Source organism: Streptococcus iniae (genome assembly GCF_030732225.1).
GTDB lineage: Bacteria > Bacillota > Bacilli > Lactobacillales > Streptococcaceae > Streptococcus > Streptococcus iniae.
Window position 1 is genome coordinate 1,912,672 of the sequence record NZ_CP132230.1, and the last position, 57,671, is coordinate 1,970,342.

A 57,671-nucleotide genomic window follows, 5' to 3' on the forward strand; every position below is an offset into this window, starting at 1 on the left:
CATCAAGAACACGAAGAGAACGTTGTACTTCAATGGTGAAGTCCACGTGTCCTGGTGTGTCAATGATGTTAACGCGGTGCTCATTCCATTGTGCAGTTGTTGCAGCAGATGTAATGGTGATACCACGTTCTTGTTCTTGCTCCATCCAGTCCATTTGTGATGCACCTTCGTGAGTTTCACCAATTTTATGGATTTTACCAGTGTAGTAAAGAATACGCTCAGTTGTAGTTGTTTTACCAGCATCGACGTGAGCCATGATACCGATATTACGAGTTTTTGCTAGTGAAAATTCGCGAGCCATTAGGTTTTTTCTCCTATATATTATTTGATATGTCCATTATAGCATATTATTTATAAAAAACGGATAGGCAGGACCTACCCGTTACAACGCATATTAGACTGTTTAGACTTTTAGTCAATTGAATTCTTATGAATTCGAAATGATTACCAACGGAAGTGTGCGAATGCACGGTTAGCTTCAGCCATTTTGTGTGTGTCTTCACGTTTCTTAACAGATGCACCAGTATTGTTAGCAGCATCCATGATTTCTTTCGCAAGACGATCTTTCATAGTGTGTTCACCACGAGCACGTGATGCGTTAACCAACCAACGAAGACCTAAAGTTGTACGACGTTCTGGACGAACTTCAACTGGGACTTGGTAGTTTGATCCACCAACACGGCGGGCACGTACTTCAAGTACAGGCATGATGTTGTCCATTGCTGTTTCAAATACTTCAAGAGCATCAGTTCCTGTTGCTTCTTTGATAGCTTCAAATGCATCATAGACGATTGTTGCAGCAGTTCCACGTTTTCCATCAAGCATAACACGGTTGATAAGACGTGTTACGATTTTTGAGTTATATAATGGATCTGGTAATACTTCGCGCTTAGGCGCTTGATTTTTACGACTCATTGTTTCTTATCTCCCTTCTATTATCCTTTAGGACGTTTAGCACCGTATTTAGAACGGCCTTGTTTACGGTCAGCAACACCTGCAGTATCAAGTGCACCACGAACGATATGGTAACGTACCCCTGGAAGGTCTTTTACACGTCCACCACGGATAAGAACAACACTATGTTCTTGTAAGTTGTGTCCGATACCTGGAATGTATGCTGTTACTTCAATAAGGTTGCTCAAACGAACACGAGCAAATTTACGAAGGGCAGAGTTAGGTTTTTTAGGTGTCATTGTACCAACACGAGTTGCAACTCCACGTTTTTGTGGTGAAGCCATTTTAGTATGAACTTTTTTATGGCTGTTGTAACCAATGTTCAATGCTGGTGAGTCTGATTTTTCAACTTTAGATTGGCGTGGTTTACGTACCAATTGGTTAATTGTAGGCATCTACATTCTCCTGTGTTTTTTTATTTTTGGTTGATATAGCACTTGGTGACAGCCTATATCTGGGTGCACTTTTTGCAACAATTGTCAGCACGTCTCTGTACACTTTTGAGAGACCAAAAGTAAAAAGTACCGTTTATTATAATAACATAAACGGTACTTAGTGTCAATCACAATTTCTTTTATTTAATATCTTTTTTTAGCTTAAATCCTGTCAATCCAACCGCTGTTAACATGACAACTCCTGCGCGAATAGCACGTTTTGTGCTTTCGTCATTTGACAATGCCATGTCACCTGCTAGAGTCGAGCCACTGCCATAACCTAAGTTTGTTGAATCTGTTCCTTTACTAATATTATCAGCAACTTTAGCAAGGATTCCTTGACCAGCTAAAATTTGAGGAGATACAGCTAAGGCATCTTTCACAAGTTCAGTTGTTGTTTGTGCAACAAGATTAGCTGTTTTATCAGTCTTGCTTTCAGAAACTTGTTCTTTTTTAATTTCTGTAGTTTTGAGAGCTGCTACTGGTGAAGCTGCTTTAGCCTCTAATATTTTGCTTGCTACAACTTCTGCCACAGCTTCTGGATGAGCTGTCAAGCCTAATGGCCCTGGAATAAGGACTGTTTTTTCTTTAACAACATTTTGAAGCAAACGTAATTGTTGCTCGGTCGATGTAATTGCTGAAAGAAGTCGTGTTTTACGACTCATCAAGCTCGCCAAATTGTTCTTAGAAATATCAAGTTTCGCAGTAGTCGCAGCTAATTCTGTCTGCATTTTTGCTACATCAACTTTTGCCATTTCTTTACGATTTGGGTTATTTTTAAAGTCAAGTAAAGCTTGTAATTCTTTTTGTTTAGAAACTAAGCCAACTACTTTAACATTTGATAAGTGCAATTGATTGTTGAAGGTATTCAATTGAGCTTTAGCAGTTGTCAAAAAGGCGAGTTTTTGATCCAATTGCGCCTTAACACTGCGTTGCAGTGTTTTAGCAGATGCTAAATCTGACTCTAATTTTGTTTTTGATTGCTTCAACTGAACCAGTTGCCCTTTTAATTTAGCCAACTCTGTTTTAGCAAAATCATTTTGCACCTTATAACTGTTTACTCTATTTTGAGCTGAAACTACTTGTGCTTCTGATGAAACATGTGCAATACGTTGTTTTAAAGATGATATTTTAGTATTGAGATTAGCGATGCTTGTTTTCAAATTGTTGATTTGACTTGCATTGCTAACTGTAATTGTAGGACCTGAAACCAAACTCTGATTGAATGCACTAGGATTTTTGATATTAGTTTTAGGGAAAACAACATAGTGAGTGTTCAAACCACCAACACTACTTGTTGATACACCTAAATAAACCGGTGCTGATGGATTGGTTTTATCCCAACGCAAGAAGTTAACTGTATGGCCTAAAGTGTTGCCGTGTAAATAGTCTGTAAAGAGCATGTAACGAACAGAATTGTAGATACTGCGTTTAATACCATTAACAGTGTGGACATCATCAAAGAATCCTAGGTTTTCATACATATTATCATCATTTGGAATCAAACCAACTTTTTGGGCTGATGCTTGAATAATGGTCTTATCGTGTGGGCCAATACCACGGTGACCTGCAACGCCTGCTTGCCCATAATTAAAGAATGGGCGTGTGTTACCGTGTGTCGCCTTATAAGAGGTTGTTAGGTAACGCGCAAAATCTTGTGAGCCTTGTGAAACAATTAATTGTGATAACCCAAGTTGCTGACGGACTGAATTAATCATTGAAGTAGCAAATAAGGCCAATTCATTTTGAACTTCAGGTGTTAATTGATCGATATTGACAAAGCGGTTTAAGTCGCTAGGGATGTCAACATAGGTGTTAATTGCTTGTCCAGGACTTGTTCTTGCGATAAGTGTGTCTTTCATTGAATTGAAAGCATTTAAGTAAGACTGACTACCAATATAACCACTAGCCATTAGTTTTTGAATTTCAGCAAATGGGAAGCCGTTAGGAATAACCATTTTATTATTCCCAACAACATTAATTCTAGTGCTTGTTGCAGTATGTTGAAGTTTTGTTAATTCTGCTTGTTTGTTGGCTAAAGTTGCTTGATTGGTTGCTAACTCTTGATTCAACTGTTTCTTAGCTGCTTCAGTCACTGCTGTCAGATTTGCTTTTGCTTTTGCTAATTCACTTGTAGTTGTTGCAAGATCTTTTTCTGCTTCATGGGCTTGTGCTGTAATTTTTTCAGGCTGATTAACCATTTTGGTTAAATCACTTACTTTTTTATCAGCTTGTGCAGCTTGTTCAGCTAACTTTTTAGCTTCTGCACCAGTTGTCGCAACAAGTTCTGTTTGCTTTTGAACACGACTTGCAACAGCTAACTTTTCAGCCTCATTTTGTTGTAATTGTGCTTTTGTAGTTGTTAACTCTTCTTTATTTTTTTCAACAAGTGCTGTGAATTCTTTTTCACTAACAGCAGAAACTGTTTCAAGTGTCTTTTGAGCGGCAGCTAGCGCAGCTGCTTCTTCTGCTTTTTTAGCTTCTAAAGTAAGTAGTTCTTTGTTGGTAGCATCAATTTCTGCATTCACTTTTGATAAATTTGTATTTTGAGCAGAAAGAGTTGCTTCAGTAGTTGCAACAGCTGTCCGGGCATCTTCAACAGTCGTAGGCATCGCCATAGTCTCATCACTTGACGTATTCATGCCATTTTTTTGAGCACTCGCTTCTTCTGCTTTAACTTGTTGAGCAACCCCAACACTTGCACTGAGCAAAGCCAAGGTAGACGTTAAAGCAATGGTTGTCTTAATATTCTTTGATTTGTTTTCTAATTCCATTTTCTCTCCCTTGTAATTGACCAAGTCAGTCAAAAATGTTTCCTACTTCAACGACAACTTTATTATTTTTGACATCAATTTCTGAAACTTTTAGTAAGGACTTGTAAGTCATCTGTTCACGTTCTTCTTTAGCATTCTCAGCAAAGACAGCCACACCAACTAAAGTACTATCAAATTCTGTCAATAAGCTAATCATCCCTGTGATTGTTCCGCCACCCTTTAAGAAGTCATCAACAATAAGCACACGGCTATTGGGTTTTAGACTGCGTTTTGACAAGAACATTTTTTCAATACGATCACTTGATGCGCTGGCATAATTGACGGAAACGGTTGATCCTTCTGTAATTTTTAAGTCTCGTCTAACGATAACAAAAGGTACATTCAAGATATTAGCAACAGCGTTAGCTAGAGGTACACCTTTAGTCGCAACCGTCATAACGGCATCAATTTTTTGATCTTTAAAAGCGTTAGCAATAATACGACCAATATTTTGAAGGGTTTTAGGTGTGCTTAATAGATCTGAAAGATAGATATAACCTCCTGGTAGTATCCGATTATTTTCAGAAAGGCGCTGGCACAAATCTTCGACAATCATGCGAGCTTCATCCTCAGAGATACTTGGTGTATAGATAACGCCACCACTTGCTCCTGTTAGGGTTTCTATTTCACCAATATTTGCTTCTTCAAATGCTTTTTTGATAATAGCAATGTCTTCTGAAATTGATGATTTTGCTGCTTCATATTTGGTTGCAAATGTGTTCAAACTTGTTAATTTATAAGGGTTGTTAATAAGGTAATTTGAGATAACAACCATACGTTCACTACGTCTTAATTTCATATTTTCCCCATTTAAGTATACTTTAATCCATTATAGCACAAGATATGCAAAAAAACGAACGTTCAATAGTTGAAGGTTCGCTATTTTACTGGTGTCATCAAAACTTAATATTTGGGTTTGTAGAAAGAACGGTTATCCATAGCAAAAATACGATTTGTCATCTCTCCTTCACCAACTCTGTTCAAAGCTGTTAACATCATCATCATATTAGCATCAATATTGTCAATCATATGAAGTATCTCTGCTTCCATTATTCTTGGGCGAATTGGACTACCATATTCCAATTGCCCGTGATGACTTAAAATCAGATGGCGTAGGACAATAACTTCTTCTTTGGTATCATCAATATTTAGGTCATTAATAACTTTGGTAATTTCCTCATTAATCAAAGCAATATGACCAATTAAATTTCCTCTTACAGTATATTCTGTATTATCTGGACCAGTCAATTCAATTACCTTTGCTAGATCGTGTAGCATAACTCCCGCAAATAGAAGACTCTTGTTCAATTCAGGATAAATATCGCCAATACTATCTGCTAGTCTGACCATTGTCGCTGTATGAAAAGCAAGTCCCGACTCAAAAGCATGATGGTTTGTTTTTGCGGCAGGAAAGGTGTAAAACTCTTTATCGTACTTGCGGTAAAGGGCACGGACAATGCGTTGCCAAGTGGCATTCTCAATCTTAAAAAGCATCTGTTCCAAATAATCACGAACGTCTGCCGCACTTACTGGCGCTTTTTCTTTAAAGTCTTTGGGATCATTTGGCTCTCCCTCTCGGGTATTACGAAGTGTGATTTGGTTAACTTGTGGTGTTCCATTATAAACCTCACGTCTTCCTTTCATGTGAACAACCTTACCTGCAACAAATTCTTCAACATTGTAGGCTTGTGCGTCCCATAAATTCCCCGAAATCTCTCCCGTATCATCTTGGAAGGTGAAGGTAATGAAATCTTTTCCTGCTCTCGTTTTTCTGACCTCAGCTGTCTTAATTAAATAGTAACCTTCAAACAGTTGGTCTTTTTTCATTTGGTTAATTTTCATCTCTATCCTCTTCTAAAAATGGCATATTTAACAGATTTTCTGTTTCTTGATCCTGATAATTTTCAACCTTACTCAAGGCCCTAACAATAGCATTTGTCCGAGTTGAAATCAACTGATCTAAAGTTGTATTTGCTGTATTAATTTGTTTTTGCGCCTTAAGAAGCATACCACCAAATTTTTCAAATTCCACCTTAACATTGCCAAGGATTTTACTAATATCATCAGCATTTTTTTGAATATTAAGTGTCTTAAATCCAACTGATAATGAATTCAATAAAGCAGATAAGGTTGATGGACCTGCTACCACAATATTATCATCCCTTCTTAAAGCGTCAAAAAAAGCCGCGTTTCTTACAACTTCTGAGTAAAGACCCTCTGTTGGTAAAAACATAATACCGAAATTTGTTGTTTCTGGTGGGTTAATGTATTTCTTATTGATGTCTTTAGCAAAACGTTTGACGGCTCCTAAAAGTGCTTTGCGCGATTGCTCGATAACATCCTTATCAGCAGACTCATAGGCATCTTCTAAACGGTAATAATCTTCAAGAGGGAATTTCGAGTCGATTGGTAAATAAATATGGTCACCTTGCCCACTCCCTGGAAGCTTAACAGCATACTCAACACGTTCTGTTGACCCTTTTACAGTTGCTACTTCTTTGTCATACTGGTGAACCGTTAGGATATCCTCAATAATTTGTCCCAATTGCAACTCTCCCAGAATCCCTCTGGTTTTAGTGTTTGAGAGAACTTTATTAAGAGTCCCAACATCCTTAGCAACTGTTCGCATCTCACCAAGCCCTTGGTTAACACTCTCCAACTGTTTAGAAACAGTCTCAAATGAAACTTGGAGTCTATTTTTAAGGGTTTGCTCCAATTTTTCTTCGACGGTTTGGCGCATTTGCTCAAGGCGTTTTTCATTGGACTCTTGCAAGTTTTTAACAGACTGCTCCATATTTTCTGTGATTTTTTCCAGTCTCAGATCTGTCTTATCACGAGACTCTGAAAGGTTCTGGTGAAGAACATCCTTAAGGTCATTCAATTGCTGATAAAGGTCTGTTTGCTGACGATTCATAAGGGCGCTGATATCAATGACTTGATTTTTACTAGATAAATCCAAAAGGTAAGTCAATTGATCTGAAAGATTGTCTGTGCCGTTTTCAAGTGTTTTTGTCAACTGGCTTTCCAAAGCTTGTACCTTTAGGTAAAGAAAGACAGACACGGTTGCAGTGATTACCGTTAAAATAATAATGATAATGTTCATACTAACTCCTGTCTTTACTCTGAATAATAATGATATAACCTGAATGGGCACTTACTGTAATAGACTTTCCGTCAAACTCATTACTGGAATAGATTTTTTTCTTAAAAAACTGTGATGCACTTAATTCATATTTAGCGCCCCTAATCTCTAAATCAGCGTCACCATCAGTCATAAAAGCGACATAAGACATGCCCAACTCTTTCTCAATCTGATGCCTCCCCGCAGGTCTATAACTAAGACAATTTTGCTGATCTCGCAGTGAAATAGCCGTCATAAATGGTGCTATCTCACAATCATTAGGTAGAAAAATATTGGATAAGAAATGATCCATTCGCCCCCCAAAAGCTCCAAAAATAGTCACTTGAGCATCCGGCCACTTCTTAAAAACCGTTTTCAAGGCTAACTCTGTGTCCGTATCATTTTTCTCGACATCTGCAAGAACAAGCTTTTTAGCCTTCTCTTTTATATTCGATAATTCTTCCGGAAAAACAGAATCAAAATCACCAACAGCTATATCTAAAGGAAGCCCATTTTTTACTAAAAACAGGCTGCCGCGGTCAATTCCAACAAAATAATCAAAATCAGTCGTGTAGTAAGACAAATCCCCGCCAGCAAATAAAGCCACTCTAGTCATTTAAAGCTGTCCTTAACGTTTCAACTTGACTGACTAAGTCACTTGCCTTAAAGAGGTATGATCCTGCGACAAAAACATTTGCTCCAGCTGCTTTGCAACTAGCAATGGTTTTATCATCAACACCACCGTCAACTTCAATATCAAAAGATAAGCCTTTTTCTTTTCTTAATCGAGCAATTGCCGTCACTTTTTGAAGGCATTCTGGAATAAAGGCTTGACCACCAAAACCTGGGTTAACCGTCATGATAAGCACCTGATCAACTAAGTCCAATACCGGCTCCAATGCAGTAACAGGAGTTCCAGGATTAATCACAACACCAGCTTTCATACCAGCCGCTTTAATTTTTTGAAGTGCACCATGAATATGAACAGTACTTTCTGTATGAATGGTCATAATATCTGCGCCTGCCTGAGCATAGGCGTCCACATATCTTTCTGGGTTAACGACCATTAAGTGACAGTCAAAAACAAGTTTGCTATGCTTACGCATGCTTGCAACAACATCTGCGCCAAAGCTAATATTTGGAACAAATTGTCCATCCATAATATCAATATGCACATACTCTGCACCTGTTTCTTCGATACGTCTTAGTTCAGATGCAAAATTAGCATAATCAGCAGCAAGGATAGACGGAGCAATTTTATGACTTAGCATGTGTAAACCTACTTTCTTTTAATGACTTTTTTAAATGTTTCACGACGGTTTTCAATTTCACTTAAAAATTGAAGGTAATTATCATAACGAACCTGCCAGATATGTCCAGCTTCTAAAGCTGCTTTAACACCACATTTAGGCTCGTGAAGGTGACTACAGGATCTAAACTTGCAGTCATGACTGTATTTGCGGATTTCTGGAAAAGCCTCACTTAAATCTTCAGCATTATCAATCTCATAATCTAGCGATGAAAATCCTGGCGTATCAGCGATTTTCCCATCATAGACATCGTAAAAACTGACAGCCCGAGTGGTATGTTTCCCTCGGCCAAGACTATCAGAAATGACACCTGTTTCCAATTCCAAATCTGGTGCAATTCTGTTGAGAAGAGTTGATTTCCCAACGCCTGTTTGCCCCATAAAGACGGTAACTTTGTCTTTTAGATAAGGCAGCAATTCTTCGAGGCTTAAAGCGAAATCATAACCGATAGCTTGATAATTTCGACAAATTAACGTAATCTCTTCAGCATCTTCCAGAAGGTCCATCTTAGAAATGTAAATGACTGGCCGAATCCCTTTATGCTCTAAAAGCACCAAAAAACGGTCCAACAAATTACTGTTGAAATCTGGTTCTCTGGCAGACATAATCACGACTGCTTGATCGATGTTAACAATCGGCGGGCGGACTAGACTATTTTTTCGTTCCTCGATAGCTAAAATATAGCCTTCTGAATCTTGTTCTGCCGTGAAGTCAACAAAATCACCAACGTAAGGGACTTGACCTGTTTTTCTAAAATTACCACGGGCACGTGTTTGATAGACCTGTCCATCTGATTCTACATAATAAAAACCAGCCAGGGCCTTGACAATTCTTCCTTGCAAATGAACTCCTTAGTTTTACGCATTAATAATACTATTATAGCAGAAACTTCTGTCAATTTCAGATTTTGGCACCAAAGAATACCTGCAAATAAGATCACCTTTCTCATAAAAATTGTGATAGCAAGAGGTCAAGAACTTAAGAAGCTATCACTTGGTTCTGTCTTTACCACTGTATCTGGTAGAGCATCAAAAAATCCACATCCCAAATTGAGGTCCTGTGGATTTTTTGATCTTTATTTCTGGCAAATAGTTTCACTTAAGAGTTCAAGAGGTCGCAAGAACTAAGAAAACAAGCATTCCTCCACCAAAAACTAGTAAGAAAGCTACTACTGGCCAAACAAACTTAAGCCAATGGGAATACTTCATGTCAAGCATTTGTAGGGTTGCCATTACCAATCCAGTTGGTGCTAAAAAGAGCATCGCGTATTGACCAAATTGATAAGCCATAACAACTATAAACCTTGGAATACCAACAGTATCAGCTAATGGTGCTAATATCGGCATTGACAAAACAGCTAGACCAGAAGAGGATGGCACAACAAAGCCAAGCAAGAAGTAAATCAACATCATTACAATAATGAAAATTGGTCCACTAACATGTGATGCTGCTTTGGATGCTACAAATAGCATGGTATCTGAAATATTTCCTTGATTTAAAATAATATTGATTCCTCTAGCCAAGCCAATAATCAAAGACACACCAATTAAACTTGAAGCGCCATCGACAAACTCATCAACAACTTCTTTTTCACCAATACCACTAGGTCCTGTTGCTGTTAACAACATGATAATAATAGTGATTGTCAAGAAAGATGATGCCATGGTTGGAAACCACCAGCCTTGCGTCATGACACCCCAAACCATAAGTGGGAATGAAACCGTGAATAAGACTAAAATCAGTTTTTGTCTTACGGTAAATTTAGCATCTGACAGCCCTGATACTAGACCCCATTTTTGATTAAAGGCTTCTCTGTCTTCATAAGAATAAGAAAAACTTGGATCAGCTTTGATTTTTTTAGCATACCAATACAGATAAGCCACAACAAACACCGCCCCTGCGATACAACCAAAGGTACGCCAAGTCAGTCCTTCAGTAAAACTAATTCCTGCAGCATTTGATGCGATAACAGACGAGAAGGGGTTAACTGTTGAAAAAGATGTCCCTACAGAACTTGCTAAGAATATTGCCCCTACACAAATAATAGAGTCGTATTCCATTGCAAGAAACACCGGTACCAAAATGGGGTAAAAGGCAACAGCTTCTTCTTCAATTCCGCAAAGTGTACCACCTAATACCATTAACAAGGAGACAAGGAAAATGAGGGTAAATTCTCTTCCTTTTGTTTTTTTTGTCAGTGCAATCAACCCCGATTCAAAAGCACCACTCCTACGAACAACACCAATCATTCCACCTAAAACCATGATAAAGACCATGATATCAACAGCTTCAATGGTTCCGTTGACCATACTATTTGTGACATCACTAGCTTTAGCTGGATTTTGCTTGAGTCGCTTATAGGTGTTTGGAACAGAGACAGGTTTACTAATCGCTCCTGAGGTAAACTCTTCAACCTTGATTTTGACACCAATTTTGTCCAACTCTTTTTGACTAGCTTCTTTTTTAGAAACCTTACCACTTGGATCTGTTAGCAGCAACTTGGAACTTTCCGGGTCATACTGCAACTTGGCATAAGAACCCGAAGGCACTATATAAGTTGCTAAAACAGCAATAATGGTTAGGATAAACAATATCGTAAAGGCTCCTGGCATTCTAAAACTTTTTTTAGCCTTGCCAGTACTTAGTTTGGCTTCCTTTTTCATATATTTTCTCTCTTTATCAATGTAATATAGGATTGAGATTTCTTAAAAAAGGCGTGAAGAATTTGCTTCCTTTTGTCTTCACACCTTATCTGTCACTTGATTATTCGCGTACCAATTTTGCCTGCTAGAGCTTCCTCTAAACTTTCTAGAGAGGTAATGATGGCTTCTCCATTTGGATTATCATCAAGGAAACTGAGACAAGCAATAATTTTAGGGAACATACTGCCTTTAGCAAATTCTCCTGCATTAGCATAATCAATAACATCTTTTGTTGTGATGTCTGTTAAGGCCTGCTGGTTGTCTTTTCCATAGTGAATGTAAACATGATCAACAGCTGTTAGAATAATCAATTGCTCTGCTCCAAGTTTACTTGCCAACAATGCACTTGATCTATCTTTATCGATAACTGCAGGAATCCCTTCATAAGCTCCAGTATCATTTTTAACCACTGGAACACCACCGCCACCGCCTGCAATTACTAGGGTTCCTGATTCAATTAAACTTTTAATGCTTGCCAATTCCACAATTTGTTTTGGTTCAGGTGAAGCAACAACACGCCTGTAACCACGGCCTGCATCTTCAACGAAAGTGTAGCCTTTTTCATGTGCTATTTTTTCTGCCGCTTCTTTATCATAAAAAGCACCAATTGGTTTTGATAGGTGTTTAAAGGCGGTGTCGTCTTTAGACACTTCAACTTGTGTGATAACAGTAGCTACTTCTTTAGCAATGCCTTGTTTGCTCAATTCATTTAACAAACTTTGCTGCAGGTGATAACCTATATAACCCTGACTCATGGCTCCACATTCTGGAAACGGAAAACTTGCTCCTTGTCCATTTTCAGCCGCGTAATTCATGCCCAAATGGATGGCCCCAACTTGAGGCCCATTGCCATGGCTAATGACAATGTCATGGCCTTGCTTTATCAAGGAAACCAGGGATTTCGCTGTTTGTGTAACAAGCTGTAACTGTTCTTCTGGAGAAGAGCCTAAAGCATTCCCACCTAGAGCAACAACAATTTTAGACATAGCTACCCCCCCTAATCACCTAGAGTCGCAACCATTACGGCTTTAATGGTGTGCATCCGATTTTCTGCTTCTTGGAAAACAACTGAATGTGGACCTTCAAAGACGTCATCAGTAACTTCCATTTCTGTTAAACCATATTTTTCATAAATTTCCTTACCAACTTTAGTGTCGATGTTGTGGAAAGATGGCAAACAATGTTCAAAGATAACATTTGGATTTTGTGTCATGTCAAGCATTTCCTGAGTAACACGGTAAGGTTCTAATAAGGCAATTCTTTCTTTCCAAACCTCATCAGCCTCACCCATTGATACCCAAACATCTGTGTAAAGCACGTCTGAATGCAAGACCCCTTTTTCAATATCATCAGTGATTTCAATTGTCGCACCTGTGGTCTTAGCAATCTCTTGGCATTTTTTCAATAATTCTGGGTCAGGATTTAAGGCCTTTGGACATACTAGGTGGTAAGTCATCCCAACAATAGAAGCACCAATCATCAAGGCATTAGCAACATTATTGCGACCGTCACCAACATAGGTAAAGTTAATGTCTTTATAAGGTTTTTTCAAACATTCTTTGGCCGTTAAGAAGTCTGCTAACACTTGAGTTGGGTGATCAGCATCTGTTAAGCCATTCCATACTGGAACTCCAGCAAATTCTGCCAATATTTCGACAGTTTCTTGTGAGAAACCACGGTATTCAATACCATCATACATGCCTCCAAGAACACGCGCAGTATCTTTAGCAGTTTCTTTTTTCCCCATCTGGCTACCTGTTGGCCCTAAATAAGTGACATGCGCCCCTTGGTCATAAGCGGCAACCTCAAATGCACAACGGGTGCGAGTTGAGTCTTTCTCAAAAATCAAGGCGATATTTTTACCAACCAATTTTTGTTGTTCAATTCCTGCATATTTTGCCCGTTTTAAATCTTCAGAGAGATTCAAGAGAAATTCGACTTCTTGTGTTGTAAAATCTAATAAGGTCAGAAAATTACGGTTTCGTAGATTTTTCATTGCTTATTACCTCCTTTTTATTTATACTTAAATAATAGTGAGCGCTTTCATAAATACTCAGGAATATTCAAAAATATTCAAAAAAAGAAGGAAAAAGTATTTTTATGCTAAAAATTTTATCTCAAAAGCACATTGAAAGACGTCAAAGAATTATTATTGCAGCCATCACAATTGCTCTAGCTGCCCAAATTTACATTCCAGTGATTACAGATGGTTTTATTTTGACCCTATCACTTTTTATTTTGCCAGTTTTTTTGTACTTCAATGATGATGTCAACCCCTTTCAAATTTGCCTTGGCATCGCTATGGTTTCTCCTATTTTTAGAGGGCTCATTTTAATCAGTATTGGAGATGCCTCTCTGGCAAAAACCTTTGAATTTGTCTTTACGGATATGGTCTTTTACCTCTGCTATGGAACAGCTTATTATTTTCTTTATTGGAGACGCCCCTACGGTAACAAGGGAACCTTCTTTTTGACCATTATTATTTGCGACTACATTTCAAACCTTGTTGAAATCAGTCTTTTACTTAACTTTAAACATTACAGTGTCACTGTTTTTCAAATTCTCTTTTTGGCAGCTCTTGCCAGAGCCTTTATCAGCTGTGCCTTATCTTATTGTTATAGTTACCTTAGTTTATTACTTTTGAAAGACTACCATGAACAACGCTATTATTATTTTATTTGGTCAACTTCTGCCGTAAAAAGTGAAGTTTATTTCATGCAAAAAAACATTCTTGAGATTGAAAACATTATGAAAAACGCCTATCTTCTCAATAAAGAATTGGAACACCATCACTTACAACCCGAATTTCAACACCTTTCTTTAGACATTGCGCGCGACGTCCATGAAATCAAAAAAGACTACCAAAATGTCATCAAAGGCCTAGGCACTTATTTTAGTGTTGAAAATGAATCGAGCATGCTTTTAAAAGACATTTTTAGAATTGCATTATCCTACGTTCGAAGTTTGATTAAAGCCCATCAGCAAGATATTATTATCACCGAAAATATCCAAAGCACGCTAACCGTCTCAAATTACTATTTTTTATTGACCGTTATTTCTAACATTGTTTTAAATGCTGTTGAAGCTATCGGCAATCAAAAAAAGGGCACCATCACAGTTGTCACACAAGAATGCGATGGTAGCCTTAAAATCATTATCAGTGATAATGGCCCAGGGATTTCAGATAAGATAAAAGAGCACATTTTCAAACCTGGTTTTTCCACTAAATTTGATGCTAACGGGGATATTTATAGAGGGATTGGTTTGTCAAATGTCAAAGTGATTGTCCAAGAACAATTCCACGGTGATATTACTTGCTCAGATAATACTCCTAAAGGAGCCGTTTTTACAATCAGTCTTAACAAACAGTTACTAATGACAGAGGTAATGAAATGAAATTTTACATCATTGATGATAACCCTTCAATGACTATGGTTTTACAAGATATTATTGAAGAGGACTTTAACCATACCGTAACAAAAACATGCAACGACTCATTAGTTGCTTATAAGGATCTTTTAGTTGTTGATGTTGATATTGTTTTAATTGACTTATTAATGCCAAACTTGGATGGCGTTTCCTTGGTTGAAAAAATCCATAAACAGCGCCCTAAACTGAAATTTATTATGATTTCTCAAGTTAATGACACCACACTCAGGCAAAATGCATACAATGCTGGCATTGAATTTTTCATTAGCAAACCCATTAACATTGTTGAAGTCAGGTCAGTCGTCCAAAAAGTGACCGAGTCCATTGAAATGGAAGCTAAACTACACTTAATCCAAGAGTTACTTGGCCCTCAACTAGCCCAGCAAACTCAAGAAGATATCCACACGCGTCAATTGGAAAAAATCCGCTTAATCCTCAGTTACTTGGGCATTACAGCCGATGCCGGCTATGCTGACATTTTGAGCATTTGCAAGGTGATGCTAAGCCACAATCTGCTCTTTGAACAACTTGATTTCACCAAATACCTCTCACTTGATGCTCACGCCCAAAAAATCATGCTACAAAGGGTCAGAAGAGCTGTCAAGAAAGCTCTGATTAATACGGCGCATTTGTGCATTGATGACTTTGAAAATGATATCACCCTCCAATACGCCAAATCCCTCTTTGGTTATCAAAACATCCACTTAGAAATACAAGTTATTCAAGAAAATCGTTTCCAAGGTGGCAAAATTTCCTTACGGCAATTTTTTGATGAGCTCTTAGTTCAAAGCCACAATGCCTTATATACCTAAACACAAAAACACGTCATTACCTAAAGGTAATAACGCGTTTTTTTATAAACCTTCTGCTTTAAAGGCGTCTGCTAAGCGACCATAATCTTCAATGGTTAAGGCTTCACCACGGATAGACGGTTTAATGGCAGCATTTTCTAAACCAGCTTCTAGCTTAGCCTTGATCTCATCTGTTTTACCAAAATGACTGGTTAAATTATTCCAAAGGGTTTTGCGACGATGAACAAAGCCAACTTTTGCTAAACGAAAGAAGAAATCTTCATCTTGCACACGAACAAGTGGTTCAGGGCGTCTCACCATTTTTAGAATAGCTGAATCTACATTAGGTGCTGGAACAAACACCGTCCTTGGAACAATAAAAGCAACCTTAGCAGTCATATAATATTGAACAGCAATTGATAAACTGCCATAAGCTTTCGTATTTGGCTGCGCTGAAATGCGGTCAGCAACTTCTTTTTGCATCATGACAACAAATTCTTGGAATGGAATTTTGCTCTCAATCAAATGCATGAGGATTGGCGTTGTGATGTAATAAGGAAGGTTTGCCACAACCTTAATCGGCAATTCTGGATTTTTAAAAGACTTTATTTGTGTTTGCAAATCAGCTTTTAAAATATCTTGATTGACAACTTGGACATTATCGAAATCCCTTAAGGTATCTGCCAAAATCGGAACAAGACGGTCATCGATTTCAAACGCCATTACTTCTGCAGCATTTTCTGCTAGAAATTCTGTTAAGGCCCCTATCCCAGGACCAATTTCAATAACATTTACACCCTTGTCAATCTCAGCTGTGTCTACAATCTTCTGTAAGATATTGGTATCTGTCAAGAAATTTTGACCAAAGGATTTTTTAAAGGTAAAACCATGACGATCTAGGATGGCTCTGGTTACACTGTAGTCTGCAATTCTCATTTTTTCTCTTTCTTTACCCTCAAATAGGGCCTAATGTTAGTTATGATATTCAGCCATTGCTGTTTCAACTTGGGCTAAGCTAATGCCAAAGAGTTCCAAGCGTTTTAGGAGTTGTTTCCCATTAGAATAGCCAATTCTTAAGCTATCTCCTAGGTATTCACGGCGTTTTCGGCTATCTTTTCCTAAAGTCAGTCCTAGGCGACTCAAGTCAGCTAGACTAATGTCAAACTGATTATCATCCTCATAAGCCTGAGTCACTTTAGACAAAGCTTTTTGTAAATCTTCAAAGGAAGCATGTTCAACACCTAGTGAGCGGCCTTTTGATTTCGACCCTGGAACTGCTTCATCCCTTTTTAAAAAGGCATGTCTGACAGTTGGAACAGCTGCCATGATTAATTTGCGGATGCGTTCTCCATTATAATCTGGATCTGTAAAAACAATGACTCCTCGCAAATGATGAAGCCGCTCAATTCTCTCCAAATCATCGTCATTAATGGCCGAGCCCCTCGTTTCGTAGGTATCCACTTCATAAAAACGGCGTATATTAGCCGTATCATCTTTGCCCTCAACGACAAGCACTTCTTGAATCTTAATTTTTTTAGTCAAGTTTAAAAATCCTTCTTGCATTGTTACTTGTAGCCTGAGCCACTTCTTCGACGGAGAGTCCTCTTAACTCAGCAATCTTATCCACCACATAGCGGGTATAGGCTGTGCGATTTTCTCGTCCTCGCTTTGGTACTGGAGCAAGGTATGGGGCATCTGTTTCTACCAAGATTTTATCTAGGGGTAATTGCTGCGCTGCTTCTTGAATATCTGTTGCTTTTTTGAAAGTCACAACTCCTGAGAAAGAGATTAACATCCCAAGGTCAATAAATTTTTCAGCCATTTCAAGAGAACCAGAGTAAGAATGCATGATTCCTCCTGCCGGACCAACTCCAACTTCTTTGATAAGATCATAGGTGTCTTCCAAGGCATCACGGGTATGTACCACAAAAGGAAGCTTGTGGTCTTTTGACACTTGGATTTGCCGTTTGAAAACCTCAATTTGAACTTCTTTAGGGTCTTCCATCCAATAATAATCCAATCCAATTTCACCTAAGGCAATGACTTTAGGATGGTTAAGGTGAGAAATAATCATGTCTTCAACATCTTGGGTGTAGGCACCAGCCTCAGTTGGGTGCCATCCTATGGTCGCATAAACCTCAGGGTAGGTTTCAGCTAACTGCAAAGCGCCAGCTATTGTCTTGCTATCAAAACCAACCACATTGTGATAGGCTACTCCCATTTCTTTTGCAAGGGCTAATTCCTCATCTTCTTTGCCTATAAAATTGTCCACATTGAGGTGGGTGTGGGTGTCAAAAATACTAATCATATGGTCCTTTTTCTCAATTTTGCTAGAAGTTCTTGTCTGACTATTATATCACAAGTCAAGTCAGACTTCATCTATGGCCTTACTGACAATTTTTGTTAAAATTCTGTCAATTTTTATGCTATACTAAATGATAAGGCTTACAAAAGGAGGTAGTATGCGACAAAATTATTTAATGGCACAAATCGAAGAAGCTTTACCTGAAATGACCAACCTCGAAAAAGAAATTGCCAACTTTTTTATGACTACTGCGTTAAAAGACGCTGACTTAACTGCGGCAAAAGTCATTGAACAGTTGCACATTTCTCAAGCAGCTCTAACACGCTTTGCCAAAAAATGCGGTTTTTCAGGCTACCGGGCCTTTTCATTTGAGTACACAAAAAGCTTACAGGAATCTGAAGATAATTTTCAAACCTTTAATTTGGAGCTAACCAAAAGGGTTCTTATTGATTATGATTCTCTGATTAATAAAACCTACGACTTGGTTAATGAAGATAAATTACAAGAGCTTGCCAGCTTAATTGATAAATCAGAACGCATCTATTTCTATGGTAAAGGCTCCTCTGGGCTTGTGGCACAAGAAATGAAGTTACGGTTTATGAGACTTGGTTTAATCTGTGACGCTTATTCTGATACGGATGGTTTTACTTGGGCAAATAGCCTAGTCAATCATAATTGTTTGGTCTTTGGTTTCTCCTTATCAGGTAAGACAAAATCAGTTATTAATGCTCTAGAAACAGCAAAATCTCGCGGGGCACATACCGTTTTGTTGACAACCACAAAAGAGAAATCCAATAGCAACAGCATCGATCACATTATTCATGTTGCTTCTACACGCCAACTCAATTATGGCAATAGAGTATCTCCACAATTTCCTCTCTTAATTATGATGGATATTATCTACGCTTACGTTCTAGCTATTGATAAAAAACATAAAGAAATGATTTTCAAAAACACAATCATTGATTAAAAAAGCTTTAGAAAAAATCTGAACTGCACCCCAAAAGTTAGACACAAAATCTAACAGTTGGGGTGTTTTTCTTATGAAATTAAGTTATGAAGATAAACTAGAAATATATGAGCTGAAAAAGAGCGGCGTGTCGTGGACCAATCTTAGCCAGACATACAAGGTAACCATTGCCAATCTCACATACATGATAAAACTCATGGATCGGTATGGCTTAGAAATCGTTGAAAAAGGTAAAAATAGGTATTATTCACTCGAATTAAAGCAGGAAATGATAGATAAAGTCTTGATTCATGGTTGCTCTCAACTCTCAGTTTCTCTTGATTATACCTTGCCAAATCGAGGGATGCTCCCAAATTGGATAGCGCAATACAAGAAAAACGGTTATACTATTCTTGAAAAACCAAGAGGGAGACCTGCTAAGATGGGACGAAAGCCTAAGAAAAAGCTAGAAGAGATGACTGAATTGGAACGTCTTCAGAAAGAATTAGAATACTTAAGAGCGGAGAATGCTGTGCTAAAAAAGCTGAGAGAATACCGCTTGAGGGACGAAGCAAAGCTCAAAGAGCAACAGAAATCATTCAAGCATTAACGAATCGGTTTTCCCTAGAGACGCTACTTGAAATCCTTGATTTACCGCGCTCCACCTATTACTATCAAGTGAAGCGACTAGCTCAAGGAGATAAGGATATAGAACTAAAGAATTTGATTCGAGAGATTTATGATGAACATAAAGGAAACTATGGCTATCGTCGGATTTATTTAGAACTCAGAAATCGAGGATTCCTCATCAATCACAAAAAGGTGCAACGCTTGATGACAGTTATGGGCTTAGCGGCTCGCATTCGTCGTAAGCGCAAGTACTCTTCTTACAAAGGTGAGGTTGGTAAGAAGGCTGATAATCTGATTAAACGTCAATTCGAAGGTTCTAAACCCTATGAGAAGTGTTATACCGATGTGACAGAGTTTGCCTTACCTGAAGGGAAGCTTTATCTATCGCCAGTTTTTGATGGCTATAACTGTGAGATTATTGACTTTACCTTATCTCGCTCGCCTGACTTGAAACAGGTTCAAACGATGCTTGAGAAGGCTTTTCCAGCGGATTCATACAGTGGAACTATTCTCCACAGCGACCAAGGGTGGCAGTACCAGCACCAGTCTTACCATCAGTTTTTGGAAACCAAAGGGATTCGTCCCTCTATGTCTCGAAAGGGAAATAGTCCAGATAATGGGATGATGGAATCCTTCTTTGGCATTCTCAAATCGGAGATGTTCTATGGACTTGAGAAGTCTTACAAAACCCTTGATGAGCTTGAACAAGCTATCACAGATTACATTTTTTACTACAACAACAAACGAATCAAAGCAAAACTAAAAGGACTTAGTCCTGTTCAATACAGAACCAAATCCTTGCAATAATTAATTGTCCAACTTCTGGGGGTCAGTACAATCTAAGGCTTTTTTGCTACTTGTTTTCTTCTCTTTTAAAGTAAAACTTGGCTCTTTCCTCACCTAAATAACACTTGATACTTTTTTCACAAATTAGCAAATCATTTTTTTTGAAAATACAAATTTTTTGGTTAGTAATTATATTAGGCATCTTTTAAACTTTGGTTAGGAGGAATTAAAATTTATGAAAATTTTTAGGATAACGTTAACATCTTTTATTGTCTTTTTATCTCTACTAATGAGCTTTCAGGCAGTATCTGCACACTCTTATAATAATAGGGCAAACAATAGGGACTTTAGACGCTATAAAATCGCTGGTAATGTTGATGGAAGCGAGTCAAGTCGGGATGAAGAAAGTCCGGGACGTTTTGTTTCAATCAATGTTCAGGCTGAAGTCATCCACTCGAATGGTCATAGGGAATCATTCAATTTGGAAACAACAGACGTTGATTTACCACATCGCTATGTCAGCAAAGAAGAGTTGTTGGAACGCATTATGATTAAAGTCAATATTGCACGCCCAAAACAACGGTATGAGGTCTACGACACTGGTCATTTACACTTCCTTGATAGATATGGTTATCAGCTACAAGCAAATAGTAACGGCCAACTTGATTTGTTAATAGACGATCCATTTTCAAAAGTTGGCAATAATGAGGATTACAACTACCCTAACCACACCCGTAAGTTTAGATTAGAAGGTAAAATCATTCTGAAAGAAAAAGATTTTACCATTACAGATCCAGCAACTACAGTTGATTTTCGTCACACCATCACCGTAACCAGTGAAGACATGTACGGCAATAGACAAACTCTCGGTAACCCTTTAAATATTGAAGACGTGACACACTACAAGGTCGGCGATAACATTTCAAGTCAAACATTATCTGCCCACGCTCAGAAAATTCTGGATGAAACCATTAACCGAGATGAGTCTGATCCTTATAAAATTGTGCGCAGAGACCAAGCCTACTTGATCATGGATGGTGAATCAGATGACCGTCGTCAAGATTTTCACGTTTACGATGGTCAAGAAGGATTTTTCAACCATGTTATCAGACCACGTCAAAAACAAGACGTTTATGATTATTCAAGAAAAGATTATGTGTCAAAAAACAGCGACAGCTTGTCTGAAAACTACACTGTGGTAAGAGAAAGCCAACTTCCTTATTGGGGATATAAAGCTCAAAAAGCACGTCAAGACTTTAACGTCTACTACTACAACAAGTCAACATTATTATATAGTGAAACAATTTCTGATAGTAACATCTTAGCACAATTACAAGCAAAAGATGGTCAAAATTACCGTGTCGAAAAAACTACTTTTGATGACCAAAATAACCTAATCGTTATCATGCAAGAGTCTGCTGTTGAAAAAGCAGCATTGGACCAAGAACGAGTTGACTATTTCTACTTCATTCAGCAATTAAACTAAGCAAAAAGAGTCCTGAACAAAGAGATTTCTATTTTAGCAATACTTCTTGATCAAGCTCTATGAACTACTATAGGCATAAAAAGGCGAATAAGACTGGCTTTCTGTAACTCAGAATTCCAATCTTATTCGTTTTTTCTATTTAGTGTTGGACTTTTAAGAAAAACTCATTTTCTTTACTGAAACAAGTGAGACTGTTTTTGCTGAAAATGATAGAAAGCTCCTAACATTCCTGCAGCATTTTGATGATGAGCAAATTTGAGACTTAACACATCATAAACACTGGCTACGAGATATTTTTGCAAGGCGCTTCTTATTCTCTGTGCAAGGTAATCTTCTTGTGCCATAATCCCACCGCCTAGCACAATAACACTGGGATTAACAACATAAGCAATATTAGCCAGGCCTTGACCTAAATAATCAACCATCTGGTCAATTGCAGCAATACACTCCTTATCACCTGCTCTAGCTTCTGTAAAAATACGTCGGCCATCCCAAGAGTCTTTGTCCTCTCCTTTCATTTGCGCAACACTAGCCACCAAAGCTGTTGTTGAGGCTAAATCTTGGAAAGAAGCCCCTGCTAAATGCATATAGCCCACTTCACAGGCTGCATTTCCAACGCCATGAAAAACTTGAGAATCCAGTAACAAACAGCCACCAATTCCAGTTCCAATTGTCAAACACAAGGCAACAGCCTTATCTTTGGCACTTCCAGAAATGGCTTCTGCTAGACCTGCACAATTGACATCATTTTCAATGTCACATGGAATACCAAAACTTTCTTCAATGGTCTTTTTGAATTGGGTTCCTGCATAATCAGGAATTTGTGGACCAGAATAAAAGATTTCTCCTTTAATGGGATCTACCATACCAGCTGATGAGATGGCAACTCCTGCAATCTGATGACTATTTTGGTAAGAAGCAACAAGACCTTTAACCTTCTCAAGAATAGCTGGCCCACCCTTGTGGGCTTCTGTTGCCATTTCCTTTTTTTCAAGCAGTTGACCGTTACCATCAATAAGACCGTACTTGGTTGCAGTGCCTCCAATATCAATAGACAGATAAAGACTCATAAGCTCTCCTCCATTTTTCTAACAAAAGTTTGCTTTTGCTTCATTAATCAGTGCTGCTGCTTTTTGGCATATCGCAAAATCAGCCTCTACTAATTCTGACAGTGGTGAACGAACAGAACCAATATCAAGCCCCTCATTCAGACGGAGCACTTCTTTGATAACAGCATACATGTTACCACGCGCTGATACTAAAACTCCAATAATGTCATTGATAGCATATTGAAGCGCTTTGGCTTTTTCCAACTCTTTTGCTGCAATGTAGTTATCTAAAGTAAGAAACAACTCCGGCATAGCTCCGTAGGTGCCACCAATTCCCGCTTCTGCTCCCATAAGTCGACCTGCTAGAAACTGCTCATCTGGACCATTAAAGACAATGTGGTCTTTACCACCAATTGAACAGAAGTTTTGAATATCTTGCACTGGCATTGATGAATTTTTTACACCAATCACACGGTCATTTTTAAGCATTTCTTGATAGAGGCTAGAGGTTAGTACAGTTCCAGCAAGTTGTGGAATGTTATAAATGATGAAATCTGTGTTCGGTGCTGCCGCTGAAATGGCATTCCAATAAGCTGCAACAGCATATTCAGGAAGACGGAAATAAATAGGGGGAATTGCAGCAATGGCATCAACACCCAATTCTTCAGAATGTTTAGCCAACTCAATACTATCTTTGGTATTATTGCAGGCAACATGATTGATGATGGTTAGTTTACCTGCAGCTACAGCCATCACATTTTCCAAGACACATTTGCGGTCTTCAACGCTTTGATAGATGCATTCCCCTGATGAGCCATTAAGGTACAAGCCCTTTACACCTTTATCAATGTAATATTGCGTTAGAGCACGCACCGCTTCAGGATTAATGTTTCCCTCAGCATCATAACAAGCGTAAAATGCTGGAATAATCCCTTTATAGTTATCTAAATGTTTCATATCACTTTTATCCTTTTCTACACAACTTGATTGCTATCATCCATCAAGGCTTTAACCACTACCTTTACCATCTCAAAACCAGAATCAGCTAATCCACCAGGTCTATGTCGCTCTTCTGGGAAGAAGATAAGAAAATAGCCTGGCTTAAGTGTTACCTCTAAAGAAGACTGACAGGCATCAAACCCATAATCTTCTTGAAGCCGATAGTCTACTAAAGTTTCTTGTGGCTGGTAACCATAAGAAATCGTTTCTGCCCCCTCCATCACAATATGAATATCTGCATAATGGCGATGGTATTCATACTTATTCTCAGGATTTTCTATCAACTGGTTTTCCCCATAATTTAGGAAAACTTGGTCTCCTTTGATAGCATGTCGCCCATAAGAAAGCTCTTGTAAATCTGTTTGCATGAGGTAATCAATTGCCCTATCGAGATTAGGATGTAAAAAACGATAATGGGATAAATTGCTGAGGGAATCTATAATCATGACTTATCCTTTCTTAGGAATTATTTTTTAAGGGCTTTGGAGTGTTTTTGCCCTTCTTCAATAGCCTTGTTTCCGTTTTTAACAAATGTGTCCAATGCTTCCTTAGATGATTTTTCACCAGTCAATGCTGCTTGTAATTCTGGGAATAAAGCTGTTCTAATTTCAGCATAACCTGGGGTATTGTTTGAGAAGTTGATCACGTATTTGTCATTGTTGATATAAGTTTCAAGCAGTGGGTTCTTAGCTTTTTCCTTGTCAACGAGTGATTTACGAACAGGCATAAAGTTCATACTTGCTTTAATCAATTCATCGTTTTCAGAGTAGTATTTAACAAAATCTTTGGCTAATTTGACACGTTTATCGCCATTGGTATTGAAAACTGCTGACCCCAGTACATAAGTGAAAGATTTAGGGCTATCAACATTTGGGACATTAGCAAGGCGAGCATCAAATTTGCCCAAAGTTCCATTAGCCATGTTGTCTTGCATGCCTTTATATAGAACTGAATTTGTAAAGCTTACAGCTACTTGTTTGTTTTGGAACATCGCATTAACATCATTACTTGTTAAAGATTCTGCCCCTGGTGTTAACATTTTTTTGTCGTTCAATTCTTTGAGGTAATCAAGAGCCTCTACACCTTTTTTATCATTAACAATCAATTTACCATCTTTGCCAAAGAAAGAAGAACCAAACATTCTGAGATACATCATGGTCCAAGTGTCGCCTTGATTATTTTTAGCATAAAATCCCAAAGGTGAAACCTTGTCATCACTTGCTTTAAGACTGCTTAAAATGGTTTTAAAGTCGTCCATTGACCAGTTTGCAATTTTTTCTTTGTCAGCAACATATTTTTGAAGCCCTGCTTTTTCAAACATTTCAGCATTATAAACTAACATGCCAGGGTTTTGTGCAAATGGGTAAAAATAGGTTTTGCCATTGATTGCCACATTATCCCAAACAGAAGCTGAAATATCTGCTTTGTTTTTATCATCAATAACAGAATCAAGCGGTTCTAGCAAACCTTGGTGAGCAAAGCTTGAAATAGCAAAGGTTGATTCAAAGAAAACATCAGGCAAGGTTTTTGTTTGTGTGGCAACACTCAGTTTACTATCTCTTTCTTCACCAGGAATAACCTGAACCGTAATTTTCTTCCCTGGATGGTCTTTTTCATACATCTTAGCTGCTGTTTTAAAGAAAGAATCATAGTCTGCACCTTTTTCAGTCCCGCTATAGGTTCCCTTCCATTGTGGCGTCAACCACACATCAATTTGATTTGGGTCTTTTCCTTCTTTAGCAGACTCCTTTTTAGAAGAGCAAGCTGCTAATCCAAGCAGTGGCAACATCGCTACAGTAGCGATTTTAAGCATTTTTTTAGTCATTTCTATTTTCCTTTCAGAAATATGTTTTTTAACAGATTAAGACGTTACTCTTTGATGGCGCCATTTGTAGCACCTTTAACAAAGAAACGTTGGAACATAAAGAATATAATAATCATTGGCAAGGCTGCTATTGCCGCACCTGCAACTTTCAAACCAATATTAGGGTTGATATCTTGTTGAAGACTGGCAACACCAATTGTCAGAGTCTTCATGTCTTTGCTTCTAGCCATGAGTAATTGCCATAAGTAATCATTCCAAGCTGTGACAAAGTTAAGAATAAAGAGGGCACCAATCCCTGGTTTGACAATAGGTAACATTAATGTTGAAAAGACAGTCCACTCACTGGCCCCATCAATCTTAGCAGACTCCCGAATGGATTCTGGAATCACTTTAAAGTAAGAATAAAGCATAAAGGTTCCAAAACCAGTGGCTAAGTTAGGAACAATCATGGATTGATAAGTATCTACCCAATTTAAACTTTCAATAACATCAAATAAGGGAACAATAAAGGTTTCTTTAGGAATCATAATGGATGCTATGACAATCAAAAAGAGTACTGTTCGACCCTTGAAGGCCAATTTTGAAAAGCCATAGGCAGCTAAAGCTGATACAAAAACACTAAATAAAGCTGTAGCAAAAGACACAATGAAACTGTTCATGACCCATTTTAGGGTAGGCTGTCCTGAAAATAATTCACTCAAATTCCCCATATACCATCTTTTTGGAAGAATATCTGGTGGCATTTGGTAAATTTCCGCTGACGTTTTGAAAGTATTTGTCACCAACCAAAACAATGGTAATAGAAATAAAAGTGCTAAAACCAAAACAATAATATTGGTGATGAGGTCAAACCTTTCCATTCTTTTTATATTTCTAAGCATATCTTCTCCTATTGGTTTGTTTTAACAAATGATCTCAACTGAGGGACACTCAATAAAAGTGCAATAATAAACATCAATACACCAATAGCCGATGCTGCCCCGGTATTGTTATAAACAAAGGCATTTTGGTAAAGGTAATACATCATTGTAACTGAAGCATTGTTTGGTCCACCACCTGTTAAGAGTTGAATAACAACGAAAATCTTCAAGACTGCAATGATATTAATAACAATCAAATAAGCCGTTGTTGGTCTTACTAAAGGTATGACAATATGTCTGATGCGTTGCCATCTGCTAGCACCATCTAATTGTGCTGCTTCAAAATAATCTTGCGAAATGCCAATCATCGTTGCTAAATATAAGATAATGGCTTGGCCAACATTTCCAACAAATGTGACAAAAACAATAATAGGCATAACCGTTTTAGTATTCCCAAGTAAGTTAACATGACCAAAACCTGCCGTCTGAAAAAGGTAGCTGATGAATCCGTTGGAAGGATTCAAAAGAAAGTTCCAAACGATACTCATAACAACCATTGATACCATAACTGGTAAATAGTAAGAACCTCTGATAAAAGAGACATATCTTGAATTTTTATCATAGACTGTTGTCGCTACAAAAAGAGCGAAAACAATGGTTAACAAGACAATTGCCACGACAAAAAAGATTGTATTGGCAATGGATTTAACAAAGGTTTGATCTTGCAATAATGCTTTGAAATTATCAAGACCAACAAAGTATGAATCCAGTCCATAAACCTTATAGAGACTCATTTTGAAGCCTTTAATAACAGGGTAAACAATGAAAATGAGCATTAAAAGCATTTGCGGTGCTATAAAAAGATAGCCCGGATATTGTTTTTTGATATTACTGAAATTCACATCAACTCTCCTCAATAGATTTTAATCTTGTAAAGCCTTGATAAAGCGCTCTGCTATTTCTTTTGGCCTAGTAATGGCACCACCAACAACGATTCCAGCAACACCTAGCTGATTGATTTGTTTTGCCTCTTTAGGGCAATGAATCTTCCCTTCGGCAATGACAGGAATACCAGCTTGACAAAGCCTGTCAACCAATTCAATATCTGGCCCTGCTTCCTGACGACTATATGAGGTGTAGCCAGAAAGTGTTGTCCCCACAAAATCAATTCCCGCTTCATAGGCAGCTAGTCCTTCCTCGTAAGTGCTGATATCTGCCATAAAAAGTTGCTCAGGATACTTGGCCTTGATTTGAGCAATAAAGTCTGCAATACTTAAACCATCATAACGTGCCCTATTGGTACAATCTAATGCAATAACTGCAATATCAAGCGCAGCCAATTGATCAATTTCAGTCATGGTAGCTGTGATAAAGGGTTTTTGCGGTGGGTAGTCCTTTTTGATAATCCCAATAATTGGTAAATCTGTTACCTCTTGTATTTCTTTGATGTCTCTAACTGAATTTGCTCTAATACCAACAGCACCAGCTTCTTCAGCCGCCTTAGCCATAAGTGGCATGACTCCTCCTTCTTCTCTAAAAAGAGGTTCCCCAGGCAAGGCTTGGCAAGAGACGATGATCCCACCTTTTATCGCTTGCAAAAGCTTGTCTTTTCGTGATTGATCAGGCATTCTATTTGCTCCTTTGCTTACAATTTTTTGTTATGAAAACGTTCACAAAGATATTATACCAATTACTAAAGTATTTTCGACACTTTTCAGCAATTTAGAAAATACATTCACATTTTTTCTTAAAACAATCATTTTTGAAACTAGTTTCAACTGTAACAGCAGCATAAAAAGGCTTTAGCAATGCTAAGGCCTTAGTTCTTTTTATGCTATGAGAGATTGGGCGGCTTCTAAACAAATAGCCTATAAAAGACTGTTATGGCACATTATTAGCATGACTTTCTAGCTATTTTAGTTGCCCTTTTTTCTAAAGTACTTATCACTAAACAGCATGAAGACTTATTGGTTTTTAAGCCCTTTATCATGCTACCTCTACTAACTTACATGCCCTTTTTATGATGTGGCAGTTGAGCAAGTAAGGACACTTTTAAACCAAAATGATTGCTAATGTCCGCAAGCGAGGCAGTTGTGATCTTTTGTCCAAAATCTTTTGGATCCAAGTGATAAATCACTGTTTTAGCATCTTTTTGAAACAGAAAAGTCATTTTCTGATCATTTGCTAAGGTTAAATCTGGTTGATTAGTAGCAAAGACAGCATGAGTAAAGTGCACGGCCACCTGATTATCACTTAATTGCTCAACACCATCAACAGTAACTGTATCATAAACGGGATCCTCTGTTAAAAATTTCCAATTAAAGGTTTTTAGACTTAAGGTAAAGTCGTTTTGACCAGCTTCTTTATGTTCATAAAGGAGGGCAAAATCATCTTTTCCAATTTGTTGTAACGAATTATAGGCAAAGGCTCCTTTTTGAACAAGGCGATGATGAAGCCATTTGAGACTTCCATCTGCTTGAACTTCTGCTAAACGAACATAACCATTGTTTCTATCCGGTCCATTAGCATTGGCTAAAACGATGTATTCCTTGCCGTCTCGTTCAAGTGCAATGGCTGATAACTGAACATAGACATCATTAACAGCTTGATAACGGTCCAAATCGTTTTGCCAAGTTTGCCCTCCATCTTTACTGGTAGCCACCTGTAATTTTCCGGTTTTGTTACGAACAAACAGTTTAATATCCCCATTTTTTAATTGGACAGCTACTGATTCTGTGTTTTGTTCCTTTTCAATAGCCATGGTTGCAGAATGAATTTTCTGACCAGATTTTGTCACACGATTGTCATTAACTGCTGCTCCCATCTGCCAAGTCAGACCATGGTCATCGGAGTAGATAACACGAGATGATTGAGAACCATCTAAATGTGATTTCCAGTTTGTTGAATAGGTTGGAACAATAATCCGACCTTTGTGTTCCCCGTATTTTAAGACGATTCCTGTTCCAGGTCCAACTCCTAAAAATTTCATTTCTGGACTTCTAACCATTGAAGTAATATCTCTTGGTGATGACCAAGTTTTGCCATCATCATCGCTATAAGACAGCCATAAATAGTTTGATTTTGCTATTCTAAATGGTGACGTTTTATGACTTGTGAAATAAACATTGCCGATAAGGTCTTGATCTTGGTAGAGGTCTCCTAAATCAGAGCGGTCTTTTTTGTCTGATGCTGTAATAACCCTGTAATTGGTTTTTGCACCTTGAGGAGTATAGACATAGCCACCCTCTCGAATGGTGTAAACCCCATCACCTTTACCATCTTCGCGATAAAGGTTCATATAAGTCTTATCCCCATGCTTGGTATATTCCACTTCTTGTTTTTTAGACATGCCAAAAATCCCTCTACCTTCTGGGAACATGTCATAAATAGAAAAAATCCGTTTACTAGTTGGATCTTGTACCAAGACCATGTCAATATTCACAGGAGAATTTTCTTCTGCTACGGCAGCTTTTGGATTATCTCGCAAGTTGACTAAGGTGTTTCTGTCACTCCAGGTTTTACCATTGTCTTCACTGCGTCTGATAACCATTCCAATATTACCCCAGTCTGAGGAATGATTAAATCGTTCGTCAGCACCCGCAATCAAGGTCCCTTTATCTGTTTTTAAGAGAGCTGGGATGCGGTAAGCATAAACCCCATCTTGATTCTTTCTTTTGATATATCCGCTTTGATAAACGTCTTGTTTATCTGAAAGTTCTGCCCCTTCTGCTAATGTCACGTGATTTTTTCCTCTGATAAAAAGTTGTGACCTATCACCGACTTCTGTTTCTGACAATGCCCTATTGTATACCGTAAAGTTTTTGATATCAAAATGTGAAAATCCCCATTTATTGCTTCTACCTCGTTGAGTTTGTCCAATTTGAGCAAATTCAGGGTTCGCTAAGTCCTTGATAAATTGTGTTGACGTTGAATCCTCCTGAGACAAGATGCCATTAACATAGATTTGAACCTTTTGAGCTTCTTGATTAATCACAAAAGCTAAAGCATTCCACTCACTTGGTTTAACGCGTTGACTAGCTGAAGTAAAGCTTTTATAAAAAGGCTTGTTAGCATTATCAGCCCCTTCAACACCGACAACACCTTCTTTTGTAATGTAAAGGTAAAAACGTTCATTTTCATTAGCACTTGTCGAAACAGAGAACCAAGTCATAAAATCATCCATGTCCTCAGGTGTTTTGATTTCAGCATAAATCGTTGCACTATCAAGTTTTTTCAAAGCATCCAGGTGTTCACTTAAATCAATTTTTGAGTTCTTTTGAAGGACCTGGTTGTCAATTTTGAAAACTTCATTTTCCTTATAAGCCTCTGCAATAGGATTAGCTTGTTGCACTTGGTCAGAGGCGAATTGGCCTTCTGATAGGATTTCCTTTCTTTTCTTGTCATCATTAGATAAGTCTAGCCTAATAGTATTATCTGTTACACTTAGAGTTGGCTCTGTTTCAACAATTGCTTTATCAGAGACCTTTAGGTCATTTACTTGTGTGATGTCACTCTCCTTTTGATGAGATGCCGGACTTAAATCTGTAACAGAACTGGTTACAAGTCCAGGTTGAGTTGGTCTCAATTCTTCTGCTGAGACTAGGGGTGTTCCAAAAAGACAAATACCAATCAATACAGATCCTACACCAATAGAAAGGCGACGGATTGAAAAACGTTGGCGCTTTTCAAAAAGCTTTTTACTGTTTTTGTTCATAACTTCTCCTTTAACGATAACTGATTGTGTAACTTTTTTATTAAAAGGTTTTTAATAAATACAAGATGTGCCACTTCAAAAATCATAAGAGGTATCTTAATGTCATGCTATTTGTCTTTGTTTTACTTTAGTATTCTCTCCATAACGCACATATAAAGGTAAGTCATCCCACTTATTCCAATAATAAGAAATAAGGATAGACCTACCAAAAACACTAATAAGGATTGTTTCAAAATAAACATCATAATTCCTAAACTTGCTAAAAAAGCAAAGCTCCAAGGAAAATGAAGACTCAAGAGGATAAAACTCTTCTTGAGAAGTTTGATAACTGGCTCTTGGCTTTTTGTTGCCAAAGGGTAAAGATAGCACGAGACCATAAGGAGTAAAAACAAGCTTGCTAAACAAAGAACCTTAAAAACTTGAAAGACTAGCGCTGTTTGATGCCACACCAAATAGAGGTCAAGTAAAATGACCCCTATTAAAGCAGTTTCCAAATTTCCAAGAAGAAACCCCCTTTGCAAATAGTGCTTGAAGAAGCTGACATAGTCTGCCAAAAGGTGTTCTGATTGGCCAGAGTGATCATTAACAAGGGTAGCATAAAGTGACATTTTAGCCACACCAATTGTCAAAAAAGGTAAGCAGGTCAAACAAAACAGCACATTAAGACACATGTAATCAAACACGGTAGCAGAACAACGCAACCATTTGCTGTCTAAATTAAAGAGAGAGCTTATCACACTTTTCTTTGTTTTTTTCATACTATTACTCTTTTTCTCATTTTACCCTTTAACAGCTCCCATTGTAATCCCTTGCGTAAATGATTTTTGGAAGACAAGGAAGACTGTTACAATTGGAACTGCTGCAAGTGCTGCGCCAGCCATGATAAGGCCGTAATTGGTTGCCATTTCTGCCTGCATCGTTGCAACGCCTAGTGAAATGGTTAAATTATCCCGTGAGGTTAACATGACTAACTGCATAAAATAATCATTCCAAGTGTTAATGAAGGTAAAGATGGCAAGTGCTGCAAATCCTGGCTTCACAATCGGAAAAGCAACACTGAAAAAGGTTCTAACTTCACCACAGCCGTCAATCTTTGCTGATTCTAGAAGTTCTGTTGGAATATTTTCTGAGAATTGTTTCATTAGGAAAACACCAAAAGGCCAGCCAACTAATGGCAGAATAACTGCTCCTAAGGTGTCATGAATCCCCATAAAGTTAACAATACGAACAAGTGGCACCAAGACAACTTGTTTTGGCAAAGCCATTGCTGCAATAAAGAGTGAAAACAAGAGACGCTGCCCATAGAAACGTTTTTTAGCCAAGGCATAACCTGCTAAAGAAGAGGTGCCACAGACTAAAAGCATGGTCATAACTGAAATAAAGACACTATTCCAGAGCCATTTTAAAGCTGGATTTTGTACAATGAGAGCTTTAAAGTTCTCTACTGTTGGCATCTTTGGCCACCATTGTGGCGGTATCATTATGGTATCAGGTTGGGATTTAAAGGCTCCTGTCATAATCCAATAAAAAGGAAAGACAAATAATACTGTCAAGAGGCATAGAATTACCGTTGTCAGAATATCTGATGCTGTTATTTTCTTTTTCTTCATATCTATTCTCCTTTAGTATTCCACGTCATTGCCTAATATCTTGAATTGGGCGAAACTAATGACTGCAATGAGTACTGCTAAGAAAACACCCATGGTATTAGCATAACCATATTCAGATAACTTAAAGGCTTTCTCATAGAGATAATACATTAAGGTACTTGTTGAATAGTTAGGTCCACCAGAAGTCAATAATTGAATCAAAGCAAAACATTGGAAGGAATTAATTGTTGTAATGACTGCAATATAAAGGGTTGTTGGTAATAAACTTGGCCATTTAATGTTCCAGAAAACCTGAAATTCTGTAGCCCCATCAACACGCGCAGCTTCAACCAATGACTGATCAATATTTCCCATTGCTGCAATGTAAAGAATGATGGGTTGCCCAACCGAGGTCGTTAGTAAAATAACAATAATGGCTAACAAAGCCCAATGCTTATCTCCTAACCAGCTGATGTTTTGGTCAATGACATGACTGTATTTTAAAACATAATTTAAAATCCCTGACATAGGGTCATAAATCCATTTCCAAACAACAGTCACAGCAACACTCCCTGTTACAACCGGTAAAAAGAAGACTGCTCGGTAAAAAGATCTGGAAATCACATTTTTATCATATGTTTTTGCAGCAACAAACAAGGAAAATAAAACAACAACTGGCACAGACCCAATAACAATAATTAATGTATTTACCAAGGATTTTATAAAAATAGGGTCTTTAAACATGCGACTGTAGTTGGCAAGGCCGACAAAGGTAAAGTCGGTCATGGTGTAGTTAAAAAAACTTGTCACAAATCCCATAATCATTGGCAAGAGAACAAAAATAATAAAGAAAACTAGCACTGGCGCCAAAAAGGCATATGAAACCAGAGTCTCTCTCATTTTTAATTTATTGACCTTCACTAAGGACTACCTCTTTCCTATCTTTTCTGATGAAAACAACCCCTTTTCAGTGACCATCTGACATGACAATGAAAAGGAGCCGTATTAATATCACTCGTTATTTAGTGCTTTTAATGGTTTTGTTTGCTTTTTCAGTAAATGCTTTCAAAGCATCTGCAGGCTTGTCATCGCCATTAGAAATTGCTTGAACCATTGGGAACCAAAGCGTTCTCATCTCAGCAAAGCCATCAATAGTGTTGTAGTATGGAGAATAATAGGCTGTCCATTTAGCTATTTTTTCCATACGGTCATCTTGATAAAGATCACCATAAGAGCTTCTTACAGGGAATGCACCTGTGCGAACAACATTCTTAGGTCCCCATTTTTTATCATCTGCGATAAAGGTTACAAACTTCTTAGAAGCTTCAATTTTTTTACTGTCTTTATCATTAAAGACAGCAAAGCCATTAACAAGGTATTCTAATTCAGGTTTGCCATCGTCTGATGGGAATGGCACTTCAAGGTAATCAACTTTACTTGCTGCAAGCAATTTCGCTTGAATACCTGGTTGTGCTGGTGCCCATAAAATGGTAAATGAGGTTTGTCCATTGGCAAAGTTTTGAATGTCTGCTGATCCATCATATTGAGAACCATTCATCATCAAACCAGATGTGATCCAAGAGGCTATTTTTTCCATTGATTTAACAGAATTGGCATCATCAGTCGTGTATTTGCTAACTTTTTCATCTGTGATATGACTACTATAGAGGTTTGAGAAAAAGGCGCGTGGTCCTTGGTCACCACCTTGACCATTAGCAAAGAATGAACCCGGGTTATAACCTTTATCCTTAAGAGCTTTCAAAACTTTTTCAAAGTCATCTGTTGTCCAACCTTCTTTAACAAGGTCAAGAACACCAGCATCTTTTAGCATTTTTTTATTAAACGCCATGTAAAATGGTGCTGAACTGATGGGGTACATATAAGCCTTATCGCCTGCTTTAGAAGCCTTAATAATATTACTATTATTCACATCTTTGACAAAATCATCAGTGAAAAGGTCATTTAAATCAGCTAATTTACCATTTTTTCCATATTGAATAATACGTCCTGGGGCATCAAATAAAACATTTGGTGCTGTTCCTGCTTCTATGGCTGTCGTAATCTTTTCAGGCCCTGAAGTGAAATCAATTGTTTCTAAATTAACTTTGATATTAGGGTTTTCTTTTTCAAAAGCTGCAATGAGTTTCTTTTCGTAAGTACCAACTCCATCTTCTGTTTTTTCTTGAGTGAAAACTGGGAATGCCCACCAGGTAATCTCTGTTTTTGCAGAGGAATCCGCTTTTCCAGATGCTTCTTTATTTGCCTTAGAACCACATGCAGCAAGTCCTAAAACAGTAGCACCACATAAAGCCAGTAGAGCCAATTTTTTCATTTTCATGGGTTTACTTCTCCTTAACCATTAATTATTATCTACAAGGCATTAAGCCTTTAAAGCTTCAATGAAGCGCTCCGCTATTTCCTTAGGTCTAGTTATAGCGCCACCAACAACGATACTCACAACGCCCAATTCATTAATCCTCTTGGCATCTTTTGGACAATGAATTTTCCCTTCGGCAATGACAGGAATACCAGCTCGGCAAAGTCTTTCAACCAATTCAAAATCTGGCCCTGCTTCTTGACGGCTATAGGAGGTGTAACCAGACAGTGTCGTTCCCACAAAATCAACACCTGCTTGGAAAGCTCTAATACCTTCTTCATAAGTACTAATATCTGCCATAAGAAACTGATGGGGGTATTTGACTTTCACCTGTTTAATAAAGTCTTCCACAGTCAAACCATCATAGCGGTCACGTTGCGTACAATCTAAAGCAATCACCGCTATATCTAAGGCAGCCAACTGATCGATTTCAGCCATAGTCGCTGTAATAAAGGGTTCTTGCGGAGGGTAATCTTTTTTGATAATCCCAATAATTGGAAGTTTAGTCACTTCTTGTATTTCTTTGATGTCTCTGACTGAATTAGCTCTGATACCAACAGCCCCAGCCTCTTCAGCCGCTTTAGCCAAAAGTGGCATAATCCCACCTTGACTTGTATAGAGAGGCTCACCTGGCAAAGCCTGACAAGAAACAATAATACCTCCTTTTAGGGATTGTAAAAGACTGTCTTTTGGTGAGTGATCAGGCATCTTTTTCGCTCCTTTTAAGAAATTAATTTACTATGAGAACGTTCACAAGTTCATTATAACAGTAATCAAAGCGTTTTCAATAACCTCTTGCTATTTAGAAAATACTTTCGTTTTTTAATTTTTTTTTAAAGTTTTTTGAAACTAGTTTCAAACACAAAAAACCAAGAGTCTCGAGCACCCTTGGTTTTCCTTATTTTGTATTCGCAATTATGCAGATAATACTTTACGTCCTTTACGACGACGGCTTGCTAGCACGCGACGTCCGTTTTTAGTTGCCATACGGTGACGGAATCCGTGTTTACGTTGACGACGGATTTTACTTGGTTGATAAGTACGTTTCACAGTGAATACCTCCTCATAGATTTTCGTATTCGTTTAGCCGGCTAGTTGTGATATCAGTTACTAAACATACCATAATATTCTATAACATATCACATCACTTGTCAAGAAATATTAGGTATCTTTTTCTTTTTAGTAATTTCTCAAAGTAAGTTCCGTCTGCCCTCCAAAACCGGAAGTTAGTGTGAAAAGGATTTTTATGGTGGAATTAAGTCTGAGACGTTTGGATTAGAAATGAGTTTATCCATCATGACAAAACACTGAAAAGGCAACACTTTTCTGTACAACATTTATAAAGTGTTTTTCTAGGCAATTAATCTTTTAGTCATTGGTGTTTGGTAGTTGAGACTACCATGAATGCGGTGGTAATTCCACCAATGAACATAGTCTTTAGTCTTAAGAACTAGTTCTTCCAGCGATTGAAAGGTTTCTTGATAAACAAATTCAATTTTGAAAGCACGATACGTACTTTCAGCTACGGCATTGTCATAAGGACAACCAGCCTGACTAAGCGAACGTGTGATTCCAAAGGCTTCCAATATTTCATCAATTAACTGATTATCAAACTCTTTGCCACGATCTGAATGGAACATCTTGACTTTGGTCAGGGCGTAAGGGATGCTTTGTATGGCTTGCTTAACGAGTTCAGCGGTCTTGTGCCAACCAAGAGACAGGCCGATGATTTCACGGTTGTATAGGTCAATGATGAGGCAAACATAAGCCCAACGATTGCCTACACGAACATAGGTTAAGTCAGTGACTAAGGCTTGTAGTGGTCTTTCTTGCTTAAACTGCCTGTCTAAGTGGTTGGGAATAGGGGCTTCATTCTTGCCTCTAGAATGTGGTTTGAAGGTGGCTTTCTGATAAACAGAAACCAAATTGAGTCGCTTCATAATGCGTCGAATCCGACGACGTGAAAGTGTGATACCTTCGTTATTCAAGCATATTTTGATTTTTCTGGATCCGTATCTGGACTCGCTCTCGAGGAAAATTCTTTTAATAGTTTCTTCAAACTCCGTTTCAGATACTGACTCCACGGCTTGATAGTAATAACTTGAGCGTGGCATATTCAGCCAGCGACACATCTTTGAAATGCTGTATTTAGCCTTATTAGCAGTGATTATTTCCCTTTTTGTGCCATAATCACTGCCGCTTGCTTTAGGATATCTAATTGCATTTCGAGTTCTTTATTGTGTTTCCTGAGTTCAATTAGCTCCCGCTGTTCATCTGTCAGATTATCAACAGACTTGAATGAACCAGTTGTTTTGGCTTGTCTAACCCACTTATCGAAGGTGGAAGGGGTTAGCTCGTATTCCTTGATGAGGCTGCTACGCTTTCTACCAGCATTGTAAAGGTCCACAATTTGTTGCTTAAAATCATCGGTGAAGTGACGACGTACTTTTCTAGACATGGTTTTTCTCCCGTTTTTCTTAAGTGTAGAACACTTTATAATTTCTGTCTAGTTTAGTGTAACCTATTCACACAAACACCTAACTCTCTCAGACCGTAATGACATCCAATCTGGTTTGGATAGAGGAGAAACCTTTAAAGCCATCGGGCTTAATCTACTGAAACACCCTACTACTATCGCAAAAGAAGTCAAACGAAATAAGCAACTAAGAGAATCAACCAAAGACTGCCTAGACTGTCCGCTACTAAGAAAAGCTCCCTATGTTTGTAATGGGTGTCCAAAGAGGAGGATCAACTGTGGTTACAAGAAGACCTTCTATCTTGCTAAGCAAGCTCAAAGGAACTACGAAAAACTTTTAGTTGAATCTAGAGAAGGAATCCCTTTGAACAAAGAGACCTTCTGGAAAATAGATAGAGTCCTTTCTAATGGGGTCAAGAAGGGCCAACGTATCTATCATATCCTCAAAACCAACGATCTAGAAGTGAGTTCTTCAACCGTTTATCGACACATCAAGAAAGGCTACCTATCCATCACACCAATCGACCTACCTAGAGCTGTGAAGTTCAAAAAAAGGCGAAAGAGCACACTCCCTCCTATTCCAAAAGCGATTAAAGAAGGGCGACGGTACGAGGATTTTATAGAACACATGAACCAATCAGAGCTGAACTCCTGGCTTGAAATGGACACGGTTATTGGACGGATTGGTGGAAAGGTCCTTCTCACCTTCAATGTCGCCTTCTGTAACTTCATCTTTGCCAAACTGATGGATTCTAAGACAGCTATCGAAACTGCTAAACACATACAGGTCATTAAGAGGACACTCTATGATAACAAGAGAGACTTCTTCAAACTCTTTCCTGTTATCCTAACGGATAATGGTGGGGAATTCGCTAGAGTGGATGATATTGAGATAGATGTTTGTGGACAGTCTCAACTCTTCTTTTGTGACCCTAATCGGTCTGACCAGAAAGCAAGAATCGAGAAGAATCATACCCTCGTGAGAGACATACTGCCTAAGGGGACTTCCTTCGACAACTTGACTCAAGAGGACATTAATCTGGCACTATCTCATATCAACAGCGTTAAGAGACAGGCTCTAAATGGTAAAACGGCTTATGAGCTATTCTCTTTTACTTACGGAAAAGACATCGCAAGTATACTCGGTATTGAGGAAATTACTGCGGAAGACGTCTGCCAATCTCCCAAACTATTAAAAGACAAAATCTAATAAAAGACAAAATCTAACCTAATCAACTAACTGATACAACCTAAACGTCTCACACTAACTTCAACCATAGCGGAACTTAATCTGAAACGCTTTCAGATGAGGAGGTTTTCTTGTACCCTTTTTTTGCGATTTTTAACTCTGAAAACCTATGAAATCAAGTATTATAAAAACCAACGGAACTTAGTCTGAGACGGATTTTCGTTGGTTTTTATTGGTTTTTATCAGACTAAATTCCATTTCTACTAGAGGTGGAACTTACTTTGAGAATTTAGCTCTTTTTCTTTTTAGCCAGTTTTTGATTGATAAGGCGACTGCTGTGATAATTTAACAGAAAAATCATAAGCCAAACAAGCAAATAAATCACAATGAAATTAAGGAAAAATCCTAAAAAATGCTCCATTTTAAGCCAATTATTATAATAATTCATGCCAAAAACGATAATGCTTATCCCTACAAAATGAAGACTTGTTTTTATCATAAAGGACAACTTTTCCAAATGATAAATCATAGAAACAACTCCCATAAAGCCACTGAAAATCAAGCAAGAAACGATATTTGAAATGGTCTGCGTTTTGACATCACTCGCTAATAAACTTAGCATATAGATAATGCCTCCAACACCAATTCCATAGATATAGGCATTGATTATTTTTTTCATACGGATTCCTCACTAAAGTCCTAATTGACGTTCTAGATTTTTTAAATAGCATCTGCTGATAATAATTTTTGTTTTATTTGTTAGTATGGCTAACATATTCCCAGAAAAAGAAGCCTCCATCCTAAGCAAATGGTCACTATTAATAATACTTTGCTTCGAAACCTGAACAAAGGTTTTTGTTGGTAACTTCTCTTTGATTTTATACAGTCTTTCTCGATTGTGAAATTTTCCTTGAGTCGTCATAATACAAAGATAATCATTATCAACTTCAACAGCAATAATATCTGTGTATTTTAGCAAGTGGATATTATCATCTTGTTTAATGGCAAGTAAGTCTGATTTCATCTCTTGGAAACCTTCTAAATATGTAATTAAATTTATAACCTCTTTATCATAGTTATTTTTTGAAATAACTATTTGCATTTCTGTATGTGATGCGTTTTCTTTAAAAAACCACTTCATGCCACTACTTCCTTTGTTCTTTATATCAGTATCATAACAAAAAAGAAGAGGGCTGTCTTTTCATTTCAGTTAAGTGGTTAGTTTTGCTGGCTAAGCGGTTACGATTTCTTGGTTTTGTGGATGACAATGAGTGTTGCTAAGAGCAATAACATTCCAAAGATTGTTATCATTACAATCCTATAATCATCATGTAGACTAGTTAGTTTATCTAGTTTCATTCCAATACCCATAAATTCTCTAAAGTCTGTTTTCGACCATTCTAACAGCTTAATAGAATCTTTGAGCAAAACCTGTCTGTAAAGCGAAGCAATGTAGGCACCTGGTGTCCCTTTAACAACTAATTTTCCCAAATCTGGTAAAACACCTACTGGTATATAAACCCCTACTAAGAAGCCTGAGGTGGTTCCTATGATGGTTCCAAGTCGACTTTCGATTGCCATCGTTTTAACAAATTGCAAAACAAGCGTTGCAAAGAGGGATGCTTGTAGAGAACTAAGAAATGCAATCAGCAATAATTGTGGGAAAAGCTCTGGCGATATGCTTAGTTGATCCTGCCATGCAAAATAAGTTTGCATAACAAGAAACACAACTACCTGCATGATCAAACTGATGATACTGGCACTTAAAAAATAACCTAGATGCAGCTTTAGCGGACTGACATCTGTTAAAAGCAAATCGTCCCAAACCGACTTTTCTTTATCCTCAACGATACGAGATAAGGCAGACCAACTTGTCGTAATCCCTGTTACAGCAAGCACCCCTCCCATAACCCATAAATCTAAGGTTTTTTCTGGATTGGAAAGGGATTTTTCCCAGGATAAGACAAGATTATGTTGTAAAAAAATGATATACAAAACAAAAGCTATCAAAGCTCCTAGAAGGGAGAAAAAAATACCTGATTTATCACTAAAATAAAGCTTTAAATGTCTTTCAATAACTGCAGTCATTAGTCTATTTCCTTTCCTGTGATGGTTAAAAATGCATCATTCAATGTTCCTTGTTGATAAGTAAAGTGAGCAATCTTCTGAGAATGTTCCCCTAAAAAGGCTATGATTTCTTTGACATCTAACCCCTCAAAAATAAGCATCTGGCCCTCTTCTTGGAAATCTCTCTTCAAAAGCACTTTATCCTCATCTCGACAAAGGCTTAGCCTTAATTTTGATTTACTGTATTGAGTAATCAAGTCTTGACTAGAGCCACTTGCAAGAATTTTCCCTTTATCAATAATATAAACCATATCAGCATTGTCAGCCTCTTCTAAATAATGACTGGTTAAAAAAATGGTTAATTTTTCTTCCTCTTGTAAGGTCTTAAACAACTTCCAAATCATCTGGCGACTTTGAATGTCTAAGCCCGTTGTTGGTTCATCTAAAAAGAGAATATCTGGTTTGTGAATTAGGGCCCTAGCAATATCAACCCGCCTCTTTTGCCCACCTGACAAGGTTTTATACTTTTGATGTAAGATTGGCCTTAAGGCTGTCATCACAATAATCTTATCCAACCAAGCATCATCCTTAGAGGTATACATTTTTAGACGGTTCTTGAGATTATCTTTCACCTTCAACTCACCATCCAAAATACTTTCTTGAAAGACCATCCCAATTTTAAGATTGTCTTTTGTGACCACTCTTCCAGAACTGGCTTTCACAATCCCTGTCAACATTTTGATTGTCGTTGACTTCCCAGCACCATTTGTTCCCAAATAGGCCACCAAGCTCCCCTGTTTAATCTGTAAATTGAGGTCTTGAATCACCTGATGTTTTCCATAAGTTTTGTTTAATTGCTGTGCTTCTATTAAATAAGTCATTGCGCTTACCTCCATGACAATAGCTTATCAGAAAAACACGGGCTAAGGTTTCAAAGTTAGCTAAGTGGAGAGATTAAGCTCCTATGTGGTAGGATTTTCTCTTCAAAACAAAAAAGCCATCCCAAATGGGATAACTCTTAATTTTCTAAACTAACAACCACATAACGGTTAGGGTCATTGCCTTCTGAGAAGCTTGTGACCCCTTCAATCATAGAAACTGTCTTATGAACAATTTTACGCTCGCTGTTACTCATGGGATCCATGGTGTAATTTTCTTCTGTTTCAAGAACACGAGCTGCAATTTTCTGAGTGAAATCAATCAGGGTTTCTGTACGGTGCTCAACATAGTCATGAACATTAATCGAGATTGAGAAATTCTTAGAATAACGGTCATGTAAGAAGTTCTGCGCGAGCAATTGCAAAGATTTTAAGACTTTTCCATGATAACCAATCACACGGCCTGGTTCTTGAGTCTCAATTTGAAGATTAATTTGGCGACGGTTATGACTAGGCTCAATGCTAGCTTCAATATCCATTTCGTAAATGATTTTAGTCACATAGGCCAAAACTTCTTCCGTAGCTTTTTCAATTTCTTGACTTGATGTTTGGTTTGAAAATTCAGTGGCAACAAATTCCTCAAAACTTTGTTCTGAAGTCTTAGCCTCTACCACTTCAGCTGATACTTCTTCTTTTTGCTCAACAGCTTCAGCTGAAACCTGCACATTTTCTGCTTTAGCTTTACTAGATTCTGGCTTAACAACCGGAGCATTTTGACGATTAATTTCTTCTGGAACACCTTGAGTTGCTTTTTTATCTGCTTTATAAACAGTCTTCTCATTGATTCCTTCAATATCAACCTGTGCTAATTTTTTACCAAATCCTAGGAAGCCCTTTTTCTCTTTTGAAATCACTTTGATATGAGCTTTTAGGCGTGGTAAATCAAGTTCTTTAAGGCCCTTTTCAATAGCCTCTTCAACAGTGTTACCTGTGTATAATACCATAAACGTAACTCCCTATTTTCTTTGTTTTAACGCTTTTTTACGAGCACGTCTTTCTTTAGAACGACGCTCTCTTTCTTCTTCTGCTTGGCGGGCACGCTCAGCAATAATTTTAAATGGGTTATTTAATAACAGCAATTGTAAGACTTGGAAGGCATTTGAAACTGTCCAGTAAAGAACAACACCACTTGCTAATTTGAATCCCATAAAGAAAATCATGAGAGGCATAACATAAGTCATTATAGTCATAACCATATTTTTTTCTTTTGCTGCAAGGTTGGTCAACCAGGTTGATAAGAAAGTAAAGAGGGCTGCCAAGACAGGCAAGATAAAGAGATGATCGTAGTTTGCTAGTTCAACCCACAAGAAGGTTCCTGTCTTAAGGAAAGGCACTCGAGACAAAGCTCCAAAAAGAGCTAGCATAACGGGCATTTGAATCACTAAAGGCAATAGACTCGCATATGGGTTAACCCCATACTTTTTGTACAATTCTTGACTTTCATTAGCGAGAGCCATACGACTATCTGCATCTTTACCTGGGTATTTTTGTTGTAATTTCCGTAGTTCTGGCTGGATATCTTGCATCTTTTGGCTAGACTTGATTTGCATATTGAACAAAGGCAATAACAAAAGACGAATCAAGACTGTAAATAAGATAATACCAATACCTATTGAGCCGTCAAAAGATAACCATTGAATAGACTTGGCAAAAAAATAAACCAATTGATCCCAACCACTCGATGAGTGTGCTGTTACTTCTCCTCTACCACAAGCTGCTAAAATAACCAATAAAGGAAACAGACTTGCTACTTTAATTTTCTTCTTCACTTTCAAAACCTTCCTCGAATAATTTGGCTAATTTTAAGACATGTTGTAAATTTTGTTTCATTTCCTGATAATCCAAGGTCTCAACACCTTTTCTGGCGATGACAACAAAATCATCTCTCTTAAGTGAATCCGAAAATTCCATTAAAACGTGTCTGATTTTACGTTTAACAGCATTCCTAGTCACGGCATTTCCAATCCGTTTACCAACTGAAATCCCCACTCGAAAATGTTTTTGTTCTTTTTCTAAAAAATAGATCACAAACTTACGGTTTGCTGTACTTTCACCACCATCAAAAATGGCTTGAAAATCTTTCTCACGCTTGACACGATAGGATTTTTTCAAAATTCAACTCCAACTATCTAAATTATTACCATTATACCATAAATACTAAAAAAGCCTCAACCCCAATGGATTTCAGCTCTTTTTACTTTATGGGAGCTCTTTTTGAGCCATTTTAATTTGCCAAGCAACTTGTTTAAAGCCTGTTGCACCTAAGGAATCACGACGCTCGACAGCGCTTTGTGATGTTAGAACAAAATAAACGTCTTCCCCAATCAATGGTGAAATACTTTGGTAGTCTTTTAAGGGAATATCTTGTAACAATTGTCCTGATTTAGATCCTACTAAAACCAGACGCCCAACAATTTCATGAGCTTGTCGAAAAGGCATTCCCTTACTAGCCAGATAATCGGCCAATTCAGTTGCATTTGAAAAATCAGATTCTGTCGCCTGTAACATCTTTGCTTCATTAATAGTAAGACTTGATAAGATACCTGCCAGAATATCCAAAGAATATGAGATGGTCTCGACTGTATCAAACATGCCTTCTTTGTCTTCTTGAAGGTCTTTATTATAAGCCAAAGGCAGAGACTTCATAACCGTCAATAAAGAGAAAAGGTTGCCATAAACACGACCTGTTTTCCCACGAATTAATTCTGCCATATCAGGATTCTTCTTTTGGGGCATGATTGATGAACCTGTTGAAAATGCGTCTGACAAGGTCACAAATTGGTATTCAAAAGAGGACCAATTAATAATCTCTTCACACAATCGACTCATATGCATCATGAGAATACTGGCGTTAGATAGAAATTCAAGGATAAAATCGCGATCTGACACAGCATCTAAAGAATTGCTATATAAGGAAGAAAAACCAAGTAAATCTGCCGTTAAGTGTCGATTAATTGGGAAAGTCGTCCCAGCTAAAGCTGCCGCTCCTAAGGGAGACATGTCTGTTCGAACAAGTGCCTCCTTAAAACGTTGACTATCTCTCTTAAACATTTGATAATAAGCCATCATATGATGCCCAAATGAGATCGGCTGAGCGTGCTGTAAATGGGTATAGCCAGGCATAATAGTCTCAACATGCCTTTGTGCCAAGTCAACTAAGACCTTTCTTAGATGAATAAGTTTTTGCTCAACTTCTTGAAGCTGATGCTTAAGGTATAAATGCATATCTGTAGCCACTTGATCATTTCGAGAGCGTGCAGTATGTAATTTCCCAGCTACCTGGCCAACTTTAGCTGTTAGTAACTCTTCAACAGCCATATGAATATCTTCATGACTAATATCAAATGCTATTTTCCCCGCCTCATAATCCTGAAGAATTTCTGCCAAGCCATTTTGAATGGTTTTGGCTTCATCTAGACTTATTATTCCTTCTTGGGCAAGCATTTGAACATGGGCTATTGACCCTTTAATATCATAGCTAAAGAGTTTATAGTCAAAGGTAATTGAGGCACCAAACGTTTCAACCCATTTTTCAAGACCTGCTTCAAAACGTCCTCCCCACAATTTTTGATTTTCTACCATAATATTCTCCTTTTAGTTCTGCAATCTACTTGCTTGATTGTTTGGCATGAACTTGCGCATTAACCATGGTCGGAAGTCCCCATAGTTTAATGAAACCGACTGCTGCTGACTGATCAAAGCTGTCTGCTGCTGTGTAGGTCGCCAAATCTTCATCATAAAGTGAGTTGTCCGATTGACGAGCAACAACTTGTGCCTGACCTTTATAAAGTTTTACTTTTGCTACTCCATTAACCATTTTTTGACTTTCTTTAACATAGGCCATAATGGCTTTTGTCGCAGGGTTAAACCAAAGACCATTATAAATTAAATTTGCTAATTCATTTTCCAAAATAGGTTTAAAATGTGACACTTCCCTAACTAAGGTCAAATCTTCAATTTCTTTATGTGCTGCTAAAAGGGTTATGGCTGCAGGACACTCATAAATTTCACGGGATTTAATGCCAACTAAGCGATTTTCGACATGGTCAATACGACCAATACCATGAGCACCTGCTATTTTATTGAGTTTTAGAATAAGTTCTGCTAAAGAAAGAGACTGACCATTTAAAGCTACTGGTTTACCTGATATAAAGCTAATGTCTATAAATTCGGGCTTATCTGGAGCAGCTTCTGGTGATACCGTAATCCCAAAGGCATCTTCAGGTGCTTGATTCCATGGATTTTCTAAAACACCGCATTCATTAGCTCGTCCCCAAAGGTTCTGATCAATTGAATAAGGACTATCTAAGTTGGCAGGTACTGGCACACCATTTTCCTTTGCAAATGCGATTTCTTCTTCACGAGACCATTTCCACTCTCTAACAGGAGCAATGACTTTTAAGTTTGGGTCTAAACTATTAATAGCAACTTCAAATCGAACTTGATCATTGCCTTTGCCGGTACATCCATGAGCAACTAGGTTGGCATCATACTGATGCGCTATTTCCACCAACTTTTGCGCAATCAAAGGACGACTTAGTGCTGAAATCAGCGGGTATTTTTGTTCATAAAAAGCACGGGCTTGTAAAGCAGGTAAGACATATTCTTCTGCAAAAATATCTTTTAAATCAATGATGTGGGATTCAATGGCACCTACTTTTAAGGCCTTGTCATGAATAAAATCCAAGTCCTTACCTTCACCAACATCCATACAGACTGCAATCACATCGTAGGTTTTTTTCAACCATGCAATGGCAACCGAAGTATCCAAACCACCCGAATAAGCTAAAATCAGTTTTTCTTTCATCCTAAAAATCTCTTTTCTAATTATTTTGATTACTATCATATTGTATATTTATTTAAAAGTCAACAATTTTAGTATTTTTATTCTTATTTTTTAGTAAAAAGGCTTTATCTATGTATATTTATCAAAATAACAGAACAAAAAAAGACTCGGATAAAAATCCGAGTCCTTGACTGATTCATCACCAGTCTATGTGATATCCAAACAAAGACAACTGAAATATGCGTCTTATTAGTAATCGTCACATCAAAAATACTATTTGTTTATGGAGAGAGAGAGAGAGAAAACAATATTTTGATTGAATTGGGGATTGACGACTTACTAACTGACCGCTCATTAAGTCTTTATTTATATTAGTAATTATACATGAAGAATCTGCTTGTGCTTCTTTTTTTCCTGAAATGTTGATATTTTATCCTAAAATGTTATTTTTTTTGAAAATTAATGCAATTCTTCCCATTTCTCAATCAAATGCTTTATTTTAAGACGAGAAACTGGACAGGAATCGCCATTTTCAAAATAAACCAATTGCTCATATTTATCAATACGAACCACATTGGCTAAATTAATCAAGTAGGAGCGATGGCACATAAAAAGCTTAGGTGCTGCTTCTTGAATTTCCGACAGGTTGCCATAAAATTCCAACCTTTCTGTTTGTGTCCATAAACACACTTTATGAGGTGTGGTTGAGGTTGCAAAATATAAAATATCTTTAAAAGGCAGACGTAGTTTTGTCTGAGCTGTCTCAAAAATAAAGAATTCTTCAGGTTCATGACTCTCCATCATTTTGCTGGTGTACTGAATACATTCTTCGATTTGTTCCTTAAACTGTTGTTTATCAACCGCCTTGTCAATAAAATCAAGGGCAGAAACTTTATACTTAAACGAAATCGGAGCAAATTCTGAATGTGTGGTAACAAATACAATGACTGCATTAGCATCTCTTTGCCTAATTTTTGTGGCTAACTCCAAGCCTTTTTTTTGCTCGTTCTTGATTTCAATGTCTAAAAAGAACAATTGGTGATTGCCCTTTTCCAAAATCGCATCATACAATTTATCTGGATTGGAAAAAATTTCCAATTGATTACAGTTAATACCTGTCTCTGCCAATATTTCTTCAATGGTGGACTCTATTCGCGTTTGCTGGATAAAATTGTCTTCAAGGATAAATATATTCATCGTTTATCTCATTTCTAATATTTGTCTTAGCCGATAATGATTGCTTTTACTTGAAAATATCGTCTCAGGATAGTCTTCTAAAACGGTAAAAAAGCGTTTAAAACTCTTCTGATAATGGCCTGTCGCATCAGGATGATGTTCATTAAAGAGCGTAGCCATGTCAATTTGCTTTAACTTGGTGCTGTTTTCAATAATAAAAAATTGCTTATTATCTTGGTAAAAATAGGCAATGGAAATAAAGGGCCTATTGCTACCTTTGGCTGTATCAATAGCATTATCTAATAAAATCGATAAAACAACAACTAAATCGAGTAATTTTAGAGGCAAATTATCAATTTCATCTGGAATTTCAATATGTAAGGTAATGCCATGATTCTGAGCTTCCAATAATTTTGATTGCAAGAGACTTCGAATAACAGCTTCTTTAATATTCCCAAGAGCACCAAAACCAACTTCAGGACTAAACATGGCATAGGCTGATTCTTTTACAACAGCGTTATAAACTTCTTTAATCTCTTTACGATTCCCACTGTCAATACTGTCTTTTAAACTAATCAGAATATTTTCCGAATCATGCTTAATGGTTCTAATATCTCGATACAACTGTTCAATATAATGATTGTAATTAACCAAGTTTTCAACGCGTTCTCCTTGAGCAAGAGCAAGTTTTCGTTCCAGGTCATCTTTTGTAAAGCGGTCCAGGCGAATAATAAACCAGATCATCATCAGTAAATAGATTAAAATTAACTTTGGTCGAATGCTCTGGTAAAGGGCAATTTCTGAAATGAAGGATAAATTAAGCAAATAAACGGAGAAATAATAAGAAAACATGATAGCATTCATGAGTGCCACCCAACGCCTCATCTTGTCAACTGTAATAAATTTCAACAGTGCAATGTCAACACTAAAAATATAACTCAAGAAAAAGAAAATAGGAAGAACTAACAAATAAGACAGTAGTAAAAGTCTAATATCTAAATAAACTTGTGTTGAACTATAGCCCAAACAAACAGGGATAAAAAACATGATAATGGAGCGGTAAAGCGATTCAACCATCATCATTGAAAAAAGGGCGTAAAAAATCGTTTCAGTTGCTTTTCTGTGTCTAAGGAATACAAAGCCCATTGTGATAAAAAAGACTTGATTCATTAACATATTGTGCTCAGATAAAAAATTAAGGCCTACAAATAAGCTACCTAGTAAAAAACGTTGGTAGAATCTGAGTTGAAGGCCAGAAATTTTCGAAAAGAAGAGCCAAATATCACAAAAAACAACCGTGTAAAATAAGGTGAAATAGTAAAAATAAGGCATCTAACTCTTTCCTTTCGCCAGTATGGTAAGCATCTGGCTAAATTCATAATCTTGGCTTTTGGTTTGCAAGGACAAGTGCGGGTGTTTGCCTAAAATCGTTTGCACATTTGATAAGCCAATGCCTCGTTTATCTCCTTTGGTTGAATAGCCTTCTTTAAACAAGCGTGAAATCGAAATGGACGCTTCCTTGGTACTATTAGCAATATGTAACCTTTGCTCATTACCATTGAGGAAGTAGGCAATGGTCATACGAGGCTTTTCCGACTTTAAGGCCGCTTCAATTGCATTATCAAGAAAAACTGACAAAATCAGCAAGAGGTCTAGTTCTGGTATAGGCACCTCAATAATCTGATCTGGAACTTCAATAAGGGTTTCAATGCCTTTTTTTTCAGCCTCAACAATCTTAGCTGACAGTAAACTCTTCACTGAAGAAATTTTAATGGGCGCTAGCTTTGAAATATTATAATGCTTATCATCCCAAAACTCACTTGATTGATTGAGAATATGATAATACGTTTCTTGAATTTTTTCTGTGGTCTCATTATCTATTGCAGCCTCCAAAGTTTGAAGACGCCTGGAATAGTCTTCTTGAAAGATTTTCATTTCACGGTACAACTGTTCCAAGTGTTTCCCATAACTTTCAAGATTTTCAATATAATCTTCCTGTTCTTTTTTGATTTCAAGTTCCAAGAAATGTTTGGACTTATGATTAAAATAAGACAGCAAAAAAAGAAATAAAAAAGTGAAAATAAAGAAAAGAACCTGATAAGCTAGATCATTATTTTGGAAAGACTGGTAATGTAAAAAGGGATCATCAAAACCTAGAATCAAGAAAATATCAACATAGTAAGCCAAAATAAAAATCAAAAAGATTTTATAAAAATTCTTAGCTCTTATTGTTCCACTTGTGATAAAGATGAGCCGATAATCTTTTCCGATAAAATAATTCACTAAAGCAAAACAGGGGTAAATTAAAACAAATGCCAAGATGTTCAAGAGTAAGGCTTGCATTTCGAATTCCTTAACAATAACAAGTGACGGAAACAAGATGATCAATAAAAATCGGGAAAACAAGTCAATGAAAACACTTGGAAAGAAAGCTAAAAATAAGGTTTGAAGATAGGGTAACTGCTTACTCTTAAGCTTCAAAATACTAAAAAATAAAACAGGGTCTATCAGGAGAGGGGTTAAAAAATCAACTTGTGAAAAAAATAAGGCTGTTGAAATAATAAACAACTTTTCCCACAGAACAAGTCTAATATCAGATAAAAAGGTAAAAATTTTTATTTCTGTAATATAGTAAATAATCATCGACAGAAAAAAACACATAATATAAATACCAATCATAGCTCTCCTTTCTAACTCAGCTTTTCCATTTTAACATATTTGTAAACAAGAAATGACATCTTTTTATAACATTTTTTTAACCTTAATGTAAAAAGCAGTTACGATTTAAGCAACTGCTTTGCTATGAAACTATCATGCCTTTGGAATTTTCAGGGTTTGTGTCACCATAAAATGACTACTTTTTGTTGATAATAGACTACAAGGGTAAGCTTCTAGAATGGTTCTGACATTATCAAGGCCAAGTCCTCTTTCTGCTCCTTTGGTGGAATAACCTTTCTTAAAAATGGCGCCAATATCAACTTTTTCTTCCTGAGTTGAATTTTCAATCACAAAAACAAGCATGTCATCGAGTTCAAAAAGAACAAAATTCATTTTCTTGTCATGGCTTTCTTTAGCAGCCTCTATCGCATTATCACAAAAGACAGAAATAATAATCATTAAATCTAACAGTTCCATTGCAACTCCTGTGACGTCATCAGGCACTTCAACAGTTAAATGGAGGCCTTGTGTCTGTGCTTCAAATAATTTTGAGGCTAGAAAACTTTTTAAAATAGGAATTTTAACATTAATAAGACGTTCTAAATCGTATTTAGAACTGTTAAATGGGTTTTCCTTCAAAGAAAAAAGCTGATTAAAGTCACTTTTAACTTGCTCCATATCTCCCGTATCTAAGACTTGCCCAAACCTTATTAAGGAATCTTTTGTCTGTTTTTTGAAATGGGTTATTTCGCCATATAAGGTTGCAATATAGGTATTGTAACTGCTTAGATTGCGGTAATGATTTTGCCGTTCCATAGCAGCTTCACTCTCCACTGACGCAATAGCCTTGCTATTGAATTGGTATAAACTCCACAAAAACAAGAGGGCATAGACAAAGATAAATAAATACCTCATCCTTGTAACACTGTAAGGTAAATACGCAATATGAGATTCTAGGAAAGTGGAACCATTCACAAATATAAAAAATACAATCATAATCCCATTTGCATAGTATAAAGCTTTTGAACGACCATTGGCTAAACGGATGGCTTCGTAATCAATATGCAGGAGGTAATGAATAAAAAGATAACAAGGCATTGCTGAAAGATAACAAATCGCCACTAACCACTGACTAGCATTGATGTGACTAATAGAGACACGTAAAATGGCCGACAAAACTGTATAGGCAACTATCCTAAACGATAATTCAACAATAATTGTCGTGTAAAAACTATAAAAGACATGATAAGCTAAAGGTAAGCTCTTATCAATGACATAAGAAAAGACAAGCAAATAAAGAGGGTCTATAACAAGGGCGTAAGTGTCTAAAATATTACTAATTGAAGAACTTAATAAAATAAAGAGAACCATTTGCCACCACTTGCCTGTTTTTCCTCTAATAAAGAAAAAAATAGCCAAATGAGTTGTAAAGATGATGATATAAAAAAGTATTCTTAACGCAACTGACAAGTTATTTCACCTCTAAAAATCTGCCTTCTTCTGCAGTAAACTTCATGATTTGACTTAACTGATGATCCCTTAAAACAATTTTATAAGAGAATTTAGGGTTACGCTCAGCCAAAATAGACAAGGTCATGTCTGTAATATCAAGTTGTTCCCTCATTTCTCTGGTAAAAGCTTTGCGAAGGTTTTTAACCTGATTATCAATTCGAATCACCAGACGATCTTGCTCATTGACATAACAGGTAAAATCAATTTCCGGTTCCTTAAACCTTTCTGAAATTAAAATGGCTAAATCACCCGTTACTGCAACAACAGTCATTAAATCCATTTCAGACAAAGAGGGTGTCCCTAGACTTTGACAAATTCGGTAATTCAAATTTATCCCTTTTCCTTGAGCTTCGAGATGCTTCATCGCCAATAATATTCGAGCATTTTTATTTCGAATTTTTGACAGTTGCTCAACTCTAAGTGAGACTGTGGAATCAACAACGCTATTTAACTTCAGCATAATTTCGTGATAGACTATCTTTACCGTCTCAAGGTTACCTGTCTCGATACTAGCTGATAAAGTCAGCAAAATGTTATCGTAGTCGTGCCTAAAAGAACGAATCTTTTGATAAAGTTTCTCTAAGTAAACATTATAGTGTTCTAAGAGTAAGATATGCTTTCTTTCTTCTTCTTGCATCATTTTTTTGATGTTTTTTTTGGTCACATCATTCATGTAAGAAATAAGGTAAAGTAACACCAGTAAAAAAACAAGAACAATACCTTTATGATACCATTCAGTCGTAACTGAAAATGACATTTTGCTCAGAATAAAGAGGTAATAACCTATGAATGACAATTCTGTCATTACTAAAAAACGATTGGTCCATTTGGTTTGATAGCGGACAAATGAAAAATTACGAATCGAAAAGATCTTGACTAAAAACAAAAAAGTTGGCAAAACAAAGGCATAGGCTAGTAAAATGTTGACATCATTGGCGACAACCTTCGAAAAGGAACCATGTTTAAATAAAGGAATAATGAAAAACAAAATCAATTTGGACAGTAAATCTGTCATAATAATAGGGAATTGTGAGAAAAACACATGATGAGTCCACTTATCATTGCGATGGGTAAAGTAGTGGTATAAAAAGAAGAAAATGGGCTCTATCCAAACAATATAGTGATTAACAAATCCGACAATAAACATCTGAAAAACAAGGAATAGAAAGACTTTACCCCAAGGAATTTTGATATGACGATCTATAAAGTAAATCACTAAATTATCACTAAATCTAAGCAAAAAAATGCTAACTAATACTAGTGTTTCCATCTCATTCCTCCAAGCACAGGGTGTAAACACCATTCTCCTAATCATACTATAAGTCTAATGCTTAGGCAATTTTTTAACACTTTAACAATCATAACCACCCGTCTAACGGGTGGTTTGAACAAGGGCTATAAGCCCAGAATACAAGCCAGCGTCTAAAGGCGCTGGCTTTCACTTTGTTCAAGCCTTATTGCTCTTGACTCGTCACTTGCCTCTCAAAGAGGCCTTTGTATTACTTGCCACTATCCCTAAAGGGATCTTCATATTCTTTTACACTTAATTTATCCACTGCTATATCATGTTTCTCTTGATCTTGTATGTATTTTTTTATTGTGGCTTCATTCAATCCAACTGTACTTACATAATAACCTTCAGCCCAAAAATGTCGATTACCAAACTTATATTTGAGATTAGCGTGTTTATCAAACATCATGAGTGCGCTTTTTCCTTTTAAATATCCCATAAAACTTGAAACACTAATTCTTTGGGGAATACTTACCAACATGTGGACATGGTCTGGCATCAAATGACCTTCAATTATTTCTACACCTTTATAGCTACACAGTCTCTGAAAAATCTCACCGAGACTACTTCTGTATTGATTATAGATTATTTTTCCTCTATACTTAGGGGTGAACACAATGTGATATTTACACATCCACTTTGTGTGTGATAAGCTATGTGCCTTCTGTGCCATATTTTGACTCCTTTCGCTTTACAATTGGCTTGAACACCTATATTGTACCGCGTTAGGAGTCTTTTGGGTATAACCTTTGATGCACACCCGCATAGCGGGTGGTTTTTTGTTTCACACCTTCGGAGTGAAACGGACTAAAAGTCACATAATTAAAAAGACTGCCCTAATTAAAGGGACAGACTTCTTAGGTTATAGCATGTTAGCAAGGTGTTGAATGGATTTTTCACGACCTAATAAATAGATGGTATTTGGTAGGTCTGGGCCATGCATTTCACCGGAAACGGCAATACGAATTGGCATAAAGAGGTTCTTACCTTTGATACCTGTTTCTTTTTGAATGGCTTTGATTTGTGGGAAAATCGTTTCTGGCTGGAAATCCTCATCTGACATAGCTTCAAGTTTTTCTTTCAAGGCTTGAAGAACTGTTGGAACTGTTTCACCAGCCATAACTTCTTTTTCTTCCTCACTTAATTCTGGGAAATCTGCAAAGAATAAATCTGTCAATGGTACAATTTCATCTGCGGATATTAATTGTGGTTGATAGAGTTCAACCAATTTTTCAGCTTTATCCGTTAAGCGACCAGCTTCTGCTAAGAAGGGTTTGCAAAGGGCAAAAACCGTTTGCAAATCCGTATTTTTAAGATAATCATTACTCATCCAGTCCATCTTTTTCTGGTCAAAAGCTGCTGGAGACTTGCTTAAACGGTTTTCATCAAAAAGTTCAATCAATTGCTGACGAGAAAAAATCTCATCCTCACCACCAGGGTTCCAACCAAGAAGAGCAATAAAGTTGAAAACTGCTTCTGGTAGATAGCCTTTTTTACGGTAATCCTCAATAAATTGAAGGGTATTTGTGTCACGTTTTGACAATTTCTTACCTGTTTCTGAATTGATAATCAATGTCATGTGACCAAATTCTGGTGCTTCCCATCCAAGTGCTTCATAAACCATTAATTGTTTTGGGGTATTAGCAATATGGTCATCTCCACGAATAACATGAGAAATAGCCATATCATGGTCATCAACAACAACAGCAAAATTGTAGGTTGGGTACCCATCTTTTTTCTGGATAACCCAATCACCACCAATATTGCCACCTTCAAAGGTAATCTCGCCTTTAACCATGTCATGCCATTTGTAGATGCCTGCTTCATTAACCTTTAAACGAACCGTTGGAATAATACCTTGTGCCTCGCGGTCTGCGATGTAAGTTGCTTTTTCGTCAGCTGACATGCCAATGAATTCATTGATGTAGCGAGGAGTTTCACCTTCAGCTTCTTGACGCTCACGCTCAGCAGCTAATTCTTCTTCAGTGACATAAGATTTATAAGCTTTGCCTTCATCAAGTAACTGATTGATGTACTTTTGGTAAAGCTCCAAACGTTCCGATTGGCGGTAATTAGCATGAGTTTCTGGACTCTCATCCCAATCCATTCCCAACCATTTAAGGTTTTCAAGTTGAGAGCGTTCTCCATCTTCGACATGACGTTTACGGTCTGTGTCTTCAATACGAATAATAAAATCACCACCATGGTGACGCGCATAAAGATAGTTAAAAAGTGCTGTACGGGCATTCCCGATATGTAGCAATCCAGTTGGACTTGGTGCGTAACGCACACGAATGTTGTTAGCCATTTTCGTTTCTCCTATTTTTAATGCAAAAGTGTGACTGTCATTTAAAAACAAGCAGGAAAGGATGCCATTCAAGCTTGCTTGTTGATTTTTAAAATACTCTTGCTAAATGAAATGATTTCAATCACAACTATTATAGCATATTTTCAGGTAGGAAGCGAAAAAAATCAGCCAAAGAGCTGATTTCAAAAGTGATTTAGTTACTTCTGCTAACAATGTATTTTTGTAAAACACCTGCAAATTGTTGGACATTAAGACTTTGCACGTAAACGTCACCATAACCGCTAAAAGTGTTAACCACACCTTCGCCAGTTCCGATAGACTGCATAAAACCGTTCTCTAAGTGAATATTATAATCCAATTCTTGGCTCCAAGCAACAACATGAGCGTTATCAATCGTCATTTCTTGCCCATGTAGGCTAATTTTCTTAATAGAACCAAATGCATTAATTAACAGTGTCCCTTGCCCCTGTGTTGACATGACAAAGAAGCCACCTTGACCAGCAAACAGAGCTTTTCCAACACTTTGTCTTTCCAGTGTGTATTGAGCAGAACCATCAAGAGCTAAGAAGGCACCATCGTTCAGGCGATATTGTTTAAGGCCAAGTTCTAAGGCGACAACCTGACCAGGTGTTGACGGAGCAAGAGCCAGCTTTCCTTTTTCATCTGATGCTATCGCTCGAGTGATAAACATAGACTCACCAGAAACCATTGATCTGCCAATAGCACCAACTAATTTTCCAAGTCCTGAACCCCTACCATTAAGTTTTGTAGTCAAGGTCACACTCGGGGTGTGGTATACCATGCTTCCTTTTTGAAGAAAAATAGATTCTCCTGCTTCTAAATCAATTTCAACCAAAGGAAATTGCATGTTTGAATCAATTGTAAACGCCATTTTGTTATCTGCCATCTGATTGCTCCTTTAAAATAATCAGTAATTTACACCTTCATTATAGTCCAAGTTCAAACCCTTGTCTATTTTTTACCGTGAAACAAACCTAAAAAGACTGGTCCTAACCAGTCCTTTTACTTTAAGCTTCAAAAACCTGAGTCATACGACCTGTATCGACATCATAAACAGCACCATTGATTTCAACATCCTTTGGAATGAGCGGAGATTGGCGTAAAATTGCCATATCAAGACGTACACTTTCTTCCACATCAGAAAAAGGCAGAAAATCCTGATGGCTCACATCAACCCCTAGTTCTTTCTGAATATGGTGAGCAAAACCTTCATTGGTAAAGGTTTGGGCGCCACAATCCGTATGATGAAGAACTACAATTTCACGCGTTCCCATTTGTTGTTGTGAAATCACTAAAGATCGTATCATGTCTTCTGTGACCCGTCCACCAGCATTCCGTAAAATATGGGCATCCCCAAGAGCCAAGCCTAAAGCTTGGGCAACGTGTAACCGCGAATCCATACAGGTAACAATAGCAACTTTTGTTTTGGGCTTCAAAGGCAAGTGGGCCGTCCCATGTAAAGCGACATAGGCTTTGTTTGCTAGCATAAAATGTTCAAAATAGGACATTACTTCTCCTTTTTGTCTTCCAAAGTTTTTAACTACCTGTATTTTATCATCTTTAAATGCAAAAGTCTGATTTGTAGACTCAAAGCAATGGAAGCATTTCAAACGCTGAAAATCTAGCCATACCTACAAGATAACACAATCACAATCAATGTGAGAAGACAGCCTTTAACACTTGACCAACTGTCGACACCCCAATGACTTCAATTCCTTTTGGAACACTTATCCCTTGTAAGGAATTCTTAGGAGCATATAGTTTTGTAAAGCCAAGCTTTGCCGCTTCATTTATCCGTTGCTCAATACGCGTCACACGGCGAATTTCCCCAGTCAAGCCAATTTCTCCAAGAAATGCTTCTTGTGGATTGGTTGGTTTTTCTTTATAACTCGATGCAATTGCAACTGCAACTGCTAAATCAATAGCTGGCTCATCTAATTTGACACCACCAGCTGATTTGAGATAGGCATCTTGATTCTGCAAGAGTAAGCCACAACGTTTTTCAAGCACCGCCATAATTAAACTCACTCGGTTAAAATCAAGACCTGTTGTTGTTCGTCTGGCATTACCAAAAACAGTTGGTGTCACAAGAGATTGAACCTCAGCTAAGATAGGACGACTCCCCT

The 57,671-nt window shown here is 37.4% G+C and carries 55 protein-coding genes and 1 pseudogene (2 of these 56 only partly in view); 6 read left to right on the forward strand and 50 right to left on the reverse strand.

The window, feature by feature from the left end; genetic code table 11:
* The 13 genes from fusA to argF all read right to left on the reverse strand — a co-directional run.
* Positions 1-301, reverse strand: partial view of an elongation factor G gene (gene fusA / locus Q9317_RS09385; RefSeq protein ID WP_003102218.1) — the 5' end (the start) only. It extends 1,778 nt beyond the left edge of the window; the window shows 301 of its 2,079 coding nt (coding positions 1-301); the start codon lies at positions 299-301; the stop codon falls past the left edge of the window.
* 143 nt (positions 302-444) lie between these two features.
* Positions 445-915: a 30S ribosomal protein S7 gene (gene rpsG, locus Q9317_RS09390; RefSeq protein WP_003102219.1), complete on the reverse strand. Its 471-nt coding sequence runs from the start codon at positions 913-915 to the stop codon at positions 445-447.
* A 20-nt stretch (positions 916-935) separates the two neighbouring features.
* Positions 936-1,349, reverse strand: coding sequence for a 30S ribosomal protein S12 (gene rpsL, locus Q9317_RS09395; RefSeq protein ID WP_003102221.1), 414 nt, complete (start codon positions 1,347-1,349; stop codon positions 936-938).
* A 179-nt stretch (positions 1,350-1,528) separates the two neighbouring features.
* A complete protein-coding gene (locus Q9317_RS09400) occupies positions 1,529-4,162 on the reverse strand; it encodes an SEC10/PgrA surface exclusion domain-containing protein (protein ID WP_003102223.1) in 2,634 nt (877 codons plus the stop codon).
* Positions 4,163-4,187: 25 nt separating this feature from the next.
* Positions 4,188-5,000, reverse strand: a complete 813-nt coding sequence (gene purR, locus Q9317_RS09405) for a pur operon repressor (protein WP_003102225.1) — start codon at positions 4,998-5,000, stop codon at positions 4,188-4,190.
* A 104-nt stretch (positions 5,001-5,104) separates the two neighbouring features.
* Positions 5,105-6,043 carry a 3'-5' exoribonuclease YhaM family protein gene (locus tag Q9317_RS09410; RefSeq protein WP_003102227.1) on the reverse strand — a complete coding sequence of 313 codons (939 nt, stop codon included), beginning with the start codon at positions 6,041-6,043 and terminating at the stop codon, positions 5,105-5,107.
* Positions 6,033-7,304, reverse strand: coding sequence for a DNA recombination protein RmuC (locus Q9317_RS09415; protein ID WP_003102228.1), 1,272 nt, complete (start codon positions 7,302-7,304; stop codon positions 6,033-6,035). Before Q9317_RS09415 ends, Q9317_RS09410 begins: the two co-directional genes overlap by 11 nt.
* 1 nt (position 7,305) lies before the next feature.
* Entirely contained in the window at positions 7,306-7,938 is a 633-nt protein-coding gene (locus Q9317_RS09420; protein WP_003102229.1) for a thiamine diphosphokinase, read from the reverse strand.
* Positions 7,931-8,593, reverse strand: coding sequence for a ribulose-phosphate 3-epimerase (gene rpe, locus Q9317_RS09425; RefSeq protein ID WP_016356173.1), 663 nt, complete (start codon positions 8,591-8,593; stop codon positions 7,931-7,933). The genes Q9317_RS09420 and rpe overlap by 8 nt, the downstream gene beginning before the upstream one ends.
* Before the next feature lie 8 nt (positions 8,594-8,601).
* Positions 8,602-9,474 carry a ribosome small subunit-dependent GTPase A gene (gene rsgA, locus Q9317_RS09430; protein ID WP_003102231.1) on the reverse strand — a complete coding sequence of 291 codons (873 nt, stop codon included), beginning with the start codon at positions 9,472-9,474 and terminating at the stop codon, positions 8,602-8,604.
* Positions 9,475-9,738: 264 nt separating this feature from the next.
* On the reverse strand, positions 9,739-11,295 hold the full coding sequence (locus tag Q9317_RS09435; protein ID WP_003102232.1) for a YfcC family protein: 1,557 nt from the start codon (positions 11,293-11,295) through the stop codon (positions 9,739-9,741).
* Between the two features lie 92 nt (positions 11,296-11,387).
* The gene (gene arcC, locus Q9317_RS09440) at positions 11,388-12,320 is read right to left on the reverse strand and encodes a carbamate kinase (protein WP_003102240.1); all 933 of its coding nucleotides are present in this window, start codon (positions 12,318-12,320) and stop codon (positions 11,388-11,390) included.
* 11 nt (positions 12,321-12,331) lie between these two features.
* Positions 12,332-13,330: an ornithine carbamoyltransferase gene (argF, locus tag Q9317_RS09445; RefSeq protein ID WP_003102242.1), complete on the reverse strand. Its 999-nt coding sequence runs from the start codon at positions 13,328-13,330 to the stop codon at positions 12,332-12,334.
* A gap of 104 nt (positions 13,331-13,434) precedes the next feature.
* Here argF and Q9317_RS09450 point away from each other — a divergent pair, with 104 nt between their 5' ends.
* A complete protein-coding gene (locus Q9317_RS09450) occupies positions 13,435-14,730 on the forward strand; it encodes an ATP-binding protein (RefSeq protein WP_003102244.1) in 1,296 nt (431 codons plus the stop codon).
* Positions 14,727-15,575: a DNA-binding domain-containing protein gene (locus Q9317_RS09455; RefSeq protein ID WP_003102246.1), complete on the forward strand. Its 849-nt coding sequence runs from the start codon at positions 14,727-14,729 to the stop codon at positions 15,573-15,575. Before Q9317_RS09450 ends, Q9317_RS09455 begins: the two co-directional genes overlap by 4 nt.
* A gap of 42 nt (positions 15,576-15,617) precedes the next feature.
* Here the strand turns inward: Q9317_RS09455 and rsmA are convergent, their stop codons facing one another.
* From rsmA to Q9317_RS09470, 3 genes are read right to left on the reverse strand one after another with little or no spacing between them, the layout of a single operon-like run.
* Positions 15,618-16,490, reverse strand: a complete 873-nt coding sequence (rsmA, locus tag Q9317_RS09460) for a 16S rRNA (adenine(1518)-N(6)/adenine(1519)-N(6))-dimethyltransferase RsmA (protein ID WP_003102248.1) — start codon at positions 16,488-16,490, stop codon at positions 15,618-15,620.
* A gap of 36 nt (positions 16,491-16,526) precedes the next feature.
* Positions 16,527-17,117 carry a ribonuclease M5 gene (gene rnmV, locus Q9317_RS09465; protein ID WP_003102249.1) on the reverse strand — a complete coding sequence of 197 codons (591 nt, stop codon included), beginning with the start codon at positions 17,115-17,117 and terminating at the stop codon, positions 16,527-16,529.
* Positions 17,089-17,862 (reverse strand): TatD family hydrolase, encoded by a 774-nt coding sequence (locus tag Q9317_RS09470; protein WP_003102251.1) that lies wholly within the window; start codon positions 17,860-17,862, stop codon positions 17,089-17,091. Before Q9317_RS09470 ends, rnmV begins: the two co-directional genes overlap by 29 nt.
* 154 nt (positions 17,863-18,016) lie before the next feature.
* Here Q9317_RS09470 and Q9317_RS09475 point away from each other — a divergent pair, with 154 nt between their 5' ends.
* From Q9317_RS09475 to Q9317_RS09485, 3 genes are all read left to right on the forward strand, one after another.
* Positions 18,017-18,829, forward strand: coding sequence for a MurR/RpiR family transcriptional regulator (locus Q9317_RS09475; protein WP_003102252.1), 813 nt, complete (start codon positions 18,017-18,019; stop codon positions 18,827-18,829).
* Positions 18,830-18,902: 73 nt separating this feature from the next.
* Positions 18,903-20,245, forward strand: a protein-coding gene (locus Q9317_RS09480) for an IS3 family transposase (RefSeq protein ID WP_370297210.1) whose coding sequence is annotated in 2 segments (ribosomal slippage) — positions 18,903-19,353 and positions 19,353-20,245 — 1,344 coding nt in all. Because the reading frame shifts where the segments join, the coding sequence is not laid out codon by codon here.
* Between the two features lie 214 nt (positions 20,246-20,459).
* Positions 20,460-21,710: a hypothetical protein gene (locus Q9317_RS09485; RefSeq protein WP_003102254.1), complete on the forward strand. Its 1,251-nt coding sequence runs from the start codon at positions 20,460-20,462 to the stop codon at positions 21,708-21,710.
* 173 nt (positions 21,711-21,883) lie between these two features.
* On the opposite strand, the gene Q9317_RS09490 is transcribed toward Q9317_RS09485, so the two are convergent.
* From Q9317_RS09490 to Q9317_RS09560, 15 genes are all read right to left on the reverse strand, one after another.
* Positions 21,884-22,780 carry an ROK family protein gene (locus Q9317_RS09490; RefSeq protein ID WP_003102256.1) on the reverse strand — a complete coding sequence of 299 codons (897 nt, stop codon included), beginning with the start codon at positions 22,778-22,780 and terminating at the stop codon, positions 21,884-21,886.
* Between the two features lie 18 nt (positions 22,781-22,798).
* The gene (locus tag Q9317_RS09495; protein WP_003102258.1) at positions 22,799-23,716 is read right to left on the reverse strand and encodes a dihydrodipicolinate synthase family protein; all 918 of its coding nucleotides are present in this window, start codon (positions 23,714-23,716) and stop codon (positions 22,799-22,801) included.
* Between the two features lie 17 nt (positions 23,717-23,733).
* The gene (locus tag Q9317_RS09500; RefSeq protein WP_003102261.1) at positions 23,734-24,204 is read right to left on the reverse strand and encodes a NanQ anomerase/TabA/YiaL family protein; all 471 of its coding nucleotides are present in this window, start codon (positions 24,202-24,204) and stop codon (positions 23,734-23,736) included.
* Between the two features lie 20 nt (positions 24,205-24,224).
* Entirely contained in the window at positions 24,225-25,583 is a 1,359-nt protein-coding gene (locus Q9317_RS09505) for an ABC transporter substrate-binding protein (protein ID WP_003102262.1), read from the reverse strand.
* Positions 25,584-25,627: 44 nt separating this feature from the next.
* The gene (locus Q9317_RS09510; protein ID WP_003102265.1) at positions 25,628-26,464 is read right to left on the reverse strand and encodes a carbohydrate ABC transporter permease; all 837 of its coding nucleotides are present in this window, start codon (positions 26,462-26,464) and stop codon (positions 25,628-25,630) included.
* 8 nt (positions 26,465-26,472) lie between these two features.
* Entirely contained in the window at positions 26,473-27,288 is an 816-nt protein-coding gene (locus tag Q9317_RS09515) for a carbohydrate ABC transporter permease (RefSeq protein ID WP_225111330.1), read from the reverse strand.
* Between the two features lie 78 nt (positions 27,289-27,366).
* Positions 27,367-28,071 (reverse strand): N-acetylmannosamine-6-phosphate 2-epimerase, encoded by a 705-nt coding sequence (locus Q9317_RS09520; RefSeq protein WP_003102270.1) that lies wholly within the window; start codon positions 28,069-28,071, stop codon positions 27,367-27,369.
* Positions 28,072-28,448: 377 nt separating this feature from the next.
* A complete protein-coding gene (locus Q9317_RS09525; RefSeq protein ID WP_003102273.1) occupies positions 28,449-31,157 on the reverse strand; it encodes a sialidase domain-containing protein in 2,709 nt (902 codons plus the stop codon).
* Between the two features lie 122 nt (positions 31,158-31,279).
* Entirely contained in the window at positions 31,280-31,915 is a 636-nt protein-coding gene (locus Q9317_RS09530) for a DUF624 domain-containing protein (RefSeq protein ID WP_003102276.1), read from the reverse strand.
* A gap of 21 nt (positions 31,916-31,936) precedes the next feature.
* Positions 31,937-32,767 (reverse strand): carbohydrate ABC transporter permease, encoded by an 831-nt coding sequence (locus Q9317_RS09535; RefSeq protein WP_003102280.1) that lies wholly within the window; start codon positions 32,765-32,767, stop codon positions 31,937-31,939.
* Positions 32,768-32,779: 12 nt separating this feature from the next.
* Complete coding sequence (locus Q9317_RS09540) at positions 32,780-33,667, reverse strand: carbohydrate ABC transporter permease (protein ID WP_003102284.1); 888 nt, start codon at positions 33,665-33,667, stop codon at positions 32,780-32,782.
* 97 nt (positions 33,668-33,764) lie between these two features.
* Entirely contained in the window at positions 33,765-35,084 is a 1,320-nt protein-coding gene (locus Q9317_RS09545) for an ABC transporter substrate-binding protein (protein ID WP_003102287.1), read from the reverse strand.
* 42 nt (positions 35,085-35,126) lie between these two features.
* Positions 35,127-35,831, reverse strand: coding sequence for an N-acetylmannosamine-6-phosphate 2-epimerase (locus tag Q9317_RS09550; RefSeq protein WP_003102290.1), 705 nt, complete (start codon positions 35,829-35,831; stop codon positions 35,127-35,129).
* Between the two features lie 207 nt (positions 35,832-36,038).
* Entirely contained in the window at positions 36,039-36,173 is a 135-nt protein-coding gene (rpmH, locus tag Q9317_RS09555; RefSeq protein ID WP_003102296.1) for a 50S ribosomal protein L34, read from the reverse strand.
* A 302-nt stretch (positions 36,174-36,475) separates the two neighbouring features.
* A protein-coding gene (locus Q9317_RS09560) for an IS3 family transposase (protein WP_089180059.1) occupies positions 36,476-37,581 on the reverse strand; the annotation gives its coding sequence in 2 pieces (ribosomal slippage) (positions 36,476-37,305 and positions 37,305-37,581; 1,107 coding nt in all).
* Positions 37,582-37,651: 70 nt separating this feature from the next.
* Here Q9317_RS09560 and Q9317_RS09565 point away from each other — a divergent pair.
* Positions 37,652-38,809 (forward strand): annotated as a pseudogene (locus Q9317_RS09565) (IS30-like element ISSag9 family transposase); the annotation flags it as partial.
* A 268-nt stretch (positions 38,810-39,077) separates the two neighbouring features.
* On the opposite strand, the gene Q9317_RS09570 reads toward Q9317_RS09565, so the two are convergent.
* From Q9317_RS09570 to radA, 19 genes are all read right to left on the reverse strand, one after another.
* Complete coding sequence (locus Q9317_RS09570) at positions 39,078-39,467, reverse strand: DUF3021 domain-containing protein (RefSeq protein WP_003100183.1); 390 nt, start codon at positions 39,465-39,467, stop codon at positions 39,078-39,080.
* Between the two features lie 12 nt (positions 39,468-39,479).
* The gene (locus Q9317_RS09575) at positions 39,480-39,929 is read right to left on the reverse strand and encodes a LytTR family DNA-binding domain-containing protein (protein ID WP_121791547.1); all 450 of its coding nucleotides are present in this window, start codon (positions 39,927-39,929) and stop codon (positions 39,480-39,482) included.
* Positions 39,930-40,027: 98 nt separating this feature from the next.
* Entirely contained in the window at positions 40,028-40,876 is an 849-nt protein-coding gene (locus tag Q9317_RS09580) for an ABC transporter permease (protein ID WP_003100185.1), read from the reverse strand.
* Positions 40,876-41,736 (reverse strand): ABC transporter ATP-binding protein, encoded by an 861-nt coding sequence (locus Q9317_RS09585; RefSeq protein WP_016356176.1) that lies wholly within the window; start codon positions 41,734-41,736, stop codon positions 40,876-40,878. The genes Q9317_RS09580 and Q9317_RS09585 overlap by 1 nt, the downstream gene beginning before the upstream one ends.
* A 137-nt stretch (positions 41,737-41,873) precedes the next feature.
* Complete coding sequence (jag, locus tag Q9317_RS09590; RefSeq protein ID WP_003100188.1) at positions 41,874-42,737, reverse strand: RNA-binding cell elongation regulator Jag/EloR; 864 nt, start codon at positions 42,735-42,737, stop codon at positions 41,874-41,876.
* 12 nt (positions 42,738-42,749) lie between these two features.
* Positions 42,750-43,562 (reverse strand): YidC/Oxa1 family membrane protein insertase, encoded by an 813-nt coding sequence (locus Q9317_RS09595; RefSeq protein WP_016356177.1) that lies wholly within the window; start codon positions 43,560-43,562, stop codon positions 42,750-42,752.
* The gene (rnpA, locus tag Q9317_RS09600) at positions 43,546-43,905 is read right to left on the reverse strand and encodes a ribonuclease P protein component (RefSeq protein WP_003100192.1); all 360 of its coding nucleotides are present in this window, start codon (positions 43,903-43,905) and stop codon (positions 43,546-43,548) included. The genes Q9317_RS09595 and rnpA overlap by 17 nt, the downstream gene beginning before the upstream one ends.
* Before the next feature lie 87 nt (positions 43,906-43,992).
* Positions 43,993-45,375 carry an argininosuccinate lyase gene (argH, locus tag Q9317_RS09605; RefSeq protein WP_121791548.1) on the reverse strand — a complete coding sequence of 461 codons (1,383 nt, stop codon included), beginning with the start codon at positions 45,373-45,375 and terminating at the stop codon, positions 43,993-43,995.
* Between the two features lie 25 nt (positions 45,376-45,400).
* On the reverse strand, positions 45,401-46,600 hold the full coding sequence (locus tag Q9317_RS09610) for an argininosuccinate synthase (protein ID WP_003100195.1): 1,200 nt from the start codon (positions 46,598-46,600) through the stop codon (positions 45,401-45,403).
* Between the two features lie 438 nt (positions 46,601-47,038).
* Entirely contained in the window at positions 47,039-47,776 is a 738-nt protein-coding gene (locus Q9317_RS09615; protein WP_003100196.1) for a response regulator transcription factor, read from the reverse strand.
* 3 nt (positions 47,777-47,779) lie between these two features.
* Entirely contained in the window at positions 47,780-49,087 is a 1,308-nt protein-coding gene (locus Q9317_RS09620) for a GHKL domain-containing protein (protein ID WP_003100197.1), read from the reverse strand.
* Positions 49,088-50,434 (reverse strand): sensor histidine kinase, encoded by a 1,347-nt coding sequence (locus Q9317_RS09625; protein WP_003100198.1) that lies wholly within the window; start codon positions 50,432-50,434, stop codon positions 49,088-49,090.
* A 132-nt stretch (positions 50,435-50,566) separates the two neighbouring features.
* Entirely contained in the window at positions 50,567-51,883 is a 1,317-nt protein-coding gene (locus Q9317_RS09630; RefSeq protein WP_064537882.1) for a GHKL domain-containing protein, read from the reverse strand.
* A gap of 1 nt (position 51,884) precedes the next feature.
* Positions 51,885-53,195, reverse strand: coding sequence for a sensor histidine kinase (locus tag Q9317_RS09635; RefSeq protein WP_003100200.1), 1,311 nt, complete (start codon positions 53,193-53,195; stop codon positions 51,885-51,887).
* Positions 53,196-53,424: 229 nt separating this feature from the next.
* Positions 53,425-53,889, reverse strand: coding sequence for an IS200/IS605 family transposase (tnpA, locus tag Q9317_RS09640; RefSeq protein ID WP_305981556.1), 465 nt, complete (start codon positions 53,887-53,889; stop codon positions 53,425-53,427).
* A gap of 189 nt (positions 53,890-54,078) precedes the next feature.
* Positions 54,079-55,524 carry a glutamate--tRNA ligase gene (gene gltX, locus Q9317_RS09645; protein WP_003100202.1) on the reverse strand — a complete coding sequence of 482 codons (1,446 nt, stop codon included), beginning with the start codon at positions 55,522-55,524 and terminating at the stop codon, positions 54,079-54,081.
* 193 nt (positions 55,525-55,717) lie between these two features.
* Positions 55,718-56,431 (reverse strand): TIGR00266 family protein, encoded by a 714-nt coding sequence (locus tag Q9317_RS09650; RefSeq protein WP_003100205.1) that lies wholly within the window; start codon positions 56,429-56,431, stop codon positions 55,718-55,720.
* 121 nt (positions 56,432-56,552) lie between these two features.
* On the reverse strand, positions 56,553-57,053 hold the full coding sequence (locus Q9317_RS09655) for a beta-class carbonic anhydrase (RefSeq protein WP_003100206.1): 501 nt from the start codon (positions 57,051-57,053) through the stop codon (positions 56,553-56,555).
* Positions 57,054-57,198: 145 nt separating this feature from the next.
* Positions 57,199-57,671, reverse strand: the 3' end of a protein-coding gene (radA, locus tag Q9317_RS09660) for a DNA repair protein RadA (protein ID WP_003100207.1). 892 nt of this gene lie beyond the right edge of the window; the window shows 473 of its 1,365 coding nt (coding positions 893-1,365); its start codon lies beyond the right edge, outside the window — the gene reads right to left on this strand; the stop codon is at positions 57,199-57,201.

What these genes read in the sequence shown, in the direction of transcription:
- rpsG (WP_003102219.1), bottom strand. Translation starts at nt 915, where the DNA reads ATGAGTCGTAAAAATCAAGCGCCTAAGCGCGAAGTATTACCAGATCCA.
- rpsL (WP_003102221.1), bottom strand. Translation starts at nt 1,349, where the DNA reads ATGCCTACAATTAACCAATTGGTACGTAAACCACGCCAATCTAAAGTT.
- Q9317_RS09400 (WP_003102223.1), bottom strand. Translation starts at nt 4,162, where the DNA reads ATGGAATTAGAAAACAAATCAAAGAATATTAAGACAACCATTGCTTTA.
- purR (WP_003102225.1), bottom strand. Translation starts at nt 5,000, where the DNA reads ATGAAATTAAGACGTAGTGAACGTATGGTTGTTATCTCAAATTACCTT.
- Q9317_RS09410 (WP_003102227.1), bottom strand. Translation starts at nt 6,043, where the DNA reads ATGAAAATTAACCAAATGAAAAAAGACCAACTGTTTGAAGGTTACTAT.
- Q9317_RS09415 (WP_003102228.1), bottom strand. Translation starts at nt 7,304, where the DNA reads ATGAACATTATCATTATTATTTTAACGGTAATCACTGCAACCGTGTCT.
- Q9317_RS09420 (WP_003102229.1), bottom strand. Translation starts at nt 7,938, where the DNA reads ATGACTAGAGTGGCTTTATTTGCTGGCGGGGATTTGTCTTACTACACG.
- rpe (WP_016356173.1), bottom strand. Translation starts at nt 8,593, where the DNA reads ATGCTAAGTCATAAAATTGCTCCGTCTATCCTTGCTGCTGATTATGCT.
- Q9317_RS09435 (WP_003102232.1), bottom strand. Translation starts at nt 11,295, where the DNA reads ATGAAAAAGGAAGCCAAACTAAGTACTGGCAAGGCTAAAAAAAGTTTT.
- arcC (WP_003102240.1), bottom strand. Translation starts at nt 12,320, where the DNA reads ATGTCTAAAATTGTTGTTGCTCTAGGTGGGAATGCTTTAGGCTCTTCT.
- argF (WP_003102242.1), bottom strand. Translation starts at nt 13,330, where the DNA reads ATGAAAAATCTACGAAACCGTAATTTTCTGACCTTATTAGATTTTACA.
- Q9317_RS09450 (WP_003102244.1), top strand. Translation starts at nt 13,435, where the DNA reads ATGCTAAAAATTTTATCTCAAAAGCACATTGAAAGACGTCAAAGAATT.
- Q9317_RS09455 (WP_003102246.1), top strand. Translation starts at nt 14,727, where the DNA reads ATGAAATTTTACATCATTGATGATAACCCTTCAATGACTATGGTTTTA.
- rsmA (WP_003102248.1), bottom strand. Translation starts at nt 16,490, where the DNA reads ATGAGAATTGCAGACTACAGTGTAACCAGAGCCATCCTAGATCGTCAT.
- rnmV (WP_003102249.1), bottom strand. Translation starts at nt 17,117, where the DNA reads ATGCAAGAAGGATTTTTAAACTTGACTAAAAAAATTAAGATTCAAGAA.
- Q9317_RS09470 (WP_003102251.1), bottom strand. Translation starts at nt 17,862, where the DNA reads ATGATTAGTATTTTTGACACCCACACCCACCTCAATGTGGACAATTTT.
- Q9317_RS09475 (WP_003102252.1), top strand. Translation starts at nt 18,017, where the DNA reads ATGCGACAAAATTATTTAATGGCACAAATCGAAGAAGCTTTACCTGAA.
- Q9317_RS09485 (WP_003102254.1), top strand. Translation starts at nt 20,460, where the DNA reads ATGAAAATTTTTAGGATAACGTTAACATCTTTTATTGTCTTTTTATCT.
- Q9317_RS09490 (WP_003102256.1), bottom strand. Translation starts at nt 22,780, where the DNA reads ATGAGTCTTTATCTGTCTATTGATATTGGAGGCACTGCAACCAAGTAC.
- Q9317_RS09495 (WP_003102258.1), bottom strand. Translation starts at nt 23,716, where the DNA reads ATGAAACATTTAGATAACTATAAAGGGATTATTCCAGCATTTTACGCT.
- Q9317_RS09500 (WP_003102261.1), bottom strand. Translation starts at nt 24,204, where the DNA reads ATGATTATAGATTCCCTCAGCAATTTATCCCATTATCGTTTTTTACAT.
- Q9317_RS09505 (WP_003102262.1), bottom strand. Translation starts at nt 25,583, where the DNA reads ATGACTAAAAAAATGCTTAAAATCGCTACTGTAGCGATGTTGCCACTG.
- Q9317_RS09510 (WP_003102265.1), bottom strand. Translation starts at nt 26,464, where the DNA reads ATGCTTAGAAATATAAAAAGAATGGAAAGGTTTGACCTCATCACCAAT.
- Q9317_RS09515 (WP_225111330.1), bottom strand. Translation starts at nt 27,288, where the DNA reads ATGCTTTTAATGCTCATTTTCATTGTTTACCCTGTTATTAAAGGCTTC.
- Q9317_RS09520 (WP_003102270.1), bottom strand. Translation starts at nt 28,071, where the DNA reads ATGCCTGATCAATCACGAAAAGACAAGCTTTTGCAAGCGATAAAAGGT.
- Q9317_RS09525 (WP_003102273.1), bottom strand. Translation starts at nt 31,157, where the DNA reads ATGAACAAAAACAGTAAAAAGCTTTTTGAAAAGCGCCAACGTTTTTCA.
- Q9317_RS09530 (WP_003102276.1), bottom strand. Translation starts at nt 31,915, where the DNA reads ATGAAAAAAACAAAGAAAAGTGTGATAAGCTCTCTCTTTAATTTAGAC.
- Q9317_RS09535 (WP_003102280.1), bottom strand. Translation starts at nt 32,767, where the DNA reads ATGAAGAAAAAGAAAATAACAGCATCAGATATTCTGACAACGGTAATT.
- Q9317_RS09545 (WP_003102287.1), bottom strand. Translation starts at nt 35,084, where the DNA reads ATGAAAATGAAAAAATTGGCTCTACTGGCTTTATGTGGTGCTACTGTT.
- Q9317_RS09550 (WP_003102290.1), bottom strand. Translation starts at nt 35,831, where the DNA reads ATGCCTGATCACTCACCAAAAGACAGTCTTTTACAATCCCTAAAAGGA.
- Q9317_RS09570 (WP_003100183.1), bottom strand. Translation starts at nt 39,467, where the DNA reads ATGAAAAAAATAATCAATGCCTATATCTATGGAATTGGTGTTGGAGGC.
- Q9317_RS09575 (WP_121791547.1), bottom strand. Translation starts at nt 39,929, where the DNA reads ATGAAGTGGTTTTTTAAAGAAAACGCATCACATACAGAAATGCAAATA.
- Q9317_RS09580 (WP_003100185.1), bottom strand. Translation starts at nt 40,876, where the DNA reads ATGACTGCAGTTATTGAAAGACATTTAAAGCTTTATTTTAGTGATAAA.
- Q9317_RS09585 (WP_016356176.1), bottom strand. Translation starts at nt 41,736, where the DNA reads ATGACTTATTTAATAGAAGCACAGCAATTAAACAAAACTTATGGAAAA.
- jag (WP_003100188.1), bottom strand. Translation starts at nt 42,737, where the DNA reads ATGGTATTATACACAGGTAACACTGTTGAAGAGGCTATTGAAAAGGGC.
- argH (WP_121791548.1), bottom strand. Translation starts at nt 45,375, where the DNA reads ATGGTAGAAAATCAAAAATTGTGGGGAGGACGTTTTGAAGCAGGTCTT.
- Q9317_RS09610 (WP_003100195.1), bottom strand. Translation starts at nt 46,600, where the DNA reads ATGAAAGAAAAACTGATTTTAGCTTATTCGGGTGGTTTGGATACTTCG.
- Q9317_RS09615 (WP_003100196.1), bottom strand. Translation starts at nt 47,776, where the DNA reads ATGAATATATTTATCCTTGAAGACAATTTTATCCAGCAAACGCGAATA.
- Q9317_RS09620 (WP_003100197.1), bottom strand. Translation starts at nt 49,087, where the DNA reads ATGCCTTATTTTTACTATTTCACCTTATTTTACACGGTTGTTTTTTGT.
- Q9317_RS09625 (WP_003100198.1), bottom strand. Translation starts at nt 50,434, where the DNA reads ATGATTGGTATTTATATTATGTGTTTTTTTCTGTCGATGATTATTTAC.
- Q9317_RS09635 (WP_003100200.1), bottom strand. Translation starts at nt 53,195, where the DNA reads ATGGAAACACTAGTATTAGTTAGCATTTTTTTGCTTAGATTTAGTGAT.
- tnpA (WP_305981556.1), bottom strand. Translation starts at nt 53,889, where the DNA reads ATGGCACAGAAGGCACATAGCTTATCACACACAAAGTGGATGTGTAAA.
- gltX (WP_003100202.1), bottom strand. Translation starts at nt 55,524, where the DNA reads ATGGCTAACAACATTCGTGTGCGTTACGCACCAAGTCCAACTGGATTG.
- Q9317_RS09650 (WP_003100205.1), bottom strand. Translation starts at nt 56,431, where the DNA reads ATGGCAGATAACAAAATGGCGTTTACAATTGATTCAAACATGCAATTT.
- Q9317_RS09655 (WP_003100206.1), bottom strand. Translation starts at nt 57,053, where the DNA reads ATGTCCTATTTTGAACATTTTATGCTAGCAAACAAAGCCTATGTCGCT.